The following is a 57,671-nucleotide window of genomic DNA, read 5'->3' as shown; positions in this document are numbered from 1 at the left end:
GAAGGCGTCGACCGATCCTTTTTCCCATTGCCCCATGTCACTGCGCCAGACCGGCTCCCCGAGGCTCTTATCCCGCAGATGGCGCCAGGCTTGCAGGTGGGCATCGTAGGCAACCGGCAACACGTACCCCTTGTAGCTCACCATATACGCGCCTTCTATCTCGATGATGCCATCCATGGGAAGGCTGATCTGCCGGGTCAGTGGCTGAGCCCGTGGCGGAGAGCCGCCCGCTAAACCGGCCACAACCAGTTCCCATTCTTGAGCAAGGGTGTCAAAACGCACGGCCGGGCCTTTTTGGTCCCCGTTGTAAATATGTGGAACGCGACTGCCTGGCGTATGTGCAAGGGCAAACACATTGCCTTGCATTTTTATGTAGTCCTTACCGGCAAGGTGGTAGGTGTAATCACTGTACGTTGCAGTGGAAAGATCAACGTCAGGTTGGTGAAACCGTTGTTGTTGGCGCACATCCAGTTTTCTGATGCCCCAGGAAAAGTCCGGTTTGAACGGATTCACTGCGCGTTGCAACGGGCCGAAGCTCGTTGGCTGAATGGAAGACCCCGCGTAGGCAATCGTCAATGCGTGTCCGGGGTCCAGTTGGGTTCTGAGGTGTGCAAGTGCAGGCACGGTCTTTAATTTTTCGCGTAGCAACAATGTGCGTTGCAAGTAACCGAGGCCTTTGAGCCCCCCCTGGAATAACAAGCCGACTAAAGCAAAGGGATTGGCGGCCTGGGCAATGCCTTTGGACAACGAAATGACAAAAGCCCTTGAGCCGTAGGCGGCCCGCATGGACAACAGGGCGGCCCGCGATACGCCGAACGACGTACTTCTGACCACGATTTTGCCGAGTATCAGGGACGCTCGGTAGCCACTGAACAGGGCTTTGCCGAAGGGCAATACAAAAGCCAATATTTCAAGCAGGGCGCTGAACAGGGTGGCTGCCGTCACCTCGTCGTTTTCGATGTCCCGGTAGAGCGAGTAGAACGGAATGATCATTCTGAAAATCAGTTCTGTGCGGGCGACAAGTTCATTTTTATAGGCTTCGTAAGGGGTTACATGGGCATACAGCGGGCGGGCAGACGTGATGGCCAGACTGAATACCTTGTCTACCATTAACTCGCTGAGTCGCTGAATGCGCGTGTTCTGAGGCATATCTGCAGAAGGCTCCCACGTAAAACTCAATGTCAGTCGGGGCCTGCCTCGTGTTGAACCTGTCATGCCTGTGGTGTAAGCGTCCACGTCCAGTTGCGGCAGCCCTTCAATCGTGTGACCGGTCCGGAGAATGCCTGAGGGGTCAAACGAGGCATACATCGCCATGCCTTCCCCGTTAGGCGCTACTTTCCTGATCGTCCCGGAGGGGCAAAACACTTCGTACACATAGGAACCGCTGGGGTGCGTACTGACGGCCAGCAAACCGAAATAGCACGGGGTGTAGTTCCAGTTGTTCTCGACATCAAACTCCAGGCTTAAAAAGTGGTTGGCGCTTAATAATTGAGCACGTTGTTCCGCCGGTAAGTCATTGATCGCATGCCTTAATTTCACTACCAGAGCCTTACGGTGCTCTGCCTGGTAAGTATCGTAGGCCGTGTTGAAGGCCCGGTTGAGCGTGCAGCCGGCGAGTCCCCGGGTATCAAAGCCCAGTACCTGATCATCGAATTCGCTGTCTTGGCCACACGTCATGTATTTCTCCAGCAATGACATGCGCATGTTGCGGCCGCGAGATTTAAACCGGTTGACGAAATAGTGATGGATCTGTGGCTCGGTGAAGGCGCGCCTGACGTCAAGGTCGTGTCTTGGGTGGTGTTGCGCTATTTGCTGCAGCGCCATTTTTTTTCGATCGGGAGGTGGTTGCACCAGCGAGGTCATGGCCCGGGCATGTTCCTCCTCAAGCTCGGTCGTGTACTGGAACGCGGTCATTACATCTTCAGAGGTCACGTCGGCCATCGGCGTAAATGGAATTGCCCCCCTGCACATGGCGAAGTGCAGAACAGGTGTTTTGCGCAATACGCTGATGGCCGTTGTCTGCTCGGAGGTAAGCGTTTGGGAAAGGGTCGACTGGTGCAGTTGCACAAGCCGCGCGTAACCCATATCAATGGCCGCTCCCGCAAAGGCCAACTCAGCCATTGCAACGGCATGCCTGAAGTCGATGGCCTGTTTGCTGTTGGCGTAACGCAAATCATGGGGAGCGTCAAAGATGAGCAGTTCTGGGCAATAACGCGGTGCCAACACGCCCAGCGCGAGATCAACTTCTTGATGAGACGTGCATTTGAGCGTGCTGCGCAGGTGCTCCATCAGTTGCGTGCGCACGGCCTCAAGCGTCAGGTTTCCCAGCCTGGGCGCATTCAGGTTGAAGCCGCAAAGATGCCCTTGCCAGTGAGTTGCCGGCGGGTACAGGTAGTCGGTGAGGGTCGAGACCGTTAATGCCCTGATCAGGCCGGGAGTCGCGTTATTTCGTTCAATGTCTGTCCAGGGCGCTGCGCTCAGGAGGGCTGTCTCCAGCCGATGAAACGCGGGTGAATCCACCAGCACGGTCATGCGTTGATTAAGGGTTGCGCCCTGCAGACCCGAGCCCGCTATAGAGGGGGCGGGGAACAGCGTATCGACCTCAAGCGCACCGGCCAGCGCCGCAAGGTCAGGCACGTTAAGGCCACCACCGATCAGGCCATGCACGGTTGACGACAACGTCGTTGAAACCTGCCGTGCCTTGTCAATGTCGTGAGGTTGAACAATGACTTCAGGGCTGTGAGCGGAGAGTGTTTTGGCGTCTGACAACAGCAGGCTGGACGTGAAGAAGTGGTATTCAGGGGAAAAAAAGCGGGCATTACGAATCGACTGCTGGGCGGCAAAAAAAATCCTGTAATGGCGGCTGTTGATGCTCGGCACCGAACGATCGTGGCGGGTGCATTTATGGGTCAGTGTCAATGCGGATTGCCCGCTCACGGTCAGGGCATGAGGAATATAGTCACTCAGTTCGTTCATCACCCCGCGCAGGATTGCCTGGGCAGTGGGCGAGGCGAACACTTCAAGGCTCAGCGCGCGAAACTCGGTATCGCGGGTCAATGCCTTTATACGGGCCGGGGCGGTAAATACCGCCGACAGATCAATGATTGGCACCTGGGCGCTGACAGGTAACGGGTGGTCCGGATGTTGCTGAATGTAAAAGGCCCGCGCGATCTCTTCAGGTGTCACACGGTCGAGCAGCTTGGCGGTTCGAGCTGCCAACACGTTGTGTACCGGCAGGTAGGATCTGCGCTGTATGGCGTCATCCAGCCTTTGAACCAGCGCTTGCGGTGACCTGAACAAACCAAGCACTGTCGCGTGTTTGAAGAAGTATTGAATGTCGTTGCCGTGTTTTTGCCGTTGGTCAGCCGCCCATTCTTTGAAGGCATCGCCGGTCAGGGTCTGTGTCCTGAGTTTTTTAGGGCTGTCTTCGCTGAAGAATGCAGTTTCAGCGTAATCGTGGGCGTCCACACAGGGTAGCCAGGCGCGAAGTTCATCGCGGTTGTTGAAGCGGCGATTCATCTCATCTTTAAGGGCCTGTGGGGTGTCAAATTCCTCAAGGCCCTTGTGCAGCGAATACACAATGGCCTTTGTCGACACAGTGCCCGGTGTGTCTTGTATGAAAGCCAGGACTGAATACAGCAGGCGAGGCGCTTGAGTACTGACGTTCTGGATAGCCAGACGCACCACTTTGACGAGGGCAGAATCAGGCCGCGCTGCGCGGTCGGCGGCGACCGGATGATCAATCACCTGACGTATCAAGGTAGCACCGTCGGGCGAAAGGGAGCCGTCTGCGGACAGCAACCGGATTTCGGTTTCCAGTTGCCCCTTCAGCGCCTGAACGAATGCGTCCTCATTTGAGCAGGGGGGGACGTCATTGTCAGCGCAGGGACGAGCCCAGTAAGTGTTCAGGGTTTCGACATAGGCAGTACTCAGTTGTTTGAGTCGCTGCATGAAGTGATTGTATTGCTGCGGGCTAACGGCGATCTCTGACTCGGCCTTTGTGGCGTCCGATGACCTGAACCGGATGTGAGTGGGATGGGCACCGGTGGCTGTATCCGTGGGGCTCGCCTGGGAACGCTCAATCAACGTTGCCAGTGTTCGAACGGGGAGTGCCGGGTTGACGTGGTCAGTAAAGACCACACTTTTAAGGTTGGGCAGTGGAAAGCCTGCCGGCAGTGCGGGAAAGGCGGCGCCCAGCTCGGCTCGTACGCAATCAAGGAGGCTGGGCTGCGCTGCCAGCAACCCAGGCAGGGGGTTGTACGTCGTCAGCGAATCGATCGCCAGTTTCTGGGTCGTGCGGGTGCAGTGCCTGTCCAGGATGTTGGCAATGAACGAGAGGGTTGCAGGATGGGGGCGGGGCAGTGCCGACAACCGGGAAATGATCCCGTTTTTGAATTGTGTTCGTAATGCCGGTTCGGGGCGTGTGCCGGGATAGTGGGTGTCTCCGGCGTTGGCCGCCCAGATCAAATTGGCAAGTTTAAGCAGCAGCGTGCCGACGTCAGGGTGTTTTACGGTGTTGGCCGGGACAGCCAGCAACCTGGCCACTGCTTCCTTGACGGCGACTTGCGTACAAAACGTCAGCAGAAACAGCCGGTCAGCGCAGTGCTCGGGTGTGAGCGTGGGGCTTTCGAGCTTTTGCAGCAAATAGCTGAGCAGGTCCATGGCCAGCTCGGCTGCCACGGGCGAGTTGCGCTCCACATAAACGAAGCCGACCGCGTCGGCGAGTTCATAAACGCTTATGCGTTCAATGATGGGTAAGGTTTGATGGTTCACAGGTGGCCCCTTGCCGTTGAGCTTCAAAATCTCAACGTAAGAGGTTTTGGCGTGGGGCAAGCGGTAGTTAAGTGTTTACAGGTATCTTTTGCTGACTACCGGGCAGGCCGGTGTGCACACCGGCCTGCCTCCGTGCACAGGTAGTTATCGGGTGATGTGCAACTGCCCCTCAGAAATTGACCGTGGCACTCAAACGGGCCGTCAAGGGCGCGCCCTGGAACACGTAGTTGTCGCCCATGTAATCCCCGACATCGCGCCAGTAACGTTTGTCGAACAGGTTGTCGACGGTCAGGCGCACCACCGTGTCATACCCCTCGATACGCGTGCTGTAGCGGCTGCCGAGGTTGAACACGGCGTAGCTGGCAGCGTCAACATTACCCTGCTGGTTGGCGTATTTTTTCCCGCTGTATTGCACGCCGCCCAGCAACGCCAGGCCGTCGACCCACGGCAGGGCGTAGTCGCCATACAGGCTGGCGCGTAGGGTCGGGACATTAATGGTCTGGTGCCCTTCGTAGTCCGGCGTGCCGCTGCCCGAAACCCGGGCACGGATCGCCGCAACACTTGCGGATACCTGCAGACGTTGAGTTACCCAGCCATTGGCTGCCAGTTCCAGCCCGGTGTTTTTCTGCTCGCCTTGTTGCACGAAGGTGAAATGCCCGGCGCCGTCAGGCTGGGAATACTGGTACGCCTGGCGCAGCTGGAACAGCGTCGCGCTGAGGCTCAGGCGTTGCCAGTCGTATTTGATCCCGGCCTCAATCTGCCGTGAAACGCTGGGCGGCAAGATGTCGTAGGCATTGCTGGCAAACCACGGCGCCGTGCCGCCCAGCGACAAGCCTTTGCTGTAGCGGGTGTACAGCGACAGGTTTTGCAGCGGTTTGTAGATCAGTGCGGCCTGCGGCAAGAATTCATAACGCCGTGTGTGGCGGGTGGTAACGCCGCTGCTGTCGAAGGATTTTTCGTCCAAACGCACCTCGCGCCCGCCCAGCACGGTCTGCCACTGCTCATTGAAACGGATGCGGTCATTGAAAAACACCCCGTACTGGCGGCTGTCGAGGCGGCGCTGGCTGTCGTTCAGGGCGCCGGTGTAGCGGGGGAATTGCTCGGGTTCGGCATCAATGTTGCCGCTGCCGATCCACGCCATGATCGACTCCCGGTTATTGACCACACGACGAAACGCGCTGCTGCCCACTGTCAGCTCATGGCCTAACGCCCCGGTGTTGAAGGCGCCGCTCAGGGTGGCTTGCACCTCGTCATTGCGCCGGGTGTCGTCGGGGCTGCGGAAGTCGTAAATGCCGTAACCGCCTTCAGGGCTGAAATAGTTGCCTTGCGAGCAGGCGTCACCCTGCGTACAACCGCCCCAGGCAAAGGCGCTGTAGTCGTCAATGACGACGTTGCTGCGCGACGCACTGAACGTGGTTTTCCAGTTATCGCTGAAGCGGTACTCAAGGTTGCCGTTGAGGTTCAGCGAGTCGATGGTCACGGGTTTTGAGCCGCTTTGGTGGCCCAGCAGTTTTTTCGGCGAGGCATGGCGCGGCAGTTCTGTACCGCCTAAGAGCTGGTAGCCGGGCACCGAACGTTGTTCTGTGGTTTGGTACTCGGCATCCAGTTGCAGCAGCATATCGGGGTTGATGTTCCAGTCGAACGCCAAAGACACAAAGTCGCGCTGGCCGTTGGCGTGTTCAACGTAAGAATGGATGTCTTCATGGGCCACATTGGCCCGCAGGCCGAACTGTTGTTCACTGCCGAACCAGCCGCCGACATCGGTGGCAATGTAGCCGCTGCCCCGGTCGTCGGTGGACACCGTCACCGAACGCACATCGGCGGCACGCTTGGTCACGTAGTTGACCAGCCCGCCGGGTTCCGACACACCGCTTTGCAGGCCGGACAGGCCTTTGAGCAACTCCACTTGCTGCTTGTTTTCGAGGCCGACGTTTTGCTCGCCGGTGATGGTGCGCCCATTGATCTTGTAACTGCTGGCCGCGTTCAACGAGAAACCGCGCACCACGAAGTTCTGGTAATAGCCGACAGGGGCGTAGCTTTCGCCCACTGATGCATCATTTTTCAACACATCGCTGAGCAAGCGCGCTTGCTGATCCTGGATCAGCGCTTCAGTGAACACAGAAACAGCCGCCGGGGTGTCCAGCAAGGGCGCCGCCTCAAATCCGCCCACTGATGCGGTTTGCGCCTGATACCCGACGCTGTCTTCGCCCGTCACTGAAATGGCAGGCAGCTCGGTTTCGCTGGCATGCACCGTTTGAAAAGCGCTGGCAACCAGCAGGCTGAAACTCAAGGTATTGAACGCAAAACGCGGCAAAGGCTTACCCATGAAAACTCCTGAACGTCCCGGCCTTGCACCCACCCACAGGCTCGCGAGCAACGTTGCCGTTTTCGCCAGCATGCGCGTATTTGCACAGGTCGATAGGTGCCTGGCTGATGGCCAGATCTTTGAGGCGCGCAGGGTAGCATCTCTGACCCGCCGACTCAGGCACTTACTGAGCCCCATCCGCAGTGGGTGATAACGTCACCTACCCACCGCCGAGGTCTCTTGCGTGTGACAAAATGCCTCGCTGCTAACATCAATGGGCACGAACGGCGTTTTGAGAAGCCTATAGAATGCCGCACTGTTTTGCCTCGGGCCGTCAACCCAGTCACCTGGCACGTGTTGTGAATGCAGGACGTGTGTGCCAGGGAGGTCGCCCCAAGGACCTGTTCGATCATCGATAGCGAGTAATACATTCTTTAAATGAGCACTCCCAACGTTTCATCCTCTGCCAATTGGCAACCGGTCATCGCCCTGGCGCTCGCCGCGTTTGTGTTCAATACCACCGAGTTCGTGCCGGTAGGGCTACTGAGCGCCATTGGCGCCAGTTTCGACATGACCACCGCCAGCGTCGGGTTGATGCTCACGATTTATGCCTGGGTGGTGTCACTGACCTCACTGCCCATCATGTTGCTGACGCGCAACGTCGAGCGCCGCAAACTGCTGCTGATCCTGTTCGGCATGTTCATCGCCAGCCACGTGCTGTCCAGCCTGGCAGCCAACTTTGGCATCCTGTTACTCAGCCGTATCGGGGTAGCGTTGTCCCATGCCCTGTTTTGGTCGATTACAGCGTCACTGGCGGTGCGGCTGGCGCCAGAAGGCAAGCAAGTGCAGGCGCTGGGGTTGCTGGCCACCGGGACGTCGCTGGCGATGGTATTGGGGATTCCCCTTGGCCGGCTGCTGGGCGAGGCGATGGGCTGGCGCACGACATTTCTGGTAATTGCGGGCCTGGCGCTGGCCCTGGTGTTTTGGCTGGCCCGTAGCCTGCCGTTGCTGCCCAGCCAGAACTCGGGTTCGCTGCGCAGCTTACCGGTGTTGTTCAAACGTCCGGCCTTGGTGGCGGTGTACATCCTGACTGCGCTGGTGGTCACGGCGCAGTTCACCGCTTATAGCTACATTGAGCCGTTTATTCAGACCGTTGCCGGGATGAGTGGGAATGTGGTGACCCTCATCCTGCTGTTGTTTGGTGGCGCAGGGATCATCGGTTCGCTGCTATTCAGCGTGCTGCATCGCCATAGCCCGCAGCGCTTTCTGATCGTGGCGGTCTCGGTGCTCGCGGTGTGTCTGGCGCTGCTGCTGCCGTTGAGTGGCAAAGAGTCGTATTTGGCAACCCTCAGCCTGTTTTGGGGCATGGCCATCATGTGTTTCGGCCTGGCACTGCAGTCGCGGGTATTGTCGCTGGCGCCGGACGCCACAGACGTAGCCATGGCCATGTTTTCGGGCATCTACAACATCGGCATTGGCGGTGGCGCCCTGCTGGGTAGTTGGGTGGGTGTACACGCGGGCTTCTCTTACATTGGTGTCACCGGTGGCGGCTTGGCCGGTGTGGCCCTGGCCATTTATTGCGTGAGCATGTACCGCATCAGCCGTTCGGCAGGGCAAAACCCGCCTGCCGAATAAATGGGCCAGCCTCTGACGCATCTGCGCCGGAGGCTGTTGCGGCTCAAGCCTGACGCTCGCCTGCCTCGGTCCTGCGGGCGAGGGGCGAATCGACAGGGTTGAGCGATGCCCGCCGTGCTTTTGGTCGGGCGGGCAAGACGGCGTCCTGCAACACACAGGCCGCCGGGTGCTCAAAGTACAGGTGCGGTGTGACCTCGCGGTCCTCCACCAGCGTGCCTTCGGCCAAGACCACCACGCGTTGGCAGAAGTGTTTGACCAGGCTCAAGTCATGGGTAATCAGCAAGAACCCCGTCCCCGACTCACGGCGAATGTCAGTCAGCAGTTCGAGAATTTGCACCTGCAGCACTCGGTCGAGATTGGACAGGGCCTCGTCCAGGATGATCAATTTAGGCGCCACTGACAGGGCCCGTGCGATGCCGGCGCGCTGTAATTGGCCACCACTGAGTTGGGCGGGGAGTTTGTCGCCGTCCGCAGGCAGCAACTTGACCTCAAGCAACAACGCGTCCACCCGGTTTTTGCACGCCTGTTCACTCATTTGCGCCAGATGCCGCAAAGGCTCGGCGATGCTCCAGCCGATGCTGCGCTGGGGGTTGAAGGCAGTCAGGGCGTCCTGAAAGACCATTTGTACCTGTTGCAGGAATGGCTTGTCAGGGCCTTGTAGCGGTTCCCCGCGAAAGATGATGCGGCCCTGTTCTGGCGTCTCCAGCCCCATCAACAAGCGGGCAAGGGTGCTCTTGCCACTGCCGCTACTGCCCAACAGGCCGAGGTTTTGACCTTCGATCAGTTCCAGATTCAGCCCCTGCAGCACCTCCACCCGGTGCCGTTTACTGAACATGCCGCCTGCCGTGTAACCGTGGCGGATGCCTTCTACCTGTAGAAAACTCATGGCGCGTAGGCCTCCCGGGTCAAGGTGCGATGCGCGGCCAATAAGGTGCGCGCCTCGGGGCTGTGGGGGGATTCAAACAATGTGTGCACATCGACGTGTTCAACGATTCGGCCCTCTGCCATCACGCTGACCTGCTCGCAACTGCGCGCCACCACGCCCATGTCATGGGTCACCAGCAACACGCCAAGGTTGTGGTTCAGCACCAGCCGTTCCAACAGGTCGAGAAAGCGCGCTTGTGCCACCACATCCAGATCGCTGGTGGGTTCGTCGGCCAGCAGGAAACGGCTGTCGGCCAAGAGCGCCAGGGCAATCATCATGCGCTGCAACATGCCGCCGCTGAGCTGGAAAGCAAACGAATCCAGCACGCGGTCCGCCTCCTTAAGCCCCACCTCGTGCAGCGTGTCAAGGATCAGGTCGTGCGCCGGTTTACCGTGCACGTCCCGCGCTTCAAGGGTTTCCAGCGCATGCTGGCGCAACGAACGTACCGGGTTGAACGCACTGCGCGGGTTCTGAAGCACCAGCGCCACAGCCCGTCCGCGCAGTTGGTGCGGTTGCACCGGGTGTCCGTCAAGGTGCAGCGTTGCGCCAGTGCGGTGCACGCCGGGGGGCAGCAGGTCGAGGATGCCGGCACAGGTCAGCGACTTGCCCGATCCGCTGCCGCCCACCAACCCATGAATGCTGCCCGCCCTGAGGGTCAGGTCGACCCGGTCCACCAGCGTGCGCTGCTGATGGCTGAGGGTCAGCCCCTGTAGCGTCAGTGTGTCCTTCATTCCTTGATCTCCGCCAGAACGCTGGGGTCGAGGCGATCGCGCAAGGCATCGCCCAACAGGTTGAAGGCCATGACCGCGAGGAAAATCATCAGCCCCGGCCACAGCAGCAATTGCGGATGAGTCCAGATGAACTCCTTGGAATCGTTGATCATGACGCCCCACTCAGGCGTCGGCGGGCTCACACCCAGGCCCAGAAACGACAACCCGGAGACGTGCAGCATCATGTGCCCGATGTCCATCGAGGCCAGCACCAGCAATTGCCCGACCACGTTGGGCATGATGTGCTGGCGTAAGCGGGTCAGGCGCGAGGCCCCAGCCAGGCGCGAGGCCAGTACGTAATCGCGATTGCGCTGGGCGATCACCATGCCGCGCACCATCCGCGCGTACCACGCCCAGTGCGAGAGGGCGATAGCGATGATGACGTTGGTCAGCCCGGTGCCGAGCAAGGCGATCAAAAAGAACGCCAACACCAGTGTCGGAAAGGTCAGGAACATGTCGCACACGCGCATAAGGAACATGTCCAGCTTGCCCCCGACCACGCCTGCGATGCCGCCTATTACCACCCCGAGTATCAAGACCAGCCCGAGGGTCAACACCACGCTGCCCAATGACAGCTGAGTGCCGACGATCAATCGCGACAGCACATCACGGCCCAGGTGATCGGTGCCCAGCCAGTGGGCTGCACTGGCAGGCAGCAGGCGGTCGTCGAGATTGACCAGCGTCGGGTCATACGGCGTCAGCCAGGGGCCGAACAGCGCCATGACCAACAGCAGCGCGACCAATGTGAGCCCTACGTGCAGTCCGCGTCTGGTGCGGGGCACTGTTGTTACCGCTATCGCCGTCATGCCATCATCCCCGATAAGCGTGTGCGCGGGTCGAGCCACGCATAACAGATGTCGACCACCAGATTGCACAGCACCAACAACGTGGTGAGCAGCAGGGTGAAGCACTGCATCACCGGGAAGTCGCGGTTGAGTACAGCACTCACGGCAAAGCGCCCCACGCCGGGCCAGGCAAAGATGGTTTCGATCACCAGCGCGCCGCCGAGCAATTCCCCGATGTGCATACCGGTGGCGGTCACCAGCGGCATCCAGGCGTTGCGCAGGATATGGTCGCGCCACACGCGGCGTTCATTCAGGCCACGGGCTCGGGCATAAAACACGTGGCGGTGCTGACGCACGTCCAGCAAGCTGGCCCGCAGCAGGCGGGCGTTGATCGACATCGACATCAGCGCGATTGCCAATACCGGCATGATCAGGTGCGCAGCGTCACCCCGTCCCATCGGCGGCAGCCAGCCGAGCCACAGCGACAGCAAAGCGATCAGCAAAAAAGCCAGCCAGAAGTTGGGCATCGATACCCCGATAAAGGTCACAACCCGCACCACCTGATCCGGCCACTTACCTTGCCAGCGGGCAGCGATCAGGCCCAGCGGGATGCTGAATGCCAGGGTGGCCAGCAGCGCAAGGCCGCCCAGTTGCAAAGTGGCAGGCAGGTAATAGAGCAAGTCATCCAGCACGGGGCGGCCGGTAATGTAGGAAATCCCGAAATCCAGGTGCAGGGCGTTCCAGATCCACGTCAGGTATTGCTCCGGTAATGGGCGATCCAGCCCCAGCGCCTGACGTGCTTCGGCCAGTGCTGCATCTGTGGGTGGAATTTGCGACAGGCGCAGGTAATCCAGCGCCGGGTCGCCGTTACCCAAGTGCAGCAAGATGAACACGATCAGCGACACCCCAAGTAGCACCGGGATCAGTAGGATCAGACGCAAAGCGATATATCGCAGCATGATTAAGGCTTCCCGCTGGCTGGGCGCATGACGTCGAACGGCACATCAAACAGCGTGCTGCCAAACTGCACATTGTCGACGCTATTGCGGCTGACACTGATGGCCGTGAGGTAGGAAATTGGCAAATACACTGCCTGATCCTGCAGGGTGGTGAGGATCTCGCGGTAACCCTCGGCCCGTTGTTTCTCGCGGGTTTCGCCCAGTACCTGGGTGATCTTGCGGTCGATGGCGTCTTTCATCGGCAGGCCGCGCTGTGCCATGTAATCGGCGTGACCGGCATAGCGCATCGAGCTGACAAAAGAATGCGGGTCATACGGTGCGCCCCACGTGTCCGCGAAGATCATGCCAAAACGTCCTTCACGCTGACGCTGTACCAACGCGCCGTCTTCTTCCGCACGCAATTGCACCTGCATGCCGACTTTGGCCAGTTCTCCCTGAATGATCTCGGCCAGACTTTTTTGCAGCGCGCTGGTGCCCAGAAACACCAACTCAACGCTCAGCGGTTGGCCGTCCTTTTCCCGCACCGATTTACCAGCAGGCAGCGTCCAGCCGGCCGCTTGCAAACGTTCGCGAGCCTTCTGCGGATCGAAGGTCAGTGCTTTGAGCCCGAGGTCGGTGTAAGGCAGGTTATTGGAAAACAGCGCATCGGCGCGCGGCTCCAGGCCATACAGCACCTTGGCGATCAGGGTGTCTTTGTCCACGGCCTGATTGATTGCTTGGCGCACCGCCAGATCGTTGGTCGGCACGCGGGCAGTGTTCATCGCCACCAGCCGGGTTGCCAGGGGGGCCGAGAGTGCAGTCTTGAAGCCCGCGTCGCGCAAGCGCACGAACGTGCCGGAAGAAATCTCGCCGTCGGCGCCCTGAATCAGGTCGATTTCACCCGTTTGCAAGGCGATGGCGCGGCTGTCAGGGTCTGAGATGACTTTCACCAACACCGAGCCATACGCGGGTTTCTCGCCCCAGTATTGATCGTTGCGCGCAAACCGGTCGAATTCCTCGCGCCGGGTTTCTACCAGCGTCCAGGGGCCGGTACCCACGGGCGCACCTTTTTGGGCGTGCGGCGCACCAAAACGCAGCGGACGCACCTGCGCCAGTTCCATCAGGGTCGGGTAGTAGGGGTGCTTGAGCACCAGCACCAGGGTGTGCGCGTCCGGTGCTTCAACCCTGTCTATAGTACTCACCAGTTCCATCCATTGATGGCGTTTGGCATTGGCCAGTACCGCGTCAAAGTTGGCTTTGGCGGCTGCGGCGTTGAACGGGGTGCCGTCACTGAACGTCACACCTTCGCGCAGGGTGAAGGTGTAGACCTTACCGTCGGCAGACACGTTCCAGTCTGTCGCGAGCCAGGGTTCCAGTTGCCCGGACCGGGTATAACGTACCAGCGGTTCATAGACCATGGCCTGGGCATACATCTGATTGGGCGAGTAACCCCGAGGGTCAAGGGGCCCAGCATTGGCAGGCCAGGAGTAGGTAAGCGTCGGAGTATTGTCCGTGGCATGAGTGGGGGTGATACCGCTGCACAGGCAGCAGCTGATAAGCCACAAGCCAAGCTTCTTTTTCATCGACGGCTGCTTCAAACTGGCGCTCCCTCTAATGATGGCACTTTAGGTTTCATGCAACGGGTATGAAGTCTATGTGAAAAGTTCATAAACGCGAGGCAAGATCCATGCAAAGAGTCACCATCTCTCTGGACGACGCCTTGTTAGCCGTCATTGATGAGCGCGTCGCCACCCATGGCTATCAAGGACGATCCGAGGCGATTCGCGATTTGTTGCGCGCCGGGTTGCTGGAGCCCGAAGCCACACATCCCGACGCCAGCTGCGTTGCCACCCTGAGCTATGTGTATGACCACGGCACCCGTGAGCTGCCTAAACGGCTCAACACGGTGTTCCATGAACATCACGACTTGACGCTGTCGACGCTGCACGTGCACCTCGATCAGGGCCGGTGCATGGAAGTGTCGGTGCTCAAGGGTTCAGCCAAAGAGGTCACAACGCTGGCGCGTCAAGTGATGGCTGAGCGTGGCGTGCGGCATGGCGCTGCACAGATCATCCCGTTGCCGGTTATTGACGACCCCCATTCGCATTGATCGGTAGGTTGGCTGTGGAGGCGTGAGCATGGGAGCTAAGAATGGGCTTGGGCATTACGATCAGCATTAAATGCCTACCCAACCCCAGAGTGGACAGCAGCGAAGACGCTAAAAACGCATTGAAAGGTTTGCAATGCAGCATTGGTCATCACGATCAATACGTGGGAGAGGGGAGAGGGGAGAGGGGAGCGGTGATGCGTGATGAGCGCTTCTTATGATCATGTTTTTTTGGTAGGGCTTGTAATGGACGTCGACGGATTTAATATTGAAGAGAGTGAAATTAATGCGTCACTGACCTTGTTCAAATCTGTGAGCAAATAATCGATCTGTTTTAATGTGGTGCATGCCAGTCGCACAGGTGTTTCAGGGAGGAGGGATATTATTTCACCGTTAATATCCTTCAGGAAAAGTAACATGCGCGAGCACAAAAACCCCAGGCTGCCTCCTGCCAAGCGAGCGTTCACATGCAATTCGCGCAGTGCTTTTAAATAAATGTCGTGGGGTTTGGTACAGACATCGGGCAGGCAATACAGGGCCAGGTGATTGTCGATCATGTCGGTGCTGAACAAGCCGTCGTAATAGTAGATTTCGAACTTCGACACACAGGGGGGGCAGGCGCAGATAGCGGTTCGTAATGCATCAATGAAGTGGGTAAGAAAAGAGTGGGTGAGGTTTGAGTCTTCCTCAACGATTTGCTCAAGTGTGACGCCTGTGAAGGTACATTCTTCAATCAGTGAACTCAGGTTTTTCAGCAGGTGCGCAATGTCGGTATGGTCAAGGCGCTCTTGCGTGCCTGATAAAACAGGTGTGAAGTGTTGCGCATTAAGATCTTTGATCAAGGCGCTCTCTGCGGCACTCGAGAGCGCGTGCACTTCGCGGTCGAATGTCTGCACAAAATCCCGTAGTTGCCGGAATAGTCGACTGCCCATATTACCCAGTACGGGCAACAATGTGAGGATGGCTCGCCAATTACTTTCACTCGACGATGCGGTACGTGCCAGTACGGGCATATCAGGAGGAGAACGTAATTCATGGCCATTTTTTCGGTATGCATCTGAGCGTGCTTGAATCTTCTCTGAAATAGCGGGGAACTCGCTCAGAAAATACAAGTAACCTTTTAAAGCAGCACAGGTGTGCGCCTCGATTAATATGTCATTCATTAGGGAGGCACTAACAGCAGAACGACTGCCCTTCGCTATGGCGTCAGGCACAAAGCAAAGCTACAGTCGTTTAATAAAATTATTGCCAAGGCGAATAAAGTAGCAGCTCGATGAGCTGCACCTTACCAAGGCTTTGAAAGAGGGGTTAAAAACTCAATAAATTGTTGTGCTTCTGCGGGAAGGTCCAGGTCAATGCGCGTTGTAAATAATTTAAAGGCCTCGATAATGCGCTGGTATTCGCCAACAAACGCTTGCAATGGCGGGAGCATGGCATGGATGGTGGTGATGAATTTTATCTGGCCGTTGAAGCAGACGACGTGTTCATTTTTAAGCGTGATGAGTTTTTGTTGAGCTGTAATTTTAGTGACCAGCCTGTCTCGTTGTTGCAGCAAATCTAAAAACCGAATGCTTTCACCGATATGTTCGATGGTTTTTTTCAATTGTTCGATCGCGAACATGACGGCTTGTATGTTAGTAGGAGAAAGTCCTAGCGCCGTGATGTTCTCCAGCGTTAACGTTATGTCCTTGCCAATTTTTTCAATGCCGCCCTGGGAGAGCACATCAATGGCAGCGGTAAGGGTTTGTCGCTGCTCTTGAAGTTTTACTTCTTGCTCACTCAATAGACCCAGGGCAGCTTTAGCGTCAGCGAGATCCTTTTCAGACTCTTCGAGGTAGCCCTGCGTCATATTCAGCACTGAAGGCGTTTTCAGGCTTGATAGTTGACGGGACAGTACGTCTGTCGACGCGTACAGAGTGGATTTTACTCTGGCCGGTAGATTAGCCAGTGCAGTGTTTGTATCGGCTGTTTCCTGCGCAGTGCGCGCACCGGTTAACAATGCCTCGAAATAGCTCAATTCTTTAATGTTTTTTTCGAGGCCCATCTTTGCCGAGAGGGCGGTGTCACGCAGCGCCTGGCCGCTCTTGTTCATATTGAGCGTTAACGTCTGAAATTGATCATGCAGTGCTGGCAGGTAATTAAGTGTTGTAAAGAGGGCGTCGGCACTGCTGGCGTGGTCGCTCATCAACCTGATGCTCTGCGCCATGAGTGTGAGGTCAACGGAAGGGTAAGTAGTCGTGGTCATGTTACATTTCCTTGGGGGTTAGTGTTGGTTGTCGTTAATATAGTTTTTTTTGTATTCCTCTTCCGCCTCTTTAAAAACAGTAATGAAGATGTCAGCTGTTTTTTCAATGTGCCTCCATGGGTCAATGACGAGTTTGAATTCGGCCATAAACAGCCCCAGGCTTAAGGCGTCGTTAATGGTGTCTATTGAACTTTGCGATTGCTTTACATATTGGTATATGACATTCCAGACATGCCTTAAGTTTTGTGTTGCCACATCGGCGTCAAAGGTAACAAGTTGAAGGTTTTGCAAATACCGTTTCATATGATGGAGGGAGGCAAGGGTTTTGTCTTTTTTGCTCAGTTTTTCAATGTCGAGTTTTTGTGCTTCAGATAATCGGTTGCGTTCGACCCTGACCCCGTCCGCCTCGACGCCTACATAGATGCCCATTACAAGGCCTGGCAAGTTAAAAGACAGCGCATTGCTGATCGATTTTTCTACCAGTGCTTTGTACTCTTTGCTTTTTTCATCAATGAGCAAAGAGCGTGCGTCAATTGCGCTTTTAAGGACTTCAATGTCGGCCTGGACCGAATTGTTGCTGACCAGTTGTAATTGCGTTTTTATTTTGGGTACTACGCGATTGTGTAAGGTGTCGCTGAAATCGGTGAGTTCTTTGTGGACGTTCTGGGTGTCTTCCAGGTTGTTCTTGACTTTGTCGAATATCGTGGACAAATAGCTGCCCAGATTTTTTTTGGTGTCTTTTTCAAGTTCTATATCGGGAAATTTCTCACCTGAATTAACCTCGATTTCTTTTAACTGGGCGAGCGTTTCGACCTGATTGACTTCAAGGAGTTTTTCAAGTTTTTTGACAGAGAGAATGCCGTCATAGAGCTGAGTTATAGAATCGCCATAGACACTCATGCTATGAGCAAAGATCCTGAGCTTGGTGCCAGTGAGCTTCATCTCGTCATACAGCGGAGACCACTGCAAGGCATGGTTACGTGTAAGGGTGAACAGGTCCAGGAAGTTTTTGTATTCAAGGCCAGGGCCAACGTCATTCACGTCACCGTAGTTTAGATAGTTCTGTACATCTTCAAGCGTGCTCGGTAATTCCAAGGCGGCCGCTTCATACCGTTTGATGCTGATGATTTCCTCTTTTGTGAGTAAAAGTCCAGGCGCTCGACTGACGTCATCCTGATCGGCTGCGGAAACGCTGGTTAGTACTTTAGGTGCGTTTTGTGCTTGATAAATAATCTCTTCATAAGAGAGGTTTTTAACCGTATTTTCTGTTGCTGTATTGGGGTTCATAGTTAGCCTTAGCGTATTCTGACAGGCGGGTGATGGAGGTATAAATAAGGTTTGGGTTGCAGTTGTTTTAATGTGTTAATTGAACTCTAGATCACGTCTATATAAATGCCACCGCGTCACCGTTGCGCGGTGGTAGATGCCTTGGATGTATAGACAGCATGGAGCGTTGCCGCTTAGTTGTGTCAAATCATTGAATGAGAAGGTAATATTTTTGCAGTGCTGTAAATCTCACGCTGCAAAATTAGTTGATAACGTTGTTTTTCTGAAGTGGCTACGCCTGGACATGACACTTCCTACGTACTAGGGAGTTATAAATTAAGTGAGGTGATGACAAGGGCTGACGAAGCCGCGTGAAAATCACCTCAACTATCGGTTCTTGGCTTAAGGAGTAAAATGTTGGGTGCTTATTTATTGAGTAGAACCTTAACGAAATAACAGGGTTTTGAGGCCAGGGTGTCTTCTGCAAGCTCCAAACAAGGTAGCGAGCGGTCTTGCATAAAAAAACGTGAACAGAATTACTCAGTGGTTATAGGGGGCTGACGATTCTTATCTGCCAGGGTTGTCAGCTGCACGAATACCCTATGACAAGAAGTTTCAGGCAGACTGTAGGACGTTTCTGGAGATCAATTATGGAAAAGTCGAGATTGAGCGGCTTTCCTCCGATCTGCCCGATGGTGGCGGGCCGTAACGCCTGTTGCGTCGGGCCTCCTGATGAGGGCGTTCCGGGCATTGCGTCCCCATGTCCATGGGTGAGCAACACCGTCTAAGTTTTTTGCGAGAGGGTCGCAGTTTGACGCGGTGGAACGCCTCGCCAGGCCGTTACGGATGGCGCCTAGGCAAAGGGAGTCATGGCCCAATGGGCAGGGTCGACACGTCTGAAGTTGTCCATCACGTTTTGACAGGGAATAAAGCATGTTTCATGGGGTCACTGCATTTATCGCGTTGTACGTCATCGGGCGTTTCATTTGGCCGCTACGGGTCAGTACCCTCAGCAAATGCGTGCTGGGCGTGTTGCTGTTGCTGGTGGCCGAGCATCATCTGATTACCCGAAATATGTTTGGCAGCATGGCTTCGCCCGAAATACCCGGCGAGGTACTGATGGCATTGGGTTGGGCGTTTGGCAGCCTTATCGTACTGGCGCTGCTGCTGTTGGCGCGCGATGTGCTGGGCCTGTTGACGTGGCTGGTCTCTCGTCAACGTGGCCGTGAACTGCTGCGCAATCGGCGCCTTAATGCGGCGTTGGGCATCCTCAGTGTCGGCTTGGCGTTACTGGGTGTGTGGCAGTCGATTCGTGTCCCGGACATCAAAAGCATCGAAATCACCTTGGCGCATTTGCCGCAGGAAATGGACGGGTTGCGCATTGTGCAATTGACGGACTTGCACGCCAGCCGATTGCTGCAAGCACCGTGGATGCAGGCGGTGGTGGATAAGACTAACGCTCTGCAACCTGACCTCATTCTGATCACCGGCGATCTGGTGGACGGCTCCCCGCAAGCGCGCGCCAACGATGTGCAACCGCTGCAACAATTGCGCGCCCGCTATGGGGTGTTCGCCATCGCGGGTAACCATGAGTACTACGTCGATTACGTGCGCTGGTTGCCGGTGTTTGAGCAGTTGGGATTGCAGATGCTGCTCAACCGTCACGTGCTGGTAACCCATAACGGCGGTCAACTGGTGGTGGCCGGCATCACCGATAAGGCGGCTGCACCGCTCAGGCTGCCACTGCCCGACGTAGCCACGGCCTTGCGCGATGCCCCCGAGCACGCGCCGGTGATTCTGCTTAGCCATCGGCCAATTGGTGCCGTGGCCAATGCCAGGCAGGGTGTTGACCTGCAACTGTCGGGGCACACCCATGGCGGCCAGATCCTTGGCGCGCACCTGTTGGCGCAATGGGCCAATCAGGGGTTTGTGTCAGGCCTTTATGACGTGGAAGGCATGCAACTTTATGTCAGCAACGGCACCGGGTTGTGGAACGGCTTTCCGATCCGGTTGGGGCGCCCGGCAGAAATCACGCAGATCACCTTGCGCGCGCCCGCTATCCAGCATTGATCCACCCCAGCGTCAGGGCGCTTAACAGCGCATAGCGAACCCCTTTGGCCAGCGTTACAATCAGCAAAAAGCGCCAAAACGGTTCGCGCATCACCCCGGCGATCAACGTCAAAGGATCGCCAATGACCGGTACCCAGCTCAACAGCAACGACCAGCGCCCATAACGCCGGTAAAAACGCTGTGCTTTCTCCAGCTTGGCCGCGGTTACAGGAAACCAGCGTTTGTGACGAAACCGCTCGACCGAACGCCCCAGCAGCCAATTGAGCACCGACCCCAGCACATTGCCAGCCGTGGCCACCAGCAACAGCAGCGCCACACTGTACTGCCCTGACCACAACATGCTCACCAGCACCGCTTCAGATTGCATCGGCAACAATGACGCTGCACCAAAGGCGGCAATGAACAGTCCGATGTAACTGGTTAATTCGAACACGTGAGTGTGGCTCTGAAAGCTATGCACGGGATAGCAGTGGGCGGCTTTTTAACATCAATCGCCTGGCCTGCCCATAAAAAAGGCGCTGCCAGGGCAGCGCCTCCTGTCTAGGCCAGATCAGCGGAACTCAAACAACTCCACGTGCAAATTCTGCTCCGGCACGCCGCAATCACGCATCAATTCGCGCACCCGCTGCAGCAGCCCTTTTGGTCCGCAGAAGCTGATATGCACGGTCTCGGGCGCGGCGCCCTTCAAGCACTGGCGCAGGTGATCGGCCAGTTGTTCTGTGCCGCCGCTGTTGGCCAAAAAGTGCACGCCACGTTGCTGGGCAACGCTCTGTAACTCTTCGGCAGGCGGGAAGGCGCGAGCAGGGTTGAAGCAGTAAATCAGGGTTGCTTTGTCAAAGTGCTCGCCGTGGGTGTCTTGCAGCCAGGCGATAAAGGGCGAGATACCGACACCGGCGCCAATCCAGATTTCTTTTGCTGCCCGTACCGGGCGTTTGAAGCGGCCGTAGGGCGCATAGATGTCGGCCACCATGCCGATCTTCACCTGATCATGCAGGGCTTTGGTGTAGTCGCCCAAGGCCCGGATGACAAAGTCCAGCTGGCCGTTTTCGCGGTGGGCGCAGGCGATGGTGAAAGGGTGAGGTTCGCGCAGGCCCTTTTCTTTAAAGGACAGGAACGCAAACTGCCCGGCCTTGAAGGCAAAGCCCTTGCCGATTGGGGCGAAGGTCAGGTGCAGCGCGCCTTTATCGTTGCGCACGTTGATCACTTTGTATTCCCCGGCACGGGCCACAAACGGGTAGAGCAGGAGCTTGTAAAGCGCCGCCGCCACGCCTAGGCCGCAGAGCACGCTTAGCCAGATGCCGACAGGGCTGAACAGGGTGATGGGGGACTTGAAGCTGAGCCAGTGCAGGATGACGATCAGAAACAGTGGCCCGGACAGTTTGTGCCACCAACGCCATACGCTGTAGGGGATATTGCGGTTCAGGGCGAGCAGCACGATCATGCCCAGCGCCACGTAACTCAGTTGGCGCACCATGCGCGTCCAGTATTTGGACATTTCCAGAATGGGCACGCTGTTCCACACGTCCAGATTGGCTTTGAATACGAAGTGATAGGACGCGAACACCAGCGCCCAGATCCCCAACCATTTGTGGGTGTCATAGACGCGGTCCAAGCCGCCAAACAGATTTTCTACCCCTCGCCATCGGCTGGCCAACAGGCAGGAAACGGCCATGTACGCGAGGGCCGTGGTGCCGAGGATCAAGCTCAGCGTGGCCGAGGTCAGCCAGGTGTCGGCAGGTATCTCCAGCAACAGTGTCAGTGCGGTGATCAGCAAGATACCGACGAGGCAGTGCCAGTTCTTCACGGGTTTCCTCCAATCATCAAAGCGTTAGGGTCAAGGCTCAAATCCGTCCTTCCTTGGGGATTCAGGCCGCCCGGAGTATAGCGGGATGCGTGAAGACGCCCGTGATCCCGGTCAGGCCGGGGGCAATTAATCGCACTGCACCCAATGCCTTGCCCAGGCTGTGCAATGGCGGTCGGTTTCAACCGGTTTCGCCGCGACAACGGATGAGAGCGGATCTGACCAATTACAGGTCGGATTCGCGCAAAAAAAGCGCGTTGGCTTCTGTTCGAATGACCCTCAACGACCCGCCCGCTGGCGGCTTTTGATCCTCGACGCAGACACAGGTAAATGCCATGCACATGCCCAAAACCCTTCAGATCAAAAACGGCGAAAAAGTGACCCCGACTTTCTCGGCTCATGAGTATGCAAACCGTCAGGCCAAGCTGCGGGCCTACATGGCCAAGCACGACATCGACGCGGCGGTGTTTACCTCGTACCACAACATCAATTATTACAGCGACTTTCTGTATTGCTCCTTCGGACGCAATTATGGGTTGGTGGTGACCCAGGACAAGGTTGTGACCATCAGCGCCAACATTGACGGCGGCCAGCCTTGGCGCCGCACCGTGGGCACCGAAAACATCGTGTACACCGACTGGCAGCGCGACAACTTCTTCGTCGCCATCCAGCAGGCACTGCTGCGCGCGGGGCGCATTGGTGTCGAGTTCGATCACCTTAATCTGCTCAACCGCGACAAACTGGCGGGCCGCTACCCGGACGCGCAACTGGTGGACATTGCCGCGCCCTGCATGCGGATGCGCATGATCAAGTCGGCCGAAGAACACGCGATCATCCGGCAGGGCGCCCGGATTGCCGATATCGGTGGCGCGGCGGTCGTTGAGGCGTTGCGCGATCAGGTGCCGGAGTACGAAGTGGCATTGCATGCGACCCAGGCCATGGTGCGTGAAATCGCCCGCACGTTCCCGGATGCCGAGTTGATGGACACCTGGACCTGGTTCCAGTCAGGCCTCAACACCGATGGTGCGCACAACCCGGTCACCACACGCCGCGTGAACAAGGGGGACATCTTGAGCCTCAACTGCTTTCCGATGATTGCCGGGTATTACACGGCACTGGAGCGCACGCTGTTTCTCGACCATTGCTCCGATGAGCACCTGCGCATGTGGGAGGTTAACGTCAAGGTTCACGAGGCCGGGCTCAAGCTGATCAAACCGGGCATGCGCTGCTGCGACATCGCGCAGCAGCTCAATGAGATATTTCTGGAACACGATTTGCTTCAATACCGCACGTTTGGTTACGGCCACTCGTTTGGCACCCTGAGCCACTATTACGGACGAGAAGCCGGGTTGGAGTTGCGTGAAGACATCGACACCGTGCTGGAGCCAGGGATGGTGGTGTCCATCGAGCCGATGATCATGATTGAGCAAGGCCGTCCGGGTGCCGGAGGTTATCGCGAGCACGACATCCTGATCGTCACCGCTGACGGCAGCGAAAACATCACGCACTTCCCGTATGGCCCGCAACACAACATCATCAAGCGTTAAACCCGGCGGCCGCAGCCTGAGGTTCAGGCAGCGGCCAACCGGTACTGGCACATGCGCGCCCAGACGCGCAGTGCGTTTTGACCCATTACCCCTGCCTAGAACAACCAGAATGAGGGTAGTTGTCATGTCCTGTGTCCCGACGTTTTGCCAAGCCGTTACCTCCCGCACCTCACTCACTGGAGGTGCTCGATGAGTATCCCAAGTACAAGCCTCAGCGTACCGCTTACCACCCAACAGCAGCTCGAACTGAGCAGCGAACGCAAAGCCTTGCGCCGTGCTGCCACGGCCAGTTTCATGGGCAACTTTGTCGAGTGGTTCGACTACGCAGCCTACGGTTATCTGGCCACCATCATCGCCCTGACGTTTTTTCCGCAAACCGATGCCGCAACCGGGCTGTTGGCCACTTTCGCCGTGTTTGCGCTGTCGTTTGTCGTACGCCCCGTTGGCGGGCTGGTATGGGGCCATTTTGGCGATAAGTACGGGCGCCGCAGTGCGCTGTCCTGGTCAATTTTAATCATGACCGTGTCCACGTTTTGCATTGGCATCCTGCCCGGTTATGACTTGATCGGATTATGGGCCCCGGCATTGCTGTTGTTGATCCGGTTGGTGCAGGGTTTTTCGGCCTCGGGTGAATACGCTGGGGCCTCGGCGTTTCTGGCGGAGTACGCCCCTGAGGGGAAACGCGGGTTTTACACCAGCATCGTCCCCGCCAGCACCGCCGCCGGTCTGCTGTTCGGGGCAGTGTTTGTAGCGGCGTTACATGAATGGATGAGCGTCGAAACGCTTCACGAGTGGGGCTGGCGTTTGCCGTTTTTACTGGCTGCGCCGTTTGGATTGGTGGGGCGCTACATCCGTATGAGCTTGCAGGATTCGCCTAAGTTTCTGGAAATGGAGCAACGCCTGGAGGCCAAGGAATGTGCCACCCACGCGCCGATTCGTGAATTGCTGACGGTGCACCGGCGCAGCGTGATGATCGGTATTGGTGCGACGTGCCTGAACGCGGTGGCGTTCTACTTGTTGCTCAGCTACATGCCGACGTACCTGTCCATGGAAATGGGCATGAGCGAACGTGATTCCTTTATTGCCTCCACCGTGTCACTGGCGACTTATATCGGGTTGATCTTCCTGATGGGCAAACTCTCGGACCGTTTCGGGCGCAAGACCATGCTGGTGATGGCCTCCGTGTTGTTTCTCGGCTTGACGTTTCCACTGTTCAGCTTGTTGGGCAACAGTTCTTTGATCGTGATTCTGATGATTCAAATTGCCTTCGGCGCCATCCTGGCCATGAACGACGGCACCTTGCCGTGTTTTCTGGCTGAAATCTTCCCCACCCGTGTGCGCTTCAGCGGCTTTGCGTTCAGTTTCAACATTGCCAACGCGTTGTTTGGCGGCACGGCGCCCTTCATTGCAACCTGGCTCATTCACATGACGGGCAACAAAATGGCCCCAGCGTGGTATTTGCTGGCAGCGGCCGCCGTGGCCTTGGTGGCCATGCTCGCCAGCCGCGAAACAGCGCACAAAGCCCTTCAGGACTGAGCACATGAGCGAGCTTGCTCGCTCATGACGGTTCAGCGATTAATGCAGTGCAACCTGCTTGCGATCACCAATCGGCGACACCCCAAACAGTCGGCTGTAGCACTTGGAAAAGTGCGCGGCCGACACAAAACCGCAGGCCAGGGCGATGTCGCGCACTTGTGACTCGCTACGCAGCAACAGGCTGCGCGCCCGCGCCAGACGCAGCTCCAAATAGTACTGGCTGGGGGTGCGCTGCAAATGCTTGTGAAACAGGCGTTCCAGCTGGCGTATCGACACTTCGTTCAAGCGCGCCAGTTCTTCCAGGCTTACCGGTTCTTCCAGATTGGCTTCCATGATCGCCACCACTTGGCTGAGTTTGGGTTGCGAGGTCCCCAGCTTCTGGCGCAACGGCACGCGCTGTTGCTCCTGGGCACTGCGGGCCCGATCACACAGCAGCAACTCCGCCGCATGGGCTGCAATCTCCCGGCCGCCGGGTTCGCGGGCGATCAATTGCAAGGTCATGTCCATCGACGCGACGCCCCCCGAACAGGTGTAACGGTCGCGATCAAGCTCGAACAGTTGATTGGAAATGATGATCCCCGGGAAGTGGTCCTTGAGGGTTTCGATGTCTTCCCAGTGAATGGTGCAGCGATACCCCTTGAGCAACCCCGCACGGGCCAACCAGTAACTGCCCGTGCAAATGCCGCCCAGTACAACGTGCTCGTGCGCCAGTTTGCGCAGCCAATTGAGCAACGGACGACTGCTGAGGTGGGACACGATCGGATTGGCGCCTACCACCAGCAGGATGTCCAGCTTGGGGGCGTCTTGCATCGCGCAGTCCGGCAGAATGCGCATGCCATTGCTGGCGGTCACGGGTTCCAGGCCAGGGCCGATGATGAGGGTTCGAAACATGTCGCGGCGAGCAGCCATATTGGCCATGCGCAAGGTTTCAATCGTGGACGCAAAGCCAATGGTGGTGAAGTTTGGTATCACCAGTAAACCCACGGTTTTTGTGGGCGCATGACTGACCGCCGGATCTGCTACAGACCTTGCCATCTAACGTTTCCTCTTAACGATCCAGGACGCGTCTAGCGTCGGGGTTCCCGCAGCCCTCGCAGAACGTGCGCCATGACCGGGGCCGAGGCGTTTCTGCGCGAGGGGCGCAGTAAAGAGCAACAAAGCAATGCTCATGCCAGTGTGCCTGCATGATCCGGGTCAAGGGCGGCGGGTGCAAAAGCGGTTACAAGATCAGTGTGAGGAGTTCATAACAAAAAACGAGCACGGCCCGTGCCGAGGGGACCACCCCAAGCCGGTGCCTTAAAGGAATATCGCCATGGTTTTCAAGTTTGCGCGTCTGGCCACGGTCGGCCTGACGTTTCTTTACGCCTGCTACACGTCCGCCAGCGAGCCGATCCCGGCAACTGCCGCCGCTCAGCCTCCCGACCCCGATGTTGTGCAGCGCGGCCAGTACGTGGCGCAGCTCGGTGACTGTATTGCCTGCCACACCGCCAAGGGCGGGGCCGTCATGGCCGGTGGGCTGGAGCTGAAAACGCCCATGGGCACGATCTATTCCACCAACATCACGCCGGACCCCGAGACAGGGATTGGTCAGTACAGTTTTGAACAGTTTGACAACGTGATGCGTCAAGGCGTGACCCCGGCGGGCCAGAATCTCTACCCGGCCATGCCGTACCCGTCGTACGCCAAAATGAGTGATGACGACATGCGCGCGCTGTACGCGTACCTGTTGCAGGGCGTGTCCCCCGTCAAACAGGCGAACCGTGAGTCCGACATGAGCTTCCCGTTCAATCAGCGCTGGGGCCTGACGCTGTGGAACTGGATGTTCGTCGACAACCAGCCGTTCACGCCTGACACATCCAGAAGCGAGGTCCTTAATCGCGGTGCCTACCTCGTTCAAGGGTTGGGGCATTGCGGATCGTGCCACACCCCGCGGGGGCTGGCGTTTCAGGAAAAAGCCCTCAGCGATGCGGGCAGCAGCGGCAAGCATTACCTGGCCGGGGAGACGGTTGAAGCCTGGCGGGCGTTGAGCTTGCGCAACCTGTGGACCGTAGAAGACACCGTGCAACTGCTCAAAACCGGGCAAAACCGTTTTGCGACGGTGTCAGGCAACATGGCGGACGTGATCCACCACAGCACCCAACATTTCAGCGAGGCGGACCTGACGGCGATTGCCAGTTACCTGAAGTCATTGCCCTCAGGCAAGGATGACTTGCCCATGCCGGCAGTGGCCCAGGAGCCCGCCAAAGCGCCAGATACGCTGTTCACCACCCGGGGCGGCCTTGGTTACACGCAGTTTTGCGCGGACTGCCATCGTCCGGACGGCGGCGGGGTCAAAGGCATGTTCCCACCGCTTAACGGCAACCCCGGCATCACGGCGGCCAACCCGACCTCCTTGCTGCATATCACCCTGACCGGCTGGCAAACCGCCGAGACTGCAACCCATCCGCGGGTCTGGACCATGCCCGGATTTGCCCGGCTGGCCGATGACGAGATTGCCGAGATCCTGAGTTTTGTTCGCAGCAGTTGGGGCAATGACGCACCGGCGATCAACCCCGCGCAAGTGGCCAGCCTGCGCAAACAGTTGAACCCGGACACCGCGAACGCCTCGGCCTTTGTCACACCGCGCCTGGCCAACCTGCTGACAGCGTCGAATGCCGATCAAGTGGTGCGCGGCATGCGCCTGCACCTGCACCTGCAAACCAAAGCCTTGTTACCGGACAACGTGGGCAATGCGCTGAACTGCACCAGTTGCCACTTGAACGCGGGCACGGTAGCGGACGGTTCGCCGTTTATTGGTGTCTCGGCATTCTTCCCCGGTTATGCGCCGCGCGCAGGCAAACAGATCACGCTGGAAGATCGCATCAATGGCTGTTTCCGTCGTTCCATGGACGGCAAGCCGCTGCCCGTGACATCCCCCGACATGCAGGCCATGGTCGCGTATTTTGACTGGATGAAAATGAACACGGCGCCCGGCGATAAGGTGGCGGGGCGAGGGGTGGGCAAGGTTGATCCGGCGATCCAGCCTGACCCTGCCAACGGCAAAGCGGTCTACGCCCAGCAATGCGCGGTGTGTCACGGCGATCAGGGCCAAGGTTTGAAACACGCTGACGGCAGCTTTATCTTCCCGCCGTTATGGGGCGAGGAGTCCTTCAACATCGGCGCCGGTATGGCGCGTACCTACACCGCTGCGGCGTTTGTCAAACGCAACATGCCGATTGGGTTCCATGAGCGGTTCCCGTTGGGGCAGGGTGGGTTGTCGGATCAGGACGCAGTGGATGTGGCGGAGTATTTCTCCCATCAGCCGCGGCCGGACTTCCCGGACAAGGTCAAGGACTGGCCTAATGGCGGCAAGCCTGCGGATGCGCGGTATTAAGCTCAACACGGCCTCACCCCGGCACTCTTCCTCAGGAAGAGTGCCGGGGTGAAGCTGGAACGGTCACTCACACATGCGGGTTACCGTGTTTAACCTGCGGGCTGGCATATTGCGGTTTCAGCCCGCCCTGACTGTCGAGCAGCCACGCATCCATCACCTGGCGCACCACCGGCCCTGCAACACGGCCACCCGCTTCGCCGTTTTCGATCATTACCGAGATCACGATCTGCGGGTCTTCAGCCGGGGCAAACCCCACAAACAAGGCGTTGTCGCGGTTGCGTTCAGCGGTTTTCAAGCGGTTGTAACGCTCACCTTGCTTGATCGCCACCACTTGCGCCGTACCGCTCTTGCCGGCAATCCGGTATTGCGCGCCGGCTGCTGAAGCACGGGCGATACCCCGCGCATCGTGCATCACCAGTTGCATGGCATGGTTGACCTGGTCCCATTCTTTGGGGTCATGCAGCACGATATCGGGCATCGGGTGTTCATCCACCGGGGGCGCGCCGTCGATGGTGCGTGCCAGATGCGGGCGGTTCCACACACCTTTATTGGCAATCAGCGCAGTGGCCTGTGCCAGCTGCAAAGGCGTGACCTGCATGTAGCCCTGACCAATTCCCAAGATCACCGTTTCGCCCGGGAACCAGGCTTGGCGCCGGGTCGTGCGTTTCCATTCACGCGACGGCATGAGGCCAGACGATTCTTCGAACATATCCAGCGACACTTTCTGCCCCACGCCAAACATCGACAAATAGTCGTGCATGCGGTCAATGCCCAGTTTTGACGCGAGATCATAGAAGTACGTGTCGTTTGAACGCATGATTGCAGCATTCAAGTCCACCCAGCCATCACCGCTGTGGTTCCAGTTGCGGTACTTGTGATCGACGTTCGGCAGTTGGAAATAGCCGGGGTCGAACACCCGGGTAGAGGCCGAAATCACACCACTGTCGAGTCCGGCGATAGCGACTTCAGGCTTGATGGTCGAGCCAGGCGCATACAGGCCGCGCAGTGCCCGGTTGAACAAGGGTTTGTCGATGGAATCGCGTAAACCGGAATAGTCTTTGGTGCTGATGCCGGTGACGAACAGGTTGGGGTCGAAACTTGGTTTGCTCACCATTGCCAACACTTCACCGGTTTTCGGGTCAATGGCGATGATCGAGCCTCGGCGGTCGCCAAGGGCTGCTTCGGCTGCTTGCTGCAACTTGATGTCGAGGCTGAGCACAATGTTCTTGCCAGGCACCGCATCGGTGTGGCGCAGCACCCGCATGACCCGACCCTGGGCATTGGTTTCGACTTCTTCAAAGCCGACTTTGCCGTGCAGCTCCGGTTCGTAAAAACGTTCAATACCTGTCTTGCCAATCGACTGCGTGCCCCGGTATTCGGTGGGGTCCAGTTGCTTGGTTTCTTTCTCGTTGATGCGCCCAACATAACCCACCGAATGCGCAAAATGATCGCCCTGAGGGTAGTGGCGGACAAACTGCGCCTCCACATCGATACCCGGCAAGCGGTACTGATTGACGGCCAGCAGCGCGATCTGTTCTTCCGTCAAGTCGTAAAGCAGGGTGGACGGGTCGAACGGGTGACGTGCCTGTTTCATCGCTTTGGCAAATACGGCGCGCTCTTCGTCGGGCAAATGCAGGATGCTGATCACTGAATCCAGCACCTTGCCGGTATCGCCCGCACGTTCGCGGGTCAGGGTCATGTTGAAACTGGGCTGGTTATCGGCAAGCAACACGCCATTGCGGTCATAGATAAAGCCGCGTTCGGGCGGGATCGGCAACACATGCACGCGGTTGTTTTCGGAAACAGTGGAGTTGTAGTCGAACTCGGTGACTTGCAGGAAATACATCCTGCCCACCAGCGCGCAACTGATCGCCAGTACCAATGCAGCGCACGCGATAAGTCTTTTATTGACCAGCCGTTTCTCGGTGTCGTGATCTTTGAGCGGGATCGGCTCGGGCATGGTTGGGGTGCCTCACATCAAAAAACGGAAATGCAGCCGCCTGCGCAAGGTGCGGCAGGCGGCGAAAAGTCGGCGCACACCTTACCAGCACGTTGGGTATTAATCCGCTTTGCAACATGAAACTCGACAGGCTGTGTGTACGGGCGCGCACCGCTGCCAGCCTACAGCCGAAAAACGGCGTGCCCCCGCAACAGCGTCAAGTCAATGCACGATTTGCGCAAGAAAGGCCTTGGCCCGGGGGCTTTTCGGTGCGTTGAAGAAGTCGTTGGGCGGCGAGTCTTCGATGATCATGCCGCCATCCAGGAACAACACGCGTTCGGCCACTTGCCGCGCAAACCCCATTTCGTGGGTCACGCAGAGCATGGTCATGCCGCTGCCCGCCAGGTTGACCATGACGTCGAGCACTTCACTGACCATTTCCGGGTCCAGCGCGGACGTCGGTTCGTCAAACAGCATGATTTTCGGTTCCATGCACAGGGCGCGAGCAATGGCGACGCGTTGCTGCTGGCCACCCGATAATTGGCTGGGGTATTTATCGGCCTGGCTGGCAATGCCGACTTTGTTCAGGAAGTGCTGGGCCAGTTCAACCGCTTTTTTGCGCGACAGACCGCGTACTGACATGGGCGCCAGGATGCAGTTGTCGAGCACGCTCATGTGGGGGAAGAGGTTGAAGTGCTGGAACACCATGCCGATTTCACTGCGCACCCTGGCGGCTTCACGGGTGGTGTGGGACAAGTCGGTGTTGTTGATCAGGATGCTGCCTTTTTCAGCGATTTCCAGCCGGTTGATGCAGCGGATCAAGGTGGACTTGCCTGAACCCGACGGGCCGCACAGGACGATGCGCTCGCCTTCGCGGACTTTCAGGTCGATGCCTTTGAGGACATGAAAGGCGCTGTAGTACTTGTTCAGGCCAGCGATGTCTACGACTACCTTTCGGGTGTCCGATGAGGGAGACACGGGCGTGTGAACGTAAGCAGGTTGTGCATGCATTGTGTGTCTCCAGTAATCAGTAAAAGCGCTCGGCGCTGTAGGGTGTCGGGTCGGTGAAGGGATATTCGCCGGTCATCATTTCTGCCAGCAGGCGTCCGCTCACGGGGCCAAGGGTGAGGCCGTGGTGGGCATGCCCAAAGTTGAACCACAGGCCTTTATGGCGCGAGGCCGGGCCAATCACGGGGCACATGTCCGGCAGGCAGGGGCGGCGGCCCAGCCACGGTTCGGCGTCCAGGCGCTCGCCCAGCGGGTAAAGGCGCCGGGCGCGTTCTTCGCAACGGCGCAGCTGGATTTCGTTGATCGGGTCATCGCTGTCGGCAAATTCGATGCCGGTGGTCAGGCGTATTCCGCCCACCATCGGCGCCAACACATAGCCGCCCACCGAATCCAGAATCGGGTGTTGCATGGTGTGGCCGTCTTTCGCGGCGTAGTGCATGTGGTAGCCGCGCTTGATTGCCAGCGGAATTGGGTAGCCAAGCGGTTCAAATATGTCCCGCGCTTGAGGCCCCAAAGTGACCACGGCTTCGTTGGCCACGATCAACCCCTTATGGCTGTCAGCCTGCCACTGGCCGGCGGTCGGGCGCAGGCTGGTGGCGTCACCGATGACGAAGGTCCCGCCGCGCTTGATGAACAGTTCAGCGTAACCACGGGTCAGTCCGCCCGGATCGCTGACCGTTTTGGGGTCGAGCCAGTGAATACCGCCGATCACGTCCTCGTGCAAGCCCGGTTCCAGTGCATGCACCTCGGCCTGCCCGAGCACCCGGTAGTTGAGCGTGTATTCGAGCAATGCAGCGGCATCGCGCTGGGCTTTGTCGAAGTCGTCTCGGGTGCGGTAAACCTCTACCCAGCCGCTGTCTTTGATCAGGCCGGTCATGCCCGCAGGCCCGGCCAGCGCGTCGTGCTCGGTGACGCAGCGCTCGATCAGCGGCAACATGGCGCGGGTGGCCTTGGCCAGCCCTTTGGCCCCGGATTGGCGCCAATACTGCATCAGCCAGGGACCGGCCTTGGGCAGGTGCTTGAGGCTGTAGCGCACATCGGATTGTTGATTAAGGCCATAGCGCAGCAAGCGTGAGATTTCTCGCGGGAACGAGTAAGGAATCACGCTGGCACGCTCGATCAACCCGGCATTACCGTGGCTGGTTCCGCAACCGGGCTGGGCCCGGTCAAGTAACACCACGTTGCGCCCTCGGGCCTGGAGTTGCAGCGCGGTACTGACGCCGACGATGCCGGCTCCCAGAACAATGGTGTCGCAATGCATAGTCAAATCCTTGAAACGGGGGCCGTGTTTGCAGCCCGGACAATGGGCTTACTGCAAATGACGGCCGAGTCGACCTTCGATCAGTTTCAGGCTGCGGCGCACCACTTCCACGATCACCAGATACAGCACGGCGGCCCACAGGTAGACCTGAAAGTCGAAGCTGCGCGAGAACACCATTTTGGTCACGCCCATCAGGTCATAGATGGTGACAAGCGAGGCAATGGCGCTGGCTTTGATCATCAGGATCAGTTCGTTGCCCAGCGGGCCGATGGCCACCAACAGCGATTGCGGCAATACGATTTTGCGAAAGGTGGTCCAGCGCGACAGGTTCAAGGCTTTGCAGGCTTCACGCTGGCCCTGGGCTACGGACAGAATGGCGCCGCGCAGAATCTCGGCCTGGTAGGCCGCGGTGTTGAGGGTGAACGCCAGCAGGGTGCACAGCCAGGCGTCACGGAAGAACCACCAGAGCCCGACGTCTTGCCACACGCTTTTGAATGAGCCAAGCCCGTAGTACAGCAAGAACAGTTGCGCCAGCAGCGGTGAACCCCGGAAGAAGTACACGTAGGCACCGGTAAAACTGCGCAGAAAGCGGCTGTTCGACAGGCGACCCAAGGCAATCAACAAACCGAGCAGGGCGCCCAGGGTGAAGGAAATGCCCACCAGTTTGCAGGTCACCCACAAGCCGTCGATAAAGCGCGGGCCGTAGCGTTCCAGCAAGTCGGGGCTGAGCAACAGGTTTTGCAGGTCCGTCAGGCTCATGGCTGCACGCTCCGCTGATGACGATTGAAATGGCGCTCCAGGTAGGCAAACAGGCGGCCGGAAATCGCTGAGAAGAACAGGTAGATGAAACACGCCACGCTGTAGAACAACATCGGTTCCTTGGTCACGCTCACCGCCAGGTTGGTCTGACGCATCAAGTCGACCAGGGCGATGGTCGATACCAGCGAGGTGTCCTTAAGCAGTGACAGCCAGTTATTGGACAAACCGGGCAAGGCGATGCGCGCCAGTTGCGGCAGCACCACTTTGCGAAACGTTGTGAACGGCGAAAGGCCCAGCGCCGAGGCGGCTTCAAATTGACCTTTTGGAATGGTTTTAAAGGCACCCAGCCAGATTTCGCTGGAGAACGCTGCAAACACCAGGCTGAAGGCAATCATCGCCGCCACGAAGGTGTTGATTGTGAACTGCGTGTCGTACCCCATCAGCGCAAGGATTTTTTGCGCGGCGATCTGGCAGCCGTAGTAAATGATCAACAGCGTGAGCAGTTCCGGCAGCCCGCGAAACACGGTGGAAAATGTCGTCGCCCAAGCGCGCATCCAGCGATTTTTGGAGCGCGCGGCCACCGCCACGAACAGGCCCAGTGGCAAACCGATGGGCAGGCAGCTCAACGCCAGGGCGATGGTGACCAGCGACCCGGCGAGCAGCGCCGAGCCCCAGCCGCCACTGGCAAAGGAAAGCAATGAAAGTTGATCGAGCATGCTCCAGTCCCCGGACAAATTCGGGCCGATATTGAGCCGCTGCGCACACTGGGCGCGCAGGGCAAGGCGTTAGGCAGGCTGCCCTCAAACGAGGGCGGACAGGTTAATAAATGTCGAAGTCGAAGTACTTGCTGGAGATCTTTTTGTAGGTGCCGTCAGCGACGATCTCGTCCAGCGCCTTGTTGAAGCGCTCGCGCAAGGCGTTGTCTTCTTTGCGCACGGCAATCGCGGCGTCGGCCAGCGTGCCGTTAACGTCGCCAATGATCTTGCAGCAGTCCTTGCCGGTTTTATTGACCCATTCCAGCAACGGAAATTTGTCCGCAATCACCACATCGACCCGCTCATTGGCCAGTTCACTGTTGGCTTCGTCGAGGGTCGGATACAACTTCAGGTCGGCGTCCTTGTAATGCTCTTCGGCATAAATGCTCTGTGTCGCGGCGCTTTGCGCACCGACGGTTTTGCCTTTGAAGTCACTTTGCGCATCGGTGATGTCCGAATCTTTCGGGACGGCAATTGACAGCGGGGTGCGGTAGTAATGATTGGTGAACGCGATTTTTTGCTTGCGCTCATCGTTGACGATCATCGACGCCACAATCGCGTCGTATTTTTTCGCCATCAGGCCGGCAATGATGCCGTCCCAGTCCTGTGCCACCAGGGTGCAGTCGGCTTTCATGCGTTCGCAGACGGCCATCGTGATGTCGACGTCAAAGCCATGCAGCTTGTTGTCCGAGTCCACGTAGTTAAATGGAGGGTAGGCGCCTTCCGTGGCGATTGTCAGTTTGTCGGCCTGAGCGTTGGACGCTACGGCTACAACCATTGCACATGCACTTGCAAAGCGAATGACGTTTTTCATCTAGCACCTCGTTTTATTGTTTTGTGCCGGGTGAGGAGGTGTAGCCCACGAACTCGTTGTGCAAGGCCGCGGTTGCCTCAAGACGTTTTTCGACGTCCGGTCCCAGTTGTTTGCAGACTTCATTAATCAACAGGTGCACCAGCGACAGCATGGCCGCCGTGGATTCCCAGAACAGGTTGAATTCGGTCGGTACGCGAAACACTTCATCGGCGTACTGGTCGGCCCAGTCGCAGAAGGTGTCCGTGACCAGCGTCACCGGGATACCGGCTTCGCGGGCCTTGCGGCACAGGTGCTGGGCGTGGCGCGAATAACGCCGTGCCTCGAATACCACCAGTGCACAGTCGTTGTCGGGGCATAACAGGACATCGGCGTAATGCCCGGCCGCACCGTCCACCAGGTGCACGCCGTCGCGGATGTATTGCAGCAAATGCACCATCGAGGCCGCGATGCCGCGCTCGGTTTGAAAACCGGCGACAAACACTTTGCGGCGTGTGGCCAGGCGCTGACTGACGGTTTGCCACGCGGGGGTCAGGCTGTATTCGTAGACCTTGACCAGTGCACCGACTTCCAGCTCGAAGCTGCGCGGCAGCGCCTGCGGGCTTTGGCTTGATTGTTGGCGGAATTCTTGCAAGCGATCACCGACCAGCCAGGGGCCATCCCCCAGGTCGTCTTTAAGGTCGTTTTTCAGTTCTTTGAAATGGCTGTAACCCAGCGCCCGGCAAAAACGCCCGACACTGGACTCGCTGACACCCAGCTTGCCGGCAATGTCAGCAGCCGTTTGAAAAGGCAGCTCGTAGAGGTTGGCCAGCATGTAACTGGCAATCGCCCGACCCGATGGGGCGGCGGTTGACAGGCTGCTTTCCAGGCGTTGTTTGATCGACTGACTCACGGCTGCTGTTCCTGTTTTTATTTCAGCGCGTTGCAGAAAGTGAATGTTTTCTGTCATTAAGTCAACAATTGACAGATATCTGTCATCGCCGGATAGTTACCCACGACAATAACAACGAGATTGGAGCACACCGCATGTCTCAGTCCGACGCTTCCCCGCAGGCCGTTGAATCGCTGTCACTGGATCAATTGACCGCCTTGCTGCAACAGATTTTTGAGCGCCACGGCACCTCTGGCACCGTGGCCAGGGTGCTGGCTGATAACTGCGCACGAGCCCAGCGCGACGGTTCCTACAGCCACGGTGTGTTCCGCATTCCTGGCTATTTGTCTTCGCTGGCCAGTAATTGGGTCGATGGGCAGGCAACCCCCAAGGTTGAAGATGTCGCGTCGGGTTTTATCCGGGTGGATGCGGCCAATGGCTTCGCTCAACCGGCATTGGCCGCCGCTCGCTCCTTGCTGGTCGAAAAAGCCCGCAGCGCCGGAATTGCGGTACTGGCCATTCGCAACTCGCACCATTTTGCGGCGCTTTGGCCGGACGTTGAGCCGTTCGCTGAAGAGGGGCTGGTGGCATTGAGCGTGGTCAACAGCATGACGTGCGTAGTGCCCCATGGCGCGCAAAAACCCTTGTTTGGCACCAACCCGATTGCCTTCGCCGCGCCCCGGGCCGATGACCATCCCATTGTCTTTGATCTGGCCACCAGCGCCATTGCTCATGGCGATGTGCAAATTGCGGCGCGTAAAGGCCACGACCTGCCGGCGGGTATGGGTGTTGATCGCCTGGGTGAGCCCACGCAGGACCCGAAAGCCATTCTCGACGGCGGGGCCTTGCTGCCGTTTGGCGGGCATAAAGGCTCGGCGCTGTCGATGATGGTGGAGTTGCTCGCGGCGGCGTTGACCGGCGGCAATTTCTCGTTCGAGTTTGACTGGTCTAAACACCCCGGCGCGCAAACGCCATGGACCGGCCAGTTACTGATCGTGATTGACCCGAGCAAATCCGGGGGCAACAGTTTTGCCGGGCGCAGCGCTGAACTGGTGCGCCAGATGCACGCGGCAGGCCTTGAACGGCTGCCGGGCGATCGTCGGTTCAAGACGCGCGCCCAGTCGCTCAAGCAAGGCATACCGCTGGCTGTGGAGGAACTCGCCAGGTTGCAGGCATTGGCGCAGTAACTACCCGTCACGTGTTCGAGGTAACGAGGTTGCTGGCTTGAGGCAGCCTCATGCCTGGAATCAGGAAAACAACTGGCGTATCAGATTGGGCGTGCAACCGGTCCAGCGCTTGAGCGAGCGCCGGAAGTTGGCCGGGTCGCTGAAATTCAGGTAGCGCGCCACGTCTTCGTTGCTCATTCCTTTGATTTGATACAGGTACAGCGCCATGTGTTTGCGCGCTTGATCCTGTTGCGCCTGAAAGTGTGTGCCGTGTTTATTCAGTTTGCGTTTGAGGGTGGCCTGGCTCATGCCCAGGGTTTGGGCGGTGAGTTCCAGGCTCGGCGCACGGTGCGCGTTTTCGCGCAAATACACGTATAAACGGTCAAGCAAACTGGTGCTGAACCCCAGGCCGTCGAGTTCGCGCTGCGCGTGTTGCAACGCCACTTGCCGTGCAATGGCCGAGGCGTTGGGCCATGGCCGGGTGAGGCACTCCCGGGGGATGCGCATCATGTCCAACTGGCAGCCAAACTGGCTGTTCTCGCCCAGATGCACCCAGTATTGCTCTACATAGCGGGGTTCGGCATGGTTGAAGCGGCATTCCCAGGGCAGCCGTTCGCCACTGAGCCACTGACTCATGGCCACTAGCGCCGTCATGCTGGCTTCCAGCACAAACCGTGCTTGCTCCTGGGCGCCGCTGCTGTCGAGCCAATACACATAGGCGTAGTGATCGTCGAGTATCAGTCGCGGTGTCAGCAGCGGGCTGAGCAGGGCGCGATGGTGGATCACGGTTTCAAGCGCTTGATGCAGATTGGGCGCCTGTTGCAGGGCGTGGCTGGCAGGCCCGTAATGCCCCGGCAACAAGCGCTGGCCGAACAGAAAACTGCTGTCGTCAGCGTCCAGCAGGCGACGGGCATTGCCGATCAGGCTGAAAAACTGCTGCGGGCTGACACAGGTCGTGCCTGCCAGAACGTCTTCGTAAAACAGCCCGGTGCCGCGTAGCAGACGATGGCTGTCGATGTCCCGCGACAGTGCCAGATCAATCAGCGTTGCGGGCTGGTAATGCCCAGGTATAAAACGCGTGTCGGCTTCGTACCATCCGCCGGGCCGGCTCATGCGCGCTTGATCCTCGGTGGTTTGGCGCGGGCCAGTGCCAGGTTCAGGCGTTTGAGCAGGGCGTCCGGTGTTTCGTCGACCGCCATTACCACCGCAGTGCTCGCGCACAGGTAGACCCGTTCGCCCTGTAAACGGGTTTTATGCGCCAGACTTTGCACTGCCTGCTCCATTTCCAGTGCCAGCAGGCGCCCCTGACTTTCGCCGGTATTGGGCAATACCATCACAAAGCGATCCCCGGCCAGACGGCACAGCAGGTCGTGACGGCGCAGGTTGAGCAGCAACAATTGGCTGATGGCTTGCAGCACGGCGTCGCCTTCAGCGTGGCCGTATTGCTGATTGATCGCGGCGAAGTGGTCGAGGTCGAGCGCCAGCAGCGACAATGGCTGCTGGTGCTCAAGGCTTTGGCTCAGGCAGTCGTTGACCTGACGCTTGAGGTAATCGGCGCCACCCAGCGGCGTCAGCTTGTCAAACAGGCGATGTTCCCGGAATATCCGCTCGCGTTTCTCCATTTGCTGGCTGATGGCCAACTGTTCGCGGTGCCAGTGGAACAGGCCGATGGTCAACAGGACCATGCCCACCGGCATCGGTGCTGACTCCAGCCAGTGATCCCAGCCGATGTGTTTGGGCAGGCGGATAAACTCGTCGAGCACATCGATCCACCACGAGAAAAACATGAAGCACAAACCGCTGGCCAGGTAGTTGGTGACACGCCCGGCAGGACGGCTTTTGAGTACCAGTGCGAGCCAGAACAGCATGAACAGCGCCGTCCCGCCTTCGCCGAGGATGTCCAGCCATTGCCACTCACTGACCGGTTTTGCGGTGCCGAAAGCCAGGTTGAGCAGCAAGCCGATGTTGGCCCCCAGCACCAGCAAGGTGAGTTTCCAGCGATGGTGTTTAAGCACGTTTAACCCGCTCATATGTGTTCTACCAAAACGTAGTGCCGGTCAGCAGACCAGAGCAATGTGACAACGGTATGACGGGTGCGCCGGGTCGAATCAGCTCAGAGGTGTTGCAAGAAATTTCTTTAAACAACAGCGTTTGCAGTGGCTGTCGAGCCGCGCGCGGGTGGCGCCGTTAGTGTGATGAGGTCAGCACAGGGGCTTGGCCTTGACCGCAGCCTCGTACCTGAACAGCAACACCGCACCGCGTGAGGTCAAATCAGCTCATTTCGTCACTCATCTGCCCCCAAACCCGCTGATTTCGGGGTGTTGCGCCACCCCCTGTCACAGCACTGTCATTCGCGGTGCCTAGTTTTCGCTACCAATTGCCGGGCCACTTGCCCGGCCGGTCGCGGGACGCTGGGGGAGCACAAGCATGTACAAGTGTCGCAGTAAGGCACAGTGGTTCGGGTTTACAGTCAGTGCGCTGGCTATAGCGATTGCCAGTGAACGCCTGAGCGCAGCCGACGCGGCTGCCACAGGTGCTACTGAGCATGTGGAAGTGGTCGGGCAGGCCGCGAGCATCGATCAGGCGCTCAAGGAACAACGTCACTCGGACAACATCGAGAGCGTGGTGCACGCCGACGGCGTTGCGCAGTTGCCCGACGCCAACGTCGCTGAAGCCGTGCAGCGCTTGCCGGGCATCAGTGTCGAGCGCGATCAGGGGGAAGGGCGTTTTGTCAGCGTGCGCGGTCTGGGGCCAGACCTCAACAGCGTGACCATTAACGGCACGCTGGTGCCTTCACCGGAGAGCGCGCGCCGGGCGGTGGCGCTGGATGTACTGCCATCCGAACTGGTGCAATCGCTGTCAGTGATCAAAACCCTGACCCCGGACATGGATGCCAACTCGTTGGGCGGCACGGTGGACGTACAAAGCCTGTCGGCGTTCGACCACAAAGGGCTGTTTTACACCGGCAGCAGTGAGGCCGGTTATAACAAGAACACCCACCAGACCAGTCCCAAGTTTTCGGGGGCGATCAGTGATCGTTTCAGTCTGGGTGACGGCATTGATAACTTCGGTGTGGCCGCTGCCCTGAGCTGGAACAAACGGGACTTTGGTTCGGATAACGTCGAAACCGGCGGCGCATGGGACTTCAACAACGGCGCCCGGCTCAACAGCTTCGAGCAGCGCGTGTACGACATCAGCCGTGAACGCACCGGCGGCGGGTTGAACTTCGACTACAAGCCCGATGACGACACCCAACTGTACCTGCGCACGCTTTACAGTCGTTTCAAGGACACTGAAACCCGTAACGCCACCAGCATCGAATTCGACAAACCACAGGCGGCGGGTGAGTTGGGCAAGGCCAAAGCCAAGCGCAAGCTCAAGCAGCGCGAAGAAACCCAGGAAATTCAGTCTTACGTGTTCGGTGGCGAACGCATGATGGGCTTATGGACCCTCAGCGGGCAGGCGGGTTACAGCACGTCCAGTGAAGACAGTCCGGGGCACATCGCGGGCGCCACGTTCAAAGGCAACTCCAGCTTCCCCGACAGCGGCTTTTACGGCACTGAAAAGCCGCGCCCGATCATTGGCACAGGGTTTTATGACCCGTCCAACTTCACCCTCGACAAAGTCGACTGGGAAGAGCAGGACACCCGGGACACCGAGAAAAACCTTCGCCTCGATCTGGCCCGTGACTACGACGTTCAGGGGTATGCCTCGCAGGTCAAGTTTGGCGGCAAGGTCAGCCGCCGCCACAAGGACAATGACCTCAATGCCTGGGTTTACAAAGATTTCGATGACGCCGGTTTTAACGCCGCGCAGTTGAACTTGACCCAGTTCGACAAGGGCAATGTGCATTATCAACTGGGCCAGTTCGGTCCTGGCATCAGCGGGGGGGCGATCAAAGACCTGATTGGCGGCCTTAACCCCGGCGATTACTACGATGCACAGGAGTCGCGGGCCAATGACTTCAGCATGCGCGAAGACATCAACGCCGGGTACGTGATGAACACCCTCGATATTGACGATTGGCGTTTTATCGCCGGCATGCGCTACGAGGGCACGCAATTCGAAGCCAAAGGCACGGGCGTGCGCGATGGTGCCTTTGAAGCGCAGGACACAAAACGCGATTACCACCACTGGTTACCGGGGCTGCACGCACGCTATCAACTGGATAAAAACACCCAGTTACGGGCCGCATGGACTAATGCTGTGGTACGCCCGACCTTCGGCCAACTGGCGCCGGGGTTTGTGATCGAGGATGACGAAGCCAGTTTCGGCAACCCGAACCTCAAGCCGCTGGAATCGAGCAACTTCGACCTCGGCATCGAGCATTACATGGGGCAGGCGGGCACGGTGTCGGCGTTCCTCTTCTATAAAGACATCAAGAACTTTGTCTACAACAACGACCTGGCGGGCAGTGGTGAGTGGGCCGACTTCACGCAGGCGCACACCTACGCCAATGGCGACAGCGCCAAGCTGTACGGACTGGAGTTGGCCTATTCGCAGAAGTTTGACTGGCTGCCTGCGCCGTGGAATGGCCTGTTGCTCGGCGCCAACACCACCTTCAGCCGCTCCAGCGCCAGCATTGAAGGGTTCGATCAGGCCGCCGGGCTAAACCGCAAACGCGACATCGACTTGCCCAACCAGTCCGACACCGTGGGCAACCTGATGCTCGGGTGGGAGGACGACGCGCTCAGCTTGCGCCTGTCTGCCAACTACAAGTCGCAGTACCTCTATGAACTGGCGGGGATCAGTGACAAAGCCCACGACCTGCATGTCGATGCGCAAACCTTTGTCGATTTCAGTGCCCGTTATTCGCTGACCAAAAACCTGCAAGTCAGCTTTGAGGCGCAGAACCTCACCGACCAGCCTTACTTCGTCTACAGCGGCAACCGTCGTTACAACAACCAGTACGAAGAGTATGGGCCGACCTATTCGCTGGGCCTGACGTTCACCCATTTTTAAAGGCGGCCCGAGCGGGCCAGTAGAAGGAATTTCCAATCATGGGTTTTATCCGTAAACCGTGTCTGTTGCCGATCCTGGCATGCCTCAGCGCCGTCACGGCGCAGGCCGCTCCTGAGATCGCTGCGCCGACCCTGCAACCGTGGGGGCAGGGCAAAGCCCAGGCGCTGGGTTTTGCCGCCGGGGACCAGCGGCTGACCGTGAGCAAGCGTGACGGGGTGTTGCTGCTCGACGCACAGGGCAAAACCCTGAGCCACGCCGCGGGTGCTTTCGCCTCGCTGGACAGCCGTGCGTTGGGCGATCAGGTACTGGTTGCCAGCCATGACGAGAAAAAACAGCAAGTGGCGTTGTTCAGCCTCGACCCGCGCAGCCATGAGTGGCAGGCACCGGTCTACTTGCCGCCCCGTGAGTACGCCGTCAACGGCGTGTGCCTGTACCGCGACGAGGCAAGCAATGTCTACCTGTTCACGGTGGGTGAAGAGGGCAAGGGCGAGCAATGGCTGGTGGCTGCTGAGCGCAAACGACTGGCCGAGCCACGGTTGGTGCGCAGCCTGCCGTTACCGCCGAATGCTGAGTTCTGTCAGGTTGACGATGCCGGGCAACAGTTGTTCGTGAATGAAGAAAAAGTCGGCTGGTGGGTGTACCCGGCCCACGCCGAGGCCGATGCCTCGCGGGTGCCGGTGGCGCTGATCGAGCCCTTTGGTGAGGTGAAAAAAGCGGCCGGGGCCATGGCGCTGGTGCCGGGCGGGATGCTTGGCCTGGACCCGAAAGCGGCGCAACTGCATCTCTACCAGCAGCAAGGGAACGGTTGGTCGCCGGTGGCCCGATTGCCACTGGGCACGCTCAAAGAGCCGGAACACTTAGCGGTGCGCCAAACGCCTCAGGGGTTGCAAGTGCTGGTTCAGGACGACAGTAACCAACAGGTCTACCAGGGGCTGTTGGACTGGAAGCCGCCCCCGGCCCGTTCCACTGCAGTAATGCCTGTTATCAAACCCGTGGTGCAAACCGAGCCGGTGGTCAGTCAGGGCGATGCAGCGGATGACCCGGCCATTTGGGTTAACCCGCAAAATCCGGCAATGAGTCGGGTGTTGGGCACCAATAAAAAGAACGGCCTGGAGGTGTATGACCTGCAAGGGCAGCGGGTCCAGCACCTTGAAGTCGGGCGCCTGAATAACGTCGACGTGCGCCCCGGTTTTACGTTGGGTGAGCGCACCGTGGACCTGGCAGTGGCGAGCAACCGAGACCACAACAGCCTGAGCGTATTTAGCATCGACCGTACCACGGGTGAGGTGCGTGCAGTGGGCGAGGTGCCGACGCCGGTCAAGGACATCTACGGCTTATGCCTGTTCAAGGCGCCGGGGGGCGAAATCTACAGTTTCGCCAACGACAAGGACGGCACGTTCGTACAGCACCGCCTGAGCGCCCACGGCGATCAGGTGCAAGGCGAGCTGGTCCGGCAGTTCAGCGTCCAGACCCAACCTGAAGGCTGTGTAGCGCACGACCAACAGCAACGGTTGTTCGTGGGCGAAGAGGATGTGGCCGTGTGGGCTGTGGATGCGCGTCCCGATCATCCCGCCACGTTGACCCGCGTGATCAGCGTTGGTGATCAGGTGCACGACGACATCGAAGGGCTGGCGCTGTATCAGACCGCCAAGCAGGCCTATCTGGTGATCTCCAGCCAGGGCAATGACAGTTATGTGGTGTTGGATGCGGCGCCGCCTTATGCCGTTCGCGGCGCCTTTCGTGTGGGCGTCAATGCCGAAGCCGGAATTGACGGCGCGTCTGAAACGGATGGTCTTGACGTGACCTCGGCCAGCCTTGGCGGCCCGTTTGCCCAGGGCATGCTGGTGGTGCAGGACGGCCGCAAGCGTATGCCGGAGCAAAGCCAGAACTACAAGTACATCCCGTGGGCCGAGGTGGCCAAGACCCTTAATTTGCCTTGAGCCGTTTGTCATCAACCGGTCACTGCAGTGGTTTTGAATTTTATCTGTGCGCCACTCCCGCAGAGCGGCGCCGTCTTGAGCAAGGAGTCAGGTATGCAAGCGACTATGGAACAGATGACGATGTGGGGTTTGATCAGCGACGCGAGTCTGTTGGTCAAAGGGGTCATGCTGGTGTTGTTTCTGGCGTCTGTGCTGAGCTGGTTTTTGATCGTGCGCCGCAGTGTCATTTTGCGCCGCAGTGAACGGGACATGGACGCTTTTGCTGAGCGCTTGCGCAGTCAGGGCGAGCTGAACGCGCTGTACCGCGAGAGCCGCGACAATCGCCACGAAGATGCCGGTGCCGAACAGGTGTTTGCGGCGGCCTATAGCGAGTACGCGCAGCTTAAACAACAACCGGGGATTGATCCTGACGGGGTGATGCAGGGGATCGAACGCGCATTGTACGTAGCGATTGCCGAGCAGGAAGTGCGCCTTGAAAAGGGCTTGCAGTTCCTCGCGACGGTGGGCTCGGTCAGCCCGTACATCGGTCTGTTTGGCACTGTGTGGGGGATCATGAACGCTTTCATCGGCTTGTCTCAGGTGCAGCAGGCCACATTGTCCACTGTAGCGCCAGGGATTGCCGAAGCCTTGATTGCCACCGCGATTGGCCTGTTTGCGGCGATTCCGGCGGTGATTGCCTATAACCGTTTTTCATCCCGTGGCCAGACCCTGCTCACCCGCTATTACAGCCTCGGCAATGAAGTTCAAATGCGCCTGTACCGTGGCCTGCATGCAGGCGCGCGGAACATGGCGGCAGTCGCCTGACAGGGAGTTGGATCATGCTCGCTCGACCACAGCGTAAACACGGGCCCAAGGCCGAAATGAACGTCGTGCCGTATATCGACGTGATGCTGGTATTACTGGTGATCTTTATGGTGACGGCACCGATGCTGACCCAAGGGGTAAAAATTGAACTGCCGAAGGTGGCCAGCGAGGCGTTGGTCAATGATAAGCAGCAGACGATCCTGACGTTATCCGTGAAGGCCGACGGCGGGTACTACTGGAACCTGGGCAGTGAACTGGACACCAAAAACCAGACGGACAGCGCCGTCAACCTTGACGAGTTGCAGGCCAAGATTGGTCTGGTGGTGGCGCAAAACGGCGACACTCAGGTGTATATCCGCGCCGACAACGAGGCCGGTTACGGCAGCGTGGTCAAGGCAATGGCTGCCTTGCAACAGGGGGGTGTGAGCAACCTGGGGCTGGTGACCGAGGCGCCGCAATGAACGCCGCCGTGATGGGAAGCCCGGTGTCGCAGACTCAGTCCATGTCGTGGGGGCGACTGTGGCGTAACGCCCAGGCGTGGGCGGTAACGGTTGCGCTGCACGGGGCAGTGGTGGCGTTGTTGGTGGTCGGCTGGACGCTGCAACAGCCACCCGTGAGCGCGCCATCGGTGCTCAAGACGCGCTTGATTACCTTGCCTGCCGAGCGGGCGATCGCGCCAGCGCCGCAGCCGTTACCTGTGACGCAACAGCCGCCTGTGATCGAGGCTAAACCCGAGGTTAAACCTGTGCCGGTCGACCCACAGATTCAGGCGCGCAAACTTGAACAGGCTGCTTTGGCGCGCAAACGTGTTGCCGAGCAGCAACAGGCGCTTGAAGCCCGCCAGGTTGAACAGCAACAGGCCCGGCTACGCGAGCAACAGGCCGACGCGCAGCGTCAGCAGGCGCTGGCGGATCAGGCGCGGATCGCGGCAGATAACGCCCGGCGCGCGCAGGAACAGGCAGCGGCAGCTGACGTGCGCCACTACCTGCCAATCAGCAAGGAAGCGCCGGATTACCCGCAGCGGGCGCTGGATAAAGGCATCGAAGGGGATTGCACGGTGGAGTATTCGGTGACGCCTCAAGGCAAGGTCGAGAACCCGAAAGTGGTGGGCAACTGCCACCCGATGTTTATTCGTCCTTCTCTACTTGCGGCGGCCACCTTTCGTTATAAACCACGCATGGTGGACGGCCAGGCCGTCAGTGTGCCGAGCGTACGCAACACGTTTCACTACAAAATTCAGTAAAAACTGATTAAAACCGGGCCCTGAGTGCCGTGTCGCCTGCATCTCGACGGGTGTGAAGCTGACAAGCATCAACGCCCGGTTCGCATTCCTGGCCTATGCTGCAGGCGATTTTATGCACAAGGAGATGGCCATGAATGCGCCTGCAACCACCCCGGAGCCGACCCCGGCAAAATTGAAACTGCCCTTGGGTCTGGTGATTGCTGTCCTGGTCATGGTCGGGATTTTGCTGTTGCCACTACCGCCTGACTTGCCGGTCGCCGGGCACCGCATGCTGGCGATCCTGGCCTTCGCGGTGGTGGTCTGGATTACCGAGGCGGTGTCGTACGAAGCCAGCGCGATCATGATCACGTCGTTAATGGCGTTTTTGATCGGTATGGCGCCGATGCTGGACGACCCGTCCCGCCTCTATGGGACGTCGGCCGGGATCACCATGGCCCTGACCGGGTTTTCCAATGCCGCACTGGCCCTCGTGGCTGGCGCGCTGTTTATTGCTGCGGCGATGACCCACACCGGGCTTGACCGGCGTATTGCCTTGGTGACCCTGTCAAAAATCGGCACCAGCACCCGGCGAATCTTGCTCGGGGCGATAGCCGTGACCATTTTGCTGAGCCTGGTGGTGCCCAGTGCCACGGCGCGCAGCGCGTGCGTGGTGCCGATCATGATGGGGGTGATCCTGGCGTTCGGTGTCGATAAGCGCTCCAACATTGCGGCCGGGATCATGATTGTGGTGGCGCAGGGAACCAGCATCTGGAACGTGGGCATTCAAACGGCGGCGGCGCAAAACCTGCTGACGGTGGGTTTCATGGACAAAATGTTGGGGGCCCGGGTGAGCTGGATCGACTGGCTGATTGCCGGTGCGCCCTGGGCGATCATCATGTCGGCGGTGTTGCTGTTTGTGGTGTTGAAAATGCTGCCGCCAGAAAGTGACAGCATCCCCGGCGGCAAAGAAGCCGTGGAGCAGTCGTTGATAGCGCTGGGGCCGATGACCGCGCCGCAGAAACGCCTGATGGCGGTCTCTGTCGCCTTGCTGCTGGCGTGGGCCACGGAGGGCAAGTTGCACAGTTTTGACACCACCTCGACCACCTACGCCGGGCTGGTCTTTCTGCTTTTGCCCCGGTATGGGGTGATGACCTGGAAAGATGTGCAATCGCGCATCCCGTGGGGCACGGTGATCGTGTTCGGGGTGGGTATCAGTCTGGGTACGGCGTTGCTCACCACGCAGGCCGGCCAATGGCTGGGGGGGCAAGTGGTGCAGAATACCGGGCTGGATCAGGTCGGGCCGCTGGGCATCTTTGCGATTCTGGGTGCGTTCCTGATTTTGATTCACTTGGGGTTTGCCAGTGCGACGGCACTGACCTCGGCTTTACTGCCGATCCTGATTGCTGTACTGCAAACCTTGCCCGGTGAGTTCAACCGCTTGGGCATGACCATGTTGTTGGGCTTTGTGGTCAGTTACGGTTTCATCCTGCCAATCAACGCGCCGCAAAACATGGTGTGCCTGGGCACGCAGACCTTCACCGCCAAGCAGTTCGCCAAAGTCGGTCTGATTGTGACAGCAGTGGGGTATGTCTTGATGTTGGGTTTCGGTGCAACGTACTGGAAATGGTTGGGCCTGATGTAGCCCTGTTGCGCATGGACTGCGCGAGACTGCAACTGGCGGGCAAACCGCCGGTTGCAGTCTCGGGTTGATGAGTGCGTTAACTGCCGCCTTTACTGCTGACCTCTGCCGGAACGTCTTCCCCCGCCATGCGCTTGCGGAACAACGACGTGCGCGCCAGCAGCAAGGTGGTGACGGGAACGGTAATCGACAGCAGGATCGGTATCAGCCACGCGTGCAATACGGGTGTGGATTTAAGCGCCGAAAAATACAGGATTGATGCCAGTGCCACTCCCCAGGCGCCGAGGGTGGACGCTAGTGCAGGCGGGTGCATGCGCTGGAAAAAATCTTTGAGCCGCAACAGACCGATCGCGCCACATAAGGCGAACAGGCTGCTCAGCACCAGCAGCACGGCCACTGGAATCTCGATCCACAGTGATAACTCGCTGATGGAATTCATTCGATCACCTCACCGCGCAGCAGGAATTTGGCCAGCGCAAACGACCCGACAAAGCCGAACAGGGCAATCAGCAGCGCGCCTTCAAAGTAAGTATCACTGGCATACCGAATGCCCAGTACCAACATCATCAGCATGGCCACGATGTACAGATAATCCAGCGCCAGTACCCGGTCTTGGGCTGATGGGCCCTTGAACAGACGGATCAGGGTCAGCACCATGGCCAGGCTGAAGATGAACAGGCTCAGCAAAATAGCGTTGGAGAGCAGCGCACTCATTCAAAGATCTCCATCAGTGGGCGTTCGTAGGTGGACTTGAAGTGCTGGATAAACTGCGCTTCGTCGTCTAGATCGAACACGTGCAACAGCAAAATACTGCGATCCAGTGCCAGTTCGGACCAAATAGTGCCGGGCACGACTGTGGTAATCATCGACAGGGCTGCCAGCCCGTTGGCGTCGCGCAGATCCAGCGGGATTTTGATGAACCGTGAACGTGGTGGTCGGCGCCCGGCGTTGAGCACGCCCCAGGCCACGGCCAGATTCGAAACAATAACGTCACGGCCCACTAGAAAAAACAGTTTGATGATCACGCCGGGACGACGGATACGAATAGGCAACGGCCGCAGCGGGGCCATCATCAGCGGCGCTAAAAAACCTAGTGCGGCCCCGAGCAAAAGATTGCCTGCACTCAGTGACAAGTTGAGCAGCAACCACAATGCCCACAAAGCCAGCGACAGCCACGGTGCGGGAAACAGGCGCCTCATGGCTGCACCTCCTGCCGGGCTGCTTTCGCTTCGGGACTGGGCACCGGGCGCGAGCCCATGACTGCCATGACATAGCGTTCCGGGTTGTTCAGCGTGTCCGCTGCCGCCTGGGTATAGCGCATCACGGGTTCAGCCTTGAAGGTCATGACAACGCACAGACCGAGCAAGACGACGATGGGAATGCACTCGTAGCGCCGCAGCAACGGTGAAGGACGCTCCAGCGGGGTCCAGAAACGCTGAATCCCCAAGCGCGAAAAGCCAACCAGAGAAGCCAGTCCGGAAAGAATCAGCAGCGCCAACAGGCACCATGCCGCAGTGGAAATCGGCGTCTCGCTGAGATTGCCCAAGCCTACGGGGTTTAGCAGGGCATTTAGCAATGTCAATTTGCCGATAAACCCTGACAGTGGCGGCATGCCGATGATCAGCAAGGCGCAGGCAATGAAGCTCAGGCCAAGAAACGCCATCGTCCAGGGAATGATCTGGCCCACGACGGCTTTTTGTTCGTCATCAAGGTTGGTGCCACGGGGCGGGTTAAGCGATTCCATCAGGCTGGGGAGCTGCTCGACATCATCGTCAAGGAGCATTTCGTTCGAGGAACGCGAGCGCTCTATCAGTTCGGACAGCAGGAACAGTGCACTAAGGGCGAGTGTGGAACTGATCAGGTAGAACAGGGCGGCCGCGGTCAGGGTGGGTTGGGCGAACCCGACAGCGGAAAGCAAAATGCCTGCCGACACCAGGATGCTCAGGCTGGCCATGCGCTCGAGGCGTTGAGCCGCCAGAATGGCAATCGCGGCACAGACGATGGTGGCCATTCCGCCATAGATCAGCCAGTCGCTGGCAAAGTAGGCGGAAGCGCCCGCTTGACCTGAAAACATCAGCGTCCACAGGCGCAGAACGGTGTAGATCCCGACCTTGGTCATGATCGCGAACAGCGCGGCCACCGGTGCGCTTGCAGATGAATAGGCAGGCACCAGCCAGAAATTGAGCGGCCACATGCCCGCCTTGGCCAAAAACGCCACGGCCAGAATTGCCGCGCCGGCATGCAGCAAGCCGCGGTCAGCTTCAGGCACCAACGGGATCTTCAGGGCCAGATCAGCCATGTTCAGCGTGCCGGTAACCCCATAGATCAACGCAGCACCGATCAGGAACAGGGACGATGCCAGCAGGTTTATCGAAATGTAATGCAACCCCGCTGACACCCTGGCTTTGCCCGAACCATGGAGCATCAGCCCGTAGGACGCTGCCAGCAGCACCTCGAAGAACACAAACAGATTGAACAGGTCCGCGGTCAGAAACGCGCCGTACAGCCCCATCAACTGGATCTGGAACAACGCATGGAAGCTGGCTCCGGCCCGGTCCCAGCGAGCCATGGCGAACAGTAAGGCGCAGCTGGCGATGATGCCTGTCAGCACCAGCATCAAGGCAGACAAACGATCCACCACCAGCACGATGCCAAATGGCACTTGCCAGTTGCTGGGCAGATAAACCCCAATGGACGCTGGTTCCGTTTGCTGCTGGGTCCATAGGAGCAGGGTGATGGAAATGGCCAGCCCCAGCAGTGTTGAACCCAAATTGATCCGGGCCTTCATGGGCCGGTGTTTCTCGCCCAGCAGCAACATGCACGCGGCGGTCAGCAGCGGCAAGAGAATGGGCGCAATAATCAAGTGCGGCATCACGTTCATTCTTTAGGCTCCCGGCCATCTACGTGGTCAGTGCCGGTCAGGCCCCGTGAGGCCAGCAAGACCACCAGAAACAGCGCGGTCATTGCAAAACTGATGACGATTGCGGTGAGAACCAGTGCCTGGGGCAGCGGGTCGGTGTAATTGAGCAGGTCTTGCGGAACCCCGTCCTTGATGACGGGTTCTTTACCGATGAACAGACTGCCCATACTGAAAATGAACAGGTTGACCCCGTACGACAATAGGCACAGTCCCATCACCACCTGAAATGTCCGGGGACGCAGTACCAGCCATGTGCCGGAGGCAGCCAGTACGCCGATCGCGATCGCGATGACTTCTTCCATCAGGCGGCTCCTGTCTTGGGTTGTGAATTGGCTTGCAGCCCGGGACGGTGAGCCCGGACTGACTGGTGTGCGAGCGCGGTCAGGATCAGCAGGGTGGCGCCGACCACGACGGCGAATACGCCGATGTCAAAGAACAGCGCGCTTGCCACGTGAATGTCGCCCAGCACAGGCAAGCTGAAATGCGCGGTGTGGGTGGTAAGGAACGGGTAACCGAAGCCAATCGCACCCAGACCGGTGATTGTGGCAAACAACAAGCCCGTGCCCATCCAGCGCAGTGGACGCAGGCTCATCTGGGCTTCAACCCACTGAGTGCCAGCGACCATGTATTGCAGGATGAACGCGACTGACATCACCAGCCCGGCGACGAAGCCCCCGCCCGGTTGGTTGTGCCCGCGCATGAACAGGTACATCGATACCACGAACGCTATGGGCAACAGCAAACGCACCAGCACCGCAGGCACCATCATGAAACCCAGCGCGGTGTCGCTGGCGCTGCGCGGGTTCACCAGGTCGGTGACCACATCTTTGGCCAGCAAACGCTGCTGAGCGGGTAGTTCCATGCTTTCTTTGGGGGGGCGGAAACGGCGCAACAGGGCGAATACAGTCAGCGCCACAGCCACCAGCACGGTGATCTCACCCAAGGTGTCGAAGCCCCGGAAGTCCACCAGCATGACGTTCACCACATTACTGCCGCCACCTTCAGGCAATGCGCGGCTGAGGTAGAAAGAAGAAATATCATTCGGGGTCTGGCGGGTCAGCATCGCGTAGGACAACAGCGCCATACCGCCGCCGACTACAGTCGACAAGAGCAAGTCACGCAGGCGCCGGATGCGCGCCTTGCGTAAGGTTCTTGGCAGAGGTGAGACTTCTTCGATCCGACGTGGTAACCAGCGCAGGCCCAACAGGATTAATACGGTGGTGACGACTTCTACCACCAGTTGCGTCAGGGCAAGGTCCGGTGCAGAGAACCACACGAAGGTGACACACGTCACCAGCCCGCACACGCTGACCATGGTCAGTGCGGCAAGACGGTGATATTTGGCTTGCCAGGCGGCGCCCAGCGCGCAGGCAATCGCCATCAGCCACAGGGTAACGAACACAATCGAACCCGGAATTTTCGGTCGGTCGCCCCAACTCAGGCCGCTGTAAATCATCGGAATCAAACCAGCGATCACGGCCGCCAGCACCAGCAGAAACAGCTGGCTTTGCAGGCGTTGAGTACTGATGCGGCGTTCTATTCGACGCGCGCCCCGCATGATGACCACCAGGCTGCGTTCGAAGAAACGCTTGCCATTGAAGAAACGGATCAGGGGCGGCAGTGGGAAGCGATTGAGCTTGAGCTGTTTGCGCAACAGAACATAGAGCACGATGCCGCCGGACATGGCGATCAGGCTCATGATCATCGGTGCGTTCAGGCCGTGCCAGATGGCCAGGCTGTACTCGGGCAATTCCCCGCCGACGACAGGCCGGGCAGCGGCAGCAAGAAGTGGCCCCACGGTTTGAGCCGGAAAAATACCGACCATCAGGCAGGTAAATACCAGCAATTCCACTGGCGCACGCATCCAGCGCGGCGGCTCATGGGGTGTGTGCGGAAGATCAGTGGCGGGGGGGCCGAAGAACACATCCACCGTGAAGCGCAGGGCATAGGCCACACTGAAAGTACCCGCTACGGTCGCAACTACCGGCAGCGCGATTTCTACCCATTTTGTGGAATTGATAAAGACGGTTTCGGCAAAGAACATCTCTTTGGAAAGGAAACCGTTGAGCAGCGGTACGCCGGCCATGGAGGCGCTGGCAACCATGGCCAGCGTCGCGGTATAGGGCATGAGCTTGAACAGACCGCTGAGCTTGCGTATGTCGCGAGTACCGCTCTCGTGGTCGATGATGCCAGCCGCCATGAACAAGGACGCCTTGAACGTGGCATGGTTGAGAATATGAAAGACGGCCGCTACCGCAGCCAGCGGGCTATTGAGACCAAGCAGCAGCGTGATCAGGCCCAAGTGGCTGATCGTCGAGTAGGCCAGCAGACCTTTGAGGTCGTTCTGGAACATGGCGCAATAAGCACCTAACACCAGTGTGCAGGCACCGGCCCCACTGACGATCCAGAACCATTGCTCACTGCCGGACAACGCAGGCCAAAGCCTTGCCAGCAGGAATACGCCGGCCTTGACCATGGTTGCCGAGTGGAGATACGCCGAGACAGGCGTGGGAGCCGCCATGGCATGGGGAAGCCAGAAATGGAACGGGAACTGTGCGCTTTTGCTGAGCGCGCCAATCAGGATAAGCGTGAGCAGGATCGGATAGAGGCTGTGTGCGCGAATCTGGTCGCCCGCAGCCAATACGGCATCCAGATCGTAGCTGCCGACAACATGGCCGAGCAGCATGACGCCTGCCAGCAGGCACAACCCCCCTGCGCCAGTGACCATCAATGCCATATACGCGCCACGGCGGGCATCTGAGCGATGGTGCCAATATCCGATCAGCAAAAACGAGAAGAGGCTGGTGAGCTCCCAGAAGAACACGATTTGGATCAAGTTGCCTGAAAGCACCAGCCCGAGCATCGCACCCATAAAAGCCAGGAAAAATGAAAAAAAGCGCGGGACAGGGTCTTCAGGTGACATGTAGTAGCGGGCGTACAGGGACACCAAAGTGCCAATGGCTAACACCAGGATTGAAAACAACCAGGCAAACCCGTCCATGCGCAACACAAAATTCAGGCCGAGGCTGGGCAACCACATGAACTCTTCCCGAATAACACCCCCATGGGCGATTTGCGGGTAGAGCATGGCGACTTGAATAGTGCCAACGAGGGCAATAAGACCGGCCAACAGTGACTCACTGTTGCGCGCGTTGTGCGGCAAAACAGCCGCCAGACAGCTGCCGATAAAGGGCAGAAGCAGTAGAACTATCAGGGACATAGGCTTCTAATCTGCAGGAGTTTGTGAGCGATCATACGTGGCGGGCAGGGGATCACCAACACTCAAGCTGGCGCCGAATCCTACAAAATGTGTACAAGCTGTGTAATGGCTTGCCCGGCAGCATCCTTGTATGAGCACTCCCGGATAGGGGTGTGTACATCTGATTTCAGCGCTGCAGAATCAATCGCATGCTTTGTTGCTTTCGTGTTCATCAGGCATGTCGAGAGTTTTACCTTTTGTTTTTAACTCACTCACGATCACCGCTGCAACAATCAATGTTGCCCCCAGCAAAGCAATGGCAGGTAAACGTTCGCCCGCCAGGCGCCCGGCGATTCCTGCCCAGACAGGTTCTCCTGCATAAATCAATGTGGCGCGGGTAGGGGATACGCTCTTCTGCGCCCAGTTCATGGCAACTTGAATGACTGCACTGGCAATACCCAATCCGACAGCGCTTATTAATAGTAGCCATGAAAAGTCGGGAGCTGCTTCATGGGTAGGTACGGTCATCGCAAATGCGAGAACGGAAGCAGTCGCCAATTGCACAACGGTGACTCTGCGCACGTCGACTTTACCGGCATACGCGCTAATCAGGATGATCTCGGCTGCGATGGCGATGGCGCTGATCAACGTAGCGATTTCACCGGAACTGAAACTTAACGACGCGCCGCTGGGGCCTGAGAGCAACATTAATCCTGCAAAGGCAAGCATGATGCCCAGGCTGGGCATTAATCCCGGACGACGGCCTAGAACCAACCATTGCAGTAGTGGAACAAAAGGAACATACAGCGCCGTAATAAAGGCTGATTGACTGCTGGGGATGGTCTGCAGACCAATGGTTTGCAAGCCGTAGCCCAGCATGATGGCAATGCCTATGAATAACCCTGCCTTCAATTCAAGCAGGGTAATGCCGCGCAAGCTGCGGATTGAGAACAGCGCGACGATGCTGGCCGCGGCAGCAAAACGCAACCCGACAAAGAACAGGGGGCCGCTTGCAGTAAGAGCATTTTGCACAAGCAGAAATGTGCCCCCCCACACCATAGTGATCAGGATCAGCACGTATTCCGCTTTACTGATACGAGATGTCAAAAACGACAGTCTGGAAGCTTTCAATGGTGTCACGACCTTGCGCGTTATAAACGTGAGACGCACAATGCGCCAAAGCTGAGCAGTATACTGCGCAGTGTCACAAAGTGAGCAATATAGTGCCCAAAGAAAATTCCCAGCGTGCGTCTGTATTGCAGCACGTGAGCCAAAATGTACGACGTCTACGGCTGCTCGCACAGCTCAGTCAACGTGCTTTGGCAGAGTCGTCAGGGGTTAGTCGACGGATGCTGGTCGCTATTGAGGCGGGCGAAAAAAATGTCAGCCTCAGCACCCTTGATCGAGTGGCTGAAGCCTTAGATGTGGCTTTCAGTGATCTGATTCAGGCTCCCGGCTCCCCCGATCCTGGTCGGATCAATGAAGTGGCCTGGAGCGGTTGCGTTCCAGGAAGCAAGGCGGTGTTGCTCGCCAAGGCCGCTGCAAAGAAGGAGGTCGAGTTGTGGGAGTGGCGTCTGGAGCCTGGAGAAGAATACCTATCCGAGGCCGACGCGGACGGCTGGAGCGAACAGCTATACATCATTGAGGGTTGTTTGACCTTGATGCTTGACGATCAAGTATTGCGCTTTAACGCGAGCGACTTTTATACGTATGCGAGCAATCGACCACATGCTTATCGCAATGAAGGTGATGCGGTGCTGCGTTTTATACGAAATGTAGTGATTTAAGGTAGGTGGCGGGACTTGTGTCCCGCCGAACCAAGCGGCTCGATAGGCAACGGCTCGCAACAGTATCAGTTCATTAGGCTGTTCTGACGCTGGTGGGGATGTGCTGAATGGGGGTCAGCCCGAGCTGTTGCACGATTTGAGCAGCCTGGAACATTTTATTTAGCGGATGTTCTTGATGCTGCCTTTGTTGCCTGTCACGGTGACGTTAACTTTCTTGAAAATGAAATAGTCTTCAACCGACACTGCATAGCGTGGTGCAACAATCAGATCAGAGCCTGAGCCTTTAACGGCTTTATATGCGGCTGCGGCTTTTGTCGCTGAAACTGGGTCAGGCAGGCTAAACGCTGGCGCTGGGCCGCCGTAAGTCACGCCATCGGCGAATTCGCTGTCGCCACTTATTTTCAATACGCCGAACAGAACGTTCGATGTGGATTGACCAGTAATTTCGCCACCGACTTCGATTTTTGCTTTCAGGTCAGCTGTAACTGTACCGGCAATAGGAGCGTTGGGCTGGCTCACGTTATGGCTCATGCAACCGCTGGTGGCCAAAACTGCTGCAGCAATAGCCGCGGGCATCCATATTTTTTTCATCTTAAAGCTCCAGTAAAGGTGTCGGTCCGTTCGTTAACGGCGGCGAGACTTTACGTGAGAGCCGCTTAGGATTAAGTCGGGCGCGTCCTCAGAAGTTGAGGGTAAGTGTGATTGTGTTGGTAGGAATTGTGCTCTGCTCCATGACAAAGCGCTGTAGGCGACAGGTGAATGACTGCGCGCGCCTTAGCTTGGAGTGACTCACTGTGTGCGTCATCATTTACGAGTGTCATCAGCAATGATCCACTGCGTCATTTTCAGAGACTGACACAGCTTAGATAGCAGAGCTAAAAATTATTAGAATTCAGGGGGTTGCCAGCTTCTTTCTTCTAGTACATAATGCGCGCCATCAGCACGAGGCACAGCCTGAAATGCTGGATTTAGAGCGTCACAATTTCTTTTGTATTTGATGTTTATTTTAAAATGTCAGGCACAAATGGCCGAGTAGCAAAATGGTTATGCAGCGGATTGCAAATCCGCCCACGCCGGTTCGATTCCGGCCTCGGCCTCCACATTCGAAAGCCCCGTAGATCAAGGTCTACGGGGTTTTTTATTGGCTGCGATTTGAGGATCGCTTCCGCAATTTTTTGGATTGCTTCCGCAAGCAGCCTCTTTATTCCGTAAGCTGGAGCCTTGTGACGGAGGGCGGGGGTGTGCTTTTTTCCCTATAGTCTGGGTAGTCTGCTTTCGGCCAGTAGCGGCCATTTTCTAGAGATCTACTTCAACTCAAAGCCGACACCCGTAACCCTGGCTTAACTTCCTGCTGATATCTCTTCGCTTCCACTTTGCCTGCCATCATGCCGCTGGTGGGCAGCCATCGGTACACTGAGCACCTTTTCGTTGATAGATACAACTTGCCGAAGTCTGGCGGATGGGTGTGTCGATTAACGGCAATGTCTGGTTTTATATTCCTAGTTAATGCGATGCCGGTTAACGGCTGCTGCTAAAGCCAGGAATAGTCGATGGCCAAGAGTTCCGCGCACTGCGCCTGGATGAACTGAGTCAGACCATGGCTATGAAGGCTAAGGTCCTCGGCCTTAGGGTGCTGACACCGATGTCAACTAACTTAATTTCTTGTAATGGAGATACACCATGACCTCTACCCAAACCCTGCAAGGAAAAGTGGCTTTCGTCCAAGGCGGCTCTCGCGGTATAGGCGCGGCCATCGTCAAACGCTTGGTTCATGAAGGTGCTCAAGTGGCTTTCACCTATGTATCGTCTGCCGAGCGGGCCAATGCTCTGGTCAGTGAAGTGATTGCCGCTAGTGGTCAAGTCCTTGCCATAAAGGCTGACAGTTCTGATGCAGCAGCCGTGCAGCAGGCCATTCGCACTGCAGCCGAGCACTTTGGTGGGCTGGATATTTTGGTCAACAACGCTGGCGTGCTGGCCTGGGGCAGCACCGAAGAACTCACCCTGGAGCAACTTGACCACACGTTGGCGATTAACGTGCGCAGTGTGTTCGTAGCCAGCCAGGAAGCTGCAAGACATATGATCGACGGCGGGCGCATCATCAACATCGGCAGCACTAACGCCGAGCGTATTCCGGTTGCCGGCGGTGCGCTGTACGCCATGAGCAAGTCGGCGCTGGTCGGCTTGGCCAAAGGCATGGCCCGCGACTTGGGGCCTCGAGCCATCACTGTAAACAACGTGCAACCCGGCCCGGTGGATACCGAGATGAACCCGGCCGACGGTGAGGGCGCCGAGTACCTGAAAGGTCTGATGGCACTGGGGCGCTACGGCAAAGCTGATGAAATTGCCGGCTTTGTCGCCTATCTAGCGGGTCCAGAAGCAAGCTTCATCACCGGAGCCAGCTTGACGATTGATGGTGGTTTCTCAGCCTAGTTCTTTGCGACCCGATGCTAGCAATTCGCTCGTTTCGGGTTACCTTGTAGTGGTCTAATGAAACCGGACACTCATTTAGGCGAGAATGCTCGCCATATCGAGGTGTCAGATGACCAAGCAAC

Annotated in this window: 45 protein-coding genes and 1 tRNA gene (1 of these 46 running past the window's edge); 16 read left to right on the top strand and 30 right to left on the bottom strand. The window is 58.1% G+C overall.

Features of this window, described 5'->3' with window-relative positions:
- Both CJF39_RS16470 and CJF39_RS16465 read right to left on the bottom strand, forming a co-directional pair.
- Positions 1–4,773: the 5' portion of a dermonecrotic toxin domain-containing protein gene (locus tag CJF39_RS16470; protein WP_141232200.1), read on the bottom strand. Its footprint begins 978 nt before the window's first position; the window shows 4,773 of its 5,751 coding nt (coding positions 1–4,773); its start codon is at positions 4,771–4,773; the stop codon falls past the left edge of the window.
- 169 nt (positions 4,774–4,942) lie between these two features.
- Entirely contained in the window at positions 4,943–7,099 is a 2,157-nt protein-coding gene (locus tag CJF39_RS16465; protein ID WP_094994374.1) for a TonB-dependent siderophore receptor, read from the bottom strand.
- A gap of 417 nt (positions 7,100–7,516) precedes the next feature.
- Here CJF39_RS16465 and CJF39_RS16460 point away from each other — a divergent pair, with 417 nt between their 5' ends.
- Positions 7,517–8,713: a sugar transporter gene (locus tag CJF39_RS16460; RefSeq protein ID WP_094994373.1), complete on the top strand. Its 1,197-nt coding sequence runs from the start codon at positions 7,517–7,519 to the stop codon at positions 8,711–8,713.
- A gap of 43 nt (positions 8,714–8,756) precedes the next feature.
- Here CJF39_RS16460 and CJF39_RS16455 read toward each other — a convergent pair whose 3' ends face one another.
- Genes CJF39_RS16455 through nikA form a run of 5 tightly spaced genes read right to left on the bottom strand, consistent with a single transcriptional unit; the run spans position 8,757 to position 13,729 of the window.
- Entirely contained in the window at positions 8,757–9,599 is an 843-nt protein-coding gene (locus CJF39_RS16455) for an ATP-binding cassette domain-containing protein (RefSeq protein WP_094994372.1), read from the bottom strand.
- Complete coding sequence (locus CJF39_RS16450; protein WP_094994371.1) at positions 9,596–10,369, bottom strand: ATP-binding cassette domain-containing protein; 774 nt, start codon at positions 10,367–10,369, stop codon at positions 9,596–9,598. The genes CJF39_RS16455 and CJF39_RS16450 overlap by 4 nt, the downstream gene beginning before the upstream one ends.
- On the bottom strand, positions 10,366–11,190 hold the full coding sequence (gene nikC / locus CJF39_RS16445; protein WP_249275379.1) for a nickel ABC transporter permease subunit NikC: 825 nt from the start codon (positions 11,188–11,190) through the stop codon (positions 10,366–10,368). The genes CJF39_RS16450 and nikC overlap by 4 nt, the downstream gene beginning before the upstream one ends.
- 20 nt (positions 11,191–11,210) lie before the next feature.
- Positions 11,211–12,152 (bottom strand): nickel ABC transporter permease subunit NikB, encoded by a 942-nt coding sequence (gene nikB / locus CJF39_RS16440; protein ID WP_094994370.1) that lies wholly within the window; start codon positions 12,150–12,152, stop codon positions 11,211–11,213.
- A gap of 2 nt (positions 12,153–12,154) precedes the next feature.
- Positions 12,155–13,729 (bottom strand): nickel ABC transporter substrate-binding protein, encoded by a 1,575-nt coding sequence (nikA, locus tag CJF39_RS16435; protein WP_094994369.1) that lies wholly within the window; start codon positions 13,727–13,729, stop codon positions 12,155–12,157.
- Between the two features lie 89 nt (positions 13,730–13,818).
- On the opposite strand from nikA, the gene nikR reads away from it, so the two are divergent.
- Positions 13,819–14,241: a nickel-responsive transcriptional regulator NikR gene (nikR, locus tag CJF39_RS16430; RefSeq protein ID WP_094994368.1), complete on the top strand. Its 423-nt coding sequence runs from the start codon at positions 13,819–13,821 to the stop codon at positions 14,239–14,241.
- Between the two features lie 218 nt (positions 14,242–14,459).
- Here nikR and CJF39_RS16425 read toward each other — a convergent pair whose 3' ends face one another.
- The 3 genes from CJF39_RS16425 to CJF39_RS16415 form a co-directional block, all read right to left on the bottom strand.
- On the bottom strand, positions 14,460–15,401 hold the full coding sequence (locus CJF39_RS16425; protein ID WP_141232199.1) for a hypothetical protein: 942 nt from the start codon (positions 15,399–15,401) through the stop codon (positions 14,460–14,462).
- Positions 15,402–15,523: 122 nt separating this feature from the next.
- On the bottom strand, positions 15,524–16,483 hold the full coding sequence (locus tag CJF39_RS16420; protein ID WP_094994366.1) for an alpha-xenorhabdolysin family binary toxin subunit B: 960 nt from the start codon (positions 16,481–16,483) through the stop codon (positions 15,524–15,526).
- Positions 16,484–16,501: 18 nt separating this feature from the next.
- On the bottom strand, positions 16,502–17,770 hold the full coding sequence (locus tag CJF39_RS16415) for an alpha-xenorhabdolysin family binary toxin subunit A (RefSeq protein WP_094994365.1): 1,269 nt from the start codon (positions 17,768–17,770) through the stop codon (positions 16,502–16,504).
- 912 nt (positions 17,771–18,682) lie between these two features.
- Here CJF39_RS16415 and CJF39_RS16410 point away from each other — a divergent pair.
- The gene (locus CJF39_RS16410; RefSeq protein ID WP_094994364.1) at positions 18,683–19,819 is read left to right on the top strand and encodes a metallophosphoesterase; all 1,137 of its coding nucleotides are present in this window, start codon (positions 18,683–18,685) and stop codon (positions 19,817–19,819) included.
- On the opposite strand, the gene CJF39_RS16405 is transcribed toward CJF39_RS16410, so the two are convergent.
- Together CJF39_RS16405 and CJF39_RS16400 are read right to left on the bottom strand one after the other, a co-directional pair.
- Entirely contained in the window at positions 19,806–20,252 is a 447-nt protein-coding gene (locus CJF39_RS16405) for a YqaA family protein (RefSeq protein ID WP_094994363.1), read from the bottom strand. The two genes, CJF39_RS16410 and CJF39_RS16405, sit on opposite strands and share 14 nt — an antisense overlap.
- Positions 20,253–20,369: 117 nt before the next feature.
- Entirely contained in the window at positions 20,370–21,623 is a 1,254-nt protein-coding gene (locus CJF39_RS16400) for a ferredoxin reductase family protein (protein ID WP_094994362.1), read from the bottom strand.
- 332 nt (positions 21,624–21,955) lie between these two features.
- Between CJF39_RS16400 and CJF39_RS16395 the strand changes: the two genes are divergently transcribed.
- Complete coding sequence (locus tag CJF39_RS16395) at positions 21,956–23,167, top strand: M24 family metallopeptidase (RefSeq protein ID WP_094994361.1); 1,212 nt, start codon at positions 21,956–21,958, stop codon at positions 23,165–23,167.
- Between the two features lie 189 nt (positions 23,168–23,356).
- Positions 23,357–24,703, top strand: a complete 1,347-nt coding sequence (locus tag CJF39_RS16390; protein ID WP_094994360.1) for an MFS transporter — start codon at positions 23,357–23,359, stop codon at positions 24,701–24,703.
- 39 nt (positions 24,704–24,742) lie between these two features.
- On the opposite strand, the gene CJF39_RS16385 is transcribed toward CJF39_RS16390, so the two are convergent.
- Positions 24,743–25,738, bottom strand: a complete 996-nt coding sequence (locus CJF39_RS16385; protein WP_094994359.1) for a GlxA family transcriptional regulator — start codon at positions 25,736–25,738, stop codon at positions 24,743–24,745.
- Positions 25,739–26,015: 277 nt separating this feature from the next.
- On the opposite strand from CJF39_RS16385, the gene CJF39_RS16380 reads away from it, so the two are divergent.
- Positions 26,016–28,076 carry a c-type cytochrome gene (locus CJF39_RS16380; protein ID WP_094994358.1) on the top strand — a complete coding sequence of 687 codons (2,061 nt, stop codon included), beginning with the start codon at positions 26,016–26,018 and terminating at the stop codon, positions 28,074–28,076.
- 67 nt (positions 28,077–28,143) lie between these two features.
- Here CJF39_RS16380 and mrdA read toward each other — a convergent pair whose 3' ends face one another.
- From mrdA to CJF39_RS16345, 7 genes are all read right to left on the bottom strand, one after another.
- Positions 28,144–30,036, bottom strand: coding sequence for a penicillin-binding protein 2 (gene mrdA / locus CJF39_RS16375; RefSeq protein ID WP_094994357.1), 1,893 nt, complete (start codon positions 30,034–30,036; stop codon positions 28,144–28,146).
- A gap of 201 nt (positions 30,037–30,237) precedes the next feature.
- Positions 30,238–31,026, bottom strand: coding sequence for an amino acid ABC transporter ATP-binding protein (locus CJF39_RS16370; RefSeq protein WP_094994356.1), 789 nt, complete (start codon positions 31,024–31,026; stop codon positions 30,238–30,240).
- 16 nt (positions 31,027–31,042) lie between these two features.
- Positions 31,043–32,284 carry an NAD(P)/FAD-dependent oxidoreductase gene (locus tag CJF39_RS16365; RefSeq protein WP_094994355.1) on the bottom strand — a complete coding sequence of 414 codons (1,242 nt, stop codon included), beginning with the start codon at positions 32,282–32,284 and terminating at the stop codon, positions 31,043–31,045.
- A gap of 48 nt (positions 32,285–32,332) precedes the next feature.
- Positions 32,333–33,043: an ABC transporter permease gene (locus CJF39_RS16360; RefSeq protein ID WP_094994354.1), complete on the bottom strand. Its 711-nt coding sequence runs from the start codon at positions 33,041–33,043 to the stop codon at positions 32,333–32,335.
- Positions 33,040–33,759 (bottom strand): ABC transporter permease, encoded by a 720-nt coding sequence (locus CJF39_RS16355; RefSeq protein ID WP_094994353.1) that lies wholly within the window; start codon positions 33,757–33,759, stop codon positions 33,040–33,042. The genes CJF39_RS16360 and CJF39_RS16355 overlap by 4 nt, the downstream gene beginning before the upstream one ends.
- A 103-nt stretch (positions 33,760–33,862) precedes the next feature.
- Positions 33,863–34,612, bottom strand: a complete 750-nt coding sequence (locus CJF39_RS16350; protein ID WP_094994352.1) for a transporter substrate-binding domain-containing protein — start codon at positions 34,610–34,612, stop codon at positions 33,863–33,865.
- A gap of 13 nt (positions 34,613–34,625) precedes the next feature.
- On the bottom strand, positions 34,626–35,501 hold the full coding sequence (locus tag CJF39_RS16345) for a MurR/RpiR family transcriptional regulator (RefSeq protein WP_094994351.1): 876 nt from the start codon (positions 35,499–35,501) through the stop codon (positions 34,626–34,628).
- Positions 35,502–35,635: 134 nt separating this feature from the next.
- Between CJF39_RS16345 and CJF39_RS16340 the strand changes: the two genes are divergently transcribed.
- Positions 35,636–36,667, top strand: a complete 1,032-nt coding sequence (locus CJF39_RS16340; RefSeq protein WP_094994350.1) for an Ldh family oxidoreductase — start codon at positions 35,636–35,638, stop codon at positions 36,665–36,667.
- Positions 36,668–36,727: 60 nt separating this feature from the next.
- Here the strand turns inward: CJF39_RS16340 and CJF39_RS16335 are convergent, their stop codons facing one another.
- Together CJF39_RS16335 and CJF39_RS16330 are read right to left on the bottom strand one after the other, a co-directional pair.
- The gene (locus CJF39_RS16335) at positions 36,728–37,759 is read right to left on the bottom strand and encodes an AraC family transcriptional regulator (protein WP_094994349.1); all 1,032 of its coding nucleotides are present in this window, start codon (positions 37,757–37,759) and stop codon (positions 36,728–36,730) included.
- Positions 37,756–38,676: a GGDEF domain-containing protein gene (locus CJF39_RS16330; protein ID WP_094994348.1), complete on the bottom strand. Its 921-nt coding sequence runs from the start codon at positions 38,674–38,676 to the stop codon at positions 37,756–37,758. Before CJF39_RS16330 ends, CJF39_RS16335 begins: the two co-directional genes overlap by 4 nt.
- Positions 38,677–39,073: 397 nt before the next feature.
- Between CJF39_RS16330 and CJF39_RS16325 the strand changes: the two genes are divergently transcribed.
- The 6 genes from CJF39_RS16325 to CJF39_RS16300 all read left to right on the top strand — a co-directional run bounded on the left by CJF39_RS16325 (position 39,074) and on the right by CJF39_RS16300 (position 47,216).
- Positions 39,074–41,608 carry a TonB-dependent receptor gene (locus CJF39_RS16325; RefSeq protein WP_094994347.1) on the top strand — a complete coding sequence of 845 codons (2,535 nt, stop codon included), beginning with the start codon at positions 39,074–39,076 and terminating at the stop codon, positions 41,606–41,608.
- Positions 41,609–41,646: 38 nt separating this feature from the next.
- Positions 41,647–43,548 (top strand): phytase, encoded by a 1,902-nt coding sequence (locus CJF39_RS16320; RefSeq protein WP_094994346.1) that lies wholly within the window; start codon positions 41,647–41,649, stop codon positions 43,546–43,548.
- A gap of 93 nt (positions 43,549–43,641) precedes the next feature.
- On the top strand, positions 43,642–44,352 hold the full coding sequence (tolQ, locus tag CJF39_RS16315; protein WP_094994345.1) for a protein TolQ: 711 nt from the start codon (positions 43,642–43,644) through the stop codon (positions 44,350–44,352).
- Positions 44,353–44,366: 14 nt separating this feature from the next.
- Complete coding sequence (tolR, locus tag CJF39_RS16310; protein ID WP_094994344.1) at positions 44,367–44,813, top strand: protein TolR; 447 nt, start codon at positions 44,367–44,369, stop codon at positions 44,811–44,813.
- Complete coding sequence (locus CJF39_RS16305; protein ID WP_094994343.1) at positions 44,810–45,595, top strand: energy transducer TonB; 786 nt, start codon at positions 44,810–44,812, stop codon at positions 45,593–45,595. Before tolR ends, CJF39_RS16305 begins: the two co-directional genes overlap by 4 nt.
- A gap of 130 nt (positions 45,596–45,725) precedes the next feature.
- Positions 45,726–47,216 (top strand): DASS family sodium-coupled anion symporter, encoded by a 1,491-nt coding sequence (locus CJF39_RS16300; protein ID WP_094994382.1) that lies wholly within the window; start codon positions 45,726–45,728, stop codon positions 47,214–47,216.
- A 76-nt stretch (positions 47,217–47,292) separates the two neighbouring features.
- Here the strand turns inward: CJF39_RS16300 and CJF39_RS16295 are convergent, their stop codons facing one another.
- From CJF39_RS16295 to CJF39_RS16265, 7 genes are all read right to left on the bottom strand, one after another.
- A complete protein-coding gene (locus CJF39_RS16295) occupies positions 47,293–47,652 on the bottom strand; it encodes a Na+/H+ antiporter subunit G (RefSeq protein WP_094994342.1) in 360 nt (119 codons plus the stop codon).
- Entirely contained in the window at positions 47,649–47,927 is a 279-nt protein-coding gene (locus CJF39_RS16290) for a K+/H+ antiporter subunit F (protein ID WP_047273660.1), read from the bottom strand. The genes CJF39_RS16295 and CJF39_RS16290 overlap by 4 nt, the downstream gene beginning before the upstream one ends.
- Positions 47,924–48,412: a Na+/H+ antiporter subunit E gene (locus CJF39_RS16285; RefSeq protein WP_094994341.1), complete on the bottom strand. Its 489-nt coding sequence runs from the start codon at positions 48,410–48,412 to the stop codon at positions 47,924–47,926. The genes CJF39_RS16290 and CJF39_RS16285 overlap by 4 nt, the downstream gene beginning before the upstream one ends.
- Positions 48,409–50,094 carry a monovalent cation/H+ antiporter subunit D gene (locus CJF39_RS16280; protein WP_094994340.1) on the bottom strand — a complete coding sequence of 562 codons (1,686 nt, stop codon included), beginning with the start codon at positions 50,092–50,094 and terminating at the stop codon, positions 48,409–48,411. The genes CJF39_RS16285 and CJF39_RS16280 overlap by 4 nt, the downstream gene beginning before the upstream one ends.
- Entirely contained in the window at positions 50,091–50,435 is a 345-nt protein-coding gene (locus tag CJF39_RS16275) for a Na+/H+ antiporter subunit C (protein WP_003446102.1), read from the bottom strand. Before CJF39_RS16275 ends, CJF39_RS16280 begins: the two co-directional genes overlap by 4 nt.
- Positions 50,435–53,353, bottom strand: coding sequence for a monovalent cation/H+ antiporter subunit A (locus tag CJF39_RS16270; RefSeq protein WP_094994339.1), 2,919 nt, complete (start codon positions 53,351–53,353; stop codon positions 50,435–50,437). Before CJF39_RS16270 ends, CJF39_RS16275 begins: the two co-directional genes overlap by 1 nt.
- 180 nt (positions 53,354–53,533) lie before the next feature.
- The gene (locus tag CJF39_RS16265) at positions 53,534–54,463 is read right to left on the bottom strand and encodes a DMT family transporter (RefSeq protein ID WP_094994338.1); all 930 of its coding nucleotides are present in this window, start codon (positions 54,461–54,463) and stop codon (positions 53,534–53,536) included.
- Positions 54,464–54,555: 92 nt separating this feature from the next.
- Between CJF39_RS16265 and CJF39_RS16260 the strand changes: the two genes are divergently transcribed.
- The gene (locus CJF39_RS16260) at positions 54,556–55,119 is read left to right on the top strand and encodes a helix-turn-helix domain-containing protein (protein WP_094994337.1); all 564 of its coding nucleotides are present in this window, start codon (positions 54,556–54,558) and stop codon (positions 55,117–55,119) included.
- Positions 55,120–55,278: 159 nt separating this feature from the next.
- On the opposite strand, the gene CJF39_RS16255 is transcribed toward CJF39_RS16260, so the two are convergent.
- The gene (locus tag CJF39_RS16255; protein ID WP_094994336.1) at positions 55,279–55,710 is read right to left on the bottom strand and encodes a hypothetical protein; all 432 of its coding nucleotides are present in this window, start codon (positions 55,708–55,710) and stop codon (positions 55,279–55,281) included.
- A 435-nt stretch (positions 55,711–56,145) separates the two neighbouring features.
- Between CJF39_RS16255 and CJF39_RS16250 the strand changes: the two genes are divergently transcribed.
- Both CJF39_RS16250 and CJF39_RS16245 read left to right on the top strand, forming a co-directional pair.
- Positions 56,146–56,219: transfer RNA gene (locus tag CJF39_RS16250), tRNA-Cys, on the top strand.
- A gap of 580 nt (positions 56,220–56,799) precedes the next feature.
- A complete protein-coding gene (locus CJF39_RS16245; protein ID WP_094994335.1) occupies positions 56,800–57,549 on the top strand; it encodes a 3-oxoacyl-ACP reductase family protein in 750 nt (249 codons plus the stop codon).
- The last annotated feature ends 122 nt before the right edge of the window (positions 57,550–57,671 follow it).

Origin of the sequence: Pseudomonas lundensis (assembly GCF_002269125.1) — a bacterium.
Classification (GTDB): Bacteria; Pseudomonadota; Gammaproteobacteria; order Pseudomonadales; family Pseudomonadaceae; genus Aquipseudomonas; species Aquipseudomonas lundensis_A.
This window is presented reverse-complemented; position numbering and strand designations above follow the sequence as displayed.

Bases quoted from the DNA above. Each gene is read 5' to 3' on its own strand.
- CJF39_RS16295 (WP_094994342.1), bottom strand. From the start codon at position 47,652: ATGAATTCCATCAGCGAGTTATCACTGTGGATCGAGATTCCAGTGGCC.
- CJF39_RS16455 (WP_094994372.1), bottom strand. From the start codon at position 9,599: ATGAGTTTTCTACAGGTAGAAGGCATCCGCCACGGTTACACGGCAGGC.
- CJF39_RS16255 (WP_094994336.1), bottom strand. From the start codon at position 55,710: ATGAAAAAAATATGGATGCCCGCGGCTATTGCTGCAGCAGTTTTGGCC.
- CJF39_RS16420 (WP_094994366.1), bottom strand. From the start codon at position 16,483: ATGACCACGACTACTTACCCTTCCGTTGACCTCACACTCATGGCGCAG.
- CJF39_RS16350 (WP_094994352.1), bottom strand. From the start codon at position 34,612: ATGAAAAACGTCATTCGCTTTGCAAGTGCATGTGCAATGGTTGTAGCC.
- CJF39_RS16380 (WP_094994358.1), top strand. From the start codon at position 26,016: ATGGTTTTCAAGTTTGCGCGTCTGGCCACGGTCGGCCTGACGTTTCTT.
- CJF39_RS16395 (WP_094994361.1), top strand. From the start codon at position 21,956: ATGCACATGCCCAAAACCCTTCAGATCAAAAACGGCGAAAAAGTGACC.
- CJF39_RS16275 (WP_003446102.1), bottom strand. From the start codon at position 50,435: ATGGAAGAAGTCATCGCGATCGCGATCGGCGTACTGGCTGCCTCCGGC.
- CJF39_RS16270 (WP_094994339.1), bottom strand. From the start codon at position 53,353: ATGTCCCTGATAGTTCTACTGCTTCTGCCCTTTATCGGCAGCTGTCTG.
- CJF39_RS16360 (WP_094994354.1), bottom strand. From the start codon at position 33,043: ATGAGCCTGACGGACCTGCAAAACCTGTTGCTCAGCCCCGACTTGCTG.
- CJF39_RS16285 (WP_094994341.1), bottom strand. From the start codon at position 48,412: ATGAGGCGCCTGTTTCCCGCACCGTGGCTGTCGCTGGCTTTGTGGGCA.
- nikB (WP_094994370.1), bottom strand. From the start codon at position 12,152: ATGCTGCGATATATCGCTTTGCGTCTGATCCTACTGATCCCGGTGCTA.
- CJF39_RS16330 (WP_094994348.1), bottom strand. From the start codon at position 38,676: ATGAGCGGGTTAAACGTGCTTAAACACCATCGCTGGAAACTCACCTTG.
- CJF39_RS16325 (WP_094994347.1), top strand. From the start codon at position 39,074: ATGTACAAGTGTCGCAGTAAGGCACAGTGGTTCGGGTTTACAGTCAGT.
- CJF39_RS16465 (WP_094994374.1), bottom strand. From the start codon at position 7,099: ATGGGTAAGCCTTTGCCGCGTTTTGCGTTCAATACCTTGAGTTTCAGC.
- nikR (WP_094994368.1), top strand. From the start codon at position 13,819: ATGCAAAGAGTCACCATCTCTCTGGACGACGCCTTGTTAGCCGTCATT.
- CJF39_RS16450 (WP_094994371.1), bottom strand. From the start codon at position 10,369: ATGAAGGACACACTGACGCTACAGGGGCTGACCCTCAGCCATCAGCAG.
- CJF39_RS16300 (WP_094994382.1), top strand. From the start codon at position 45,726: ATGAATGCGCCTGCAACCACCCCGGAGCCGACCCCGGCAAAATTGAAA.
- CJF39_RS16390 (WP_094994360.1), top strand. From the start codon at position 23,357: ATGAGTATCCCAAGTACAAGCCTCAGCGTACCGCTTACCACCCAACAG.
- CJF39_RS16245 (WP_094994335.1), top strand. From the start codon at position 56,800: ATGACCTCTACCCAAACCCTGCAAGGAAAAGTGGCTTTCGTCCAAGGC.
- CJF39_RS16340 (WP_094994350.1), top strand. From the start codon at position 35,636: ATGTCTCAGTCCGACGCTTCCCCGCAGGCCGTTGAATCGCTGTCACTG.
- mrdA (WP_094994357.1), bottom strand. From the start codon at position 30,036: ATGCCCGAGCCGATCCCGCTCAAAGATCACGACACCGAGAAACGGCTG.
- CJF39_RS16305 (WP_094994343.1), top strand. From the start codon at position 44,810: ATGAACGCCGCCGTGATGGGAAGCCCGGTGTCGCAGACTCAGTCCATG.
- tolQ (WP_094994345.1), top strand. From the start codon at position 43,642: ATGCAAGCGACTATGGAACAGATGACGATGTGGGGTTTGATCAGCGAC.
- CJF39_RS16460 (WP_094994373.1), top strand. From the start codon at position 7,517: ATGAGCACTCCCAACGTTTCATCCTCTGCCAATTGGCAACCGGTCATC.
- CJF39_RS16410 (WP_094994364.1), top strand. From the start codon at position 18,683: ATGTTTCATGGGGTCACTGCATTTATCGCGTTGTACGTCATCGGGCGT.
- CJF39_RS16370 (WP_094994356.1), bottom strand. From the start codon at position 31,026: ATGCATGCACAACCTGCTTACGTTCACACGCCCGTGTCTCCCTCATCG.
- CJF39_RS16385 (WP_094994359.1), bottom strand. From the start codon at position 25,738: ATGGCAAGGTCTGTAGCAGATCCGGCGGTCAGTCATGCGCCCACAAAA.
- CJF39_RS16290 (WP_047273660.1), bottom strand. From the start codon at position 47,927: ATGAGTGCGCTGCTCTCCAACGCTATTTTGCTGAGCCTGTTCATCTTC.
- CJF39_RS16425 (WP_141232199.1), bottom strand. From the start codon at position 15,401: ATGAATGACATATTAATCGAGGCGCACACCTGTGCTGCTTTAAAAGGT.
- CJF39_RS16335 (WP_094994349.1), bottom strand. From the start codon at position 37,759: ATGAGCCGGCCCGGCGGATGGTACGAAGCCGACACGCGTTTTATACCT.
- CJF39_RS16365 (WP_094994355.1), bottom strand. From the start codon at position 32,284: ATGCATTGCGACACCATTGTTCTGGGAGCCGGCATCGTCGGCGTCAGT.
- CJF39_RS16355 (WP_094994353.1), bottom strand. From the start codon at position 33,759: ATGCTCGATCAACTTTCATTGCTTTCCTTTGCCAGTGGCGGCTGGGGC.
- CJF39_RS16415 (WP_094994365.1), bottom strand. From the start codon at position 17,770: ATGAACCCCAATACAGCAACAGAAAATACGGTTAAAAACCTCTCTTAT.
- CJF39_RS16280 (WP_094994340.1), bottom strand. From the start codon at position 50,094: ATGAACGTGATGCCGCACTTGATTATTGCGCCCATTCTCTTGCCGCTG.
- CJF39_RS16320 (WP_094994346.1), top strand. From the start codon at position 41,647: ATGGGTTTTATCCGTAAACCGTGTCTGTTGCCGATCCTGGCATGCCTC.
- tolR (WP_094994344.1), top strand. From the start codon at position 44,367: ATGCTCGCTCGACCACAGCGTAAACACGGGCCCAAGGCCGAAATGAAC.